48 protein-coding genes and 3 pseudogenes (2 of these 51 only partly in view) are annotated in these 55,996 nt (G+C 65.4%); 16 read left to right on the top strand and 35 right to left on the bottom strand.

All coding sequences use genetic code 11. The annotated features are described in order from the left end of the window. Window positions 1-1,365: the 3' portion of a glutamate--cysteine ligase gene (locus tag ACPFMJ_RS19930; RefSeq protein WP_424361626.1), read on the top strand. It extends 24 nt beyond the left edge of the window; only the last 1,365 of its 1,389 coding nucleotides appear in the window; its start codon lies beyond the left edge, outside the window; it ends in the stop codon at window positions 1,363-1,365. Window positions 1,366-1,434: 69 nt separating this feature from the next. On the opposite strand, the gene ACPFMJ_RS19925 is transcribed toward ACPFMJ_RS19930, so the two are convergent. Together ACPFMJ_RS19925 and ACPFMJ_RS19920 are read right to left on the bottom strand one after the other, a co-directional pair. Continuing rightward, a complete protein-coding gene (locus ACPFMJ_RS19925; protein WP_424361625.1) occupies window positions 1,435-1,734 on the bottom strand; it encodes a hypothetical protein in 300 nt (99 codons plus the stop codon). Window positions 1,735-1,974: 240 nt separating this feature from the next. After that, a complete protein-coding gene (locus ACPFMJ_RS19920; RefSeq protein ID WP_424361624.1) occupies window positions 1,975-2,727 on the bottom strand; it encodes a 16S rRNA (uracil(1498)-N(3))-methyltransferase in 753 nt (250 codons plus the stop codon). 158 nt (window positions 2,728-2,885) lie between these two features. Between ACPFMJ_RS19920 and ACPFMJ_RS19915 the strand changes: the two genes are divergently transcribed. Further along, window positions 2,886-3,338, top strand: coding sequence for a hypothetical protein (locus tag ACPFMJ_RS19915; protein WP_424361623.1), 453 nt, complete (start codon window positions 2,886-2,888; stop codon window positions 3,336-3,338). Continuing rightward, window positions 3,335-4,285, top strand: coding sequence for a 4-hydroxybenzoate octaprenyltransferase (ubiA, locus tag ACPFMJ_RS19910; RefSeq protein ID WP_424361622.1), 951 nt, complete (start codon window positions 3,335-3,337; stop codon window positions 4,283-4,285). The genes ACPFMJ_RS19915 and ubiA overlap by 4 nt, the downstream gene beginning before the upstream one ends. 58 nt (window positions 4,286-4,343) lie before the next feature. Here the strand turns inward: ubiA and ACPFMJ_RS19905 are convergent, their stop codons facing one another. From ACPFMJ_RS19905 to ACPFMJ_RS19885, 5 genes are all read right to left on the bottom strand, one after another. After that, window positions 4,344-4,769, bottom strand: coding sequence for a hypothetical protein (locus tag ACPFMJ_RS19905; protein ID WP_424361621.1), 426 nt, complete (start codon window positions 4,767-4,769; stop codon window positions 4,344-4,346). A 16-nt stretch (window positions 4,770-4,785) separates the two neighbouring features. Then, complete coding sequence (locus ACPFMJ_RS19900; protein ID WP_424361620.1) at window positions 4,786-4,995, bottom strand: hypothetical protein; 210 nt, start codon at window positions 4,993-4,995, stop codon at window positions 4,786-4,788. Between the two features lie 57 nt (window positions 4,996-5,052). Beyond that, window positions 5,053-6,234 carry an ABC transporter permease gene (locus ACPFMJ_RS19895; RefSeq protein WP_424361619.1) on the bottom strand — a complete coding sequence of 394 codons (1,182 nt, stop codon included), beginning with the start codon at window positions 6,232-6,234 and terminating at the stop codon, window positions 5,053-5,055. Then, window positions 6,231-7,175, bottom strand: a complete 945-nt coding sequence (locus ACPFMJ_RS19890; RefSeq protein WP_424361618.1) for an ABC transporter ATP-binding protein — start codon at window positions 7,173-7,175, stop codon at window positions 6,231-6,233. Before ACPFMJ_RS19890 ends, ACPFMJ_RS19895 begins: the two co-directional genes overlap by 4 nt. A 102-nt stretch (window positions 7,176-7,277) precedes the next feature. Further along, window positions 7,278-8,270, bottom strand: a complete 993-nt coding sequence (locus ACPFMJ_RS19885; protein ID WP_424361617.1) for an HlyD family secretion protein — start codon at window positions 8,268-8,270, stop codon at window positions 7,278-7,280. 129 nt (window positions 8,271-8,399) lie between these two features. Here ACPFMJ_RS19885 and ACPFMJ_RS19880 point away from each other — a divergent pair, with 129 nt between their 5' ends. Both ACPFMJ_RS19880 and ACPFMJ_RS19875 read left to right on the top strand, forming a co-directional pair. Continuing rightward, on the top strand, window positions 8,400-10,079 hold the full coding sequence (locus tag ACPFMJ_RS19880) for an electron transfer flavoprotein-ubiquinone oxidoreductase (RefSeq protein WP_424361616.1): 1,680 nt from the start codon (window positions 8,400-8,402) through the stop codon (window positions 10,077-10,079). A 230-nt stretch (window positions 10,080-10,309) separates the two neighbouring features. Continuing rightward, complete coding sequence (locus ACPFMJ_RS19875) at window positions 10,310-11,104, top strand: YdcF family protein (protein ID WP_424361615.1); 795 nt, start codon at window positions 10,310-10,312, stop codon at window positions 11,102-11,104. 2 nt (window positions 11,105-11,106) lie between these two features. Here ACPFMJ_RS19875 and ACPFMJ_RS19870 read toward each other — a convergent pair whose 3' ends face one another. After that, the gene (locus ACPFMJ_RS19870; protein ID WP_424361614.1) at window positions 11,107-11,877 is read right to left on the bottom strand and encodes a LuxR C-terminal-related transcriptional regulator; all 771 of its coding nucleotides are present in this window, start codon (window positions 11,875-11,877) and stop codon (window positions 11,107-11,109) included. A gap of 946 nt (window positions 11,878-12,823) precedes the next feature. On the opposite strand from ACPFMJ_RS19870, the gene ACPFMJ_RS19865 reads away from it, so the two are divergent. Further along, window positions 12,824-13,222, top strand: a complete 399-nt coding sequence (locus ACPFMJ_RS19865; protein WP_424361613.1) for a DUF1190 domain-containing protein — start codon at window positions 12,824-12,826, stop codon at window positions 13,220-13,222. A 20-nt stretch (window positions 13,223-13,242) separates the two neighbouring features. Here the strand turns inward: ACPFMJ_RS19865 and ACPFMJ_RS19860 are convergent, their stop codons facing one another. Continuing rightward, window positions 13,243-14,067: a DUF3108 domain-containing protein gene (locus ACPFMJ_RS19860; RefSeq protein WP_424361612.1), complete on the bottom strand. Its 825-nt coding sequence runs from the start codon at window positions 14,065-14,067 to the stop codon at window positions 13,243-13,245. A gap of 50 nt (window positions 14,068-14,117) precedes the next feature. Then, window positions 14,118-14,645 (bottom strand): hypothetical protein, encoded by a 528-nt coding sequence (locus ACPFMJ_RS19855; protein WP_424361611.1) that lies wholly within the window; start codon window positions 14,643-14,645, stop codon window positions 14,118-14,120. Between the two features lie 162 nt (window positions 14,646-14,807). Here ACPFMJ_RS19855 and sseA point away from each other — a divergent pair, with 162 nt between their 5' ends. From sseA to glnA, 3 genes and pseudogenes are all read left to right on the top strand, one after another. Further along, window positions 14,808-15,671: a 3-mercaptopyruvate sulfurtransferase gene (gene sseA / locus ACPFMJ_RS19850; RefSeq protein WP_424361610.1), complete on the top strand. Its 864-nt coding sequence runs from the start codon at window positions 14,808-14,810 to the stop codon at window positions 15,669-15,671. After that, window positions 15,628-15,961: pseudogene (locus ACPFMJ_RS19845) on the top strand (P-II family nitrogen regulator). Before sseA ends, ACPFMJ_RS19845 begins: the two are co-directional and overlap by 44 nt. A 138-nt stretch (window positions 15,962-16,099) precedes the next feature. Then, window positions 16,100-17,475, top strand: a pseudogene (gene glnA, locus ACPFMJ_RS19840) (type I glutamate--ammonia ligase); the annotation flags it as partial. Here the strand turns inward: glnA and ACPFMJ_RS19835 are convergent. After that, the gene (locus ACPFMJ_RS19835) at window positions 17,436-19,283 is read right to left on the bottom strand and encodes a sulfatase-like hydrolase/transferase (RefSeq protein ID WP_424363919.1); all 1,848 of its coding nucleotides are present in this window, start codon (window positions 19,281-19,283) and stop codon (window positions 17,436-17,438) included. The pseudogene glnA and the gene ACPFMJ_RS19835 sit on opposite strands and share 40 nt — an antisense overlap. Window positions 19,284-19,680: 397 nt before the next feature. On the opposite strand from ACPFMJ_RS19835, the gene ACPFMJ_RS19830 reads away from it, so the two are divergent. Continuing rightward, entirely contained in the window at window positions 19,681-20,004 is a 324-nt protein-coding gene (locus ACPFMJ_RS19830) for a polyhydroxyalkanoic acid system family protein (RefSeq protein ID WP_424361609.1), read from the top strand. 5 nt (window positions 20,005-20,009) lie between these two features. Here ACPFMJ_RS19830 and ACPFMJ_RS19825 read toward each other — a convergent pair whose 3' ends face one another. The 6 genes from ACPFMJ_RS19825 to ACPFMJ_RS19800 all read right to left on the bottom strand — a co-directional run bounded on the left by ACPFMJ_RS19825 (window position 20,010) and on the right by ACPFMJ_RS19800 (window position 24,583). Continuing rightward, window positions 20,010-20,423: a hypothetical protein gene (locus ACPFMJ_RS19825; RefSeq protein ID WP_424361608.1), complete on the bottom strand. Its 414-nt coding sequence runs from the start codon at window positions 20,421-20,423 to the stop codon at window positions 20,010-20,012. Window positions 20,424-20,596: 173 nt separating this feature from the next. Further along, window positions 20,597-21,208 (bottom strand): response regulator transcription factor, encoded by a 612-nt coding sequence (locus ACPFMJ_RS19820; RefSeq protein WP_424361607.1) that lies wholly within the window; start codon window positions 21,206-21,208, stop codon window positions 20,597-20,599. A gap of 94 nt (window positions 21,209-21,302) precedes the next feature. Then, on the bottom strand, window positions 21,303-22,226 hold the full coding sequence (locus tag ACPFMJ_RS19815; protein ID WP_424361606.1) for a prephenate/arogenate dehydrogenase family protein: 924 nt from the start codon (window positions 22,224-22,226) through the stop codon (window positions 21,303-21,305). Beyond that, window positions 22,219-23,331 (bottom strand): pyridoxal phosphate-dependent aminotransferase, encoded by a 1,113-nt coding sequence (locus ACPFMJ_RS19810; protein WP_424361605.1) that lies wholly within the window; start codon window positions 23,329-23,331, stop codon window positions 22,219-22,221. Before ACPFMJ_RS19810 ends, ACPFMJ_RS19815 begins: the two co-directional genes overlap by 8 nt. A 5-nt stretch (window positions 23,332-23,336) precedes the next feature. Further along, window positions 23,337-24,215 (bottom strand): chorismate mutase, encoded by an 879-nt coding sequence (locus ACPFMJ_RS19805; protein ID WP_424361604.1) that lies wholly within the window; start codon window positions 24,213-24,215, stop codon window positions 23,337-23,339. Window positions 24,216-24,286: 71 nt separating this feature from the next. Then, on the bottom strand, window positions 24,287-24,583 hold the full coding sequence (locus ACPFMJ_RS19800) for a hypothetical protein (protein ID WP_424361603.1): 297 nt from the start codon (window positions 24,581-24,583) through the stop codon (window positions 24,287-24,289). A 36-nt stretch (window positions 24,584-24,619) separates the two neighbouring features. On the opposite strand from ACPFMJ_RS19800, the gene ACPFMJ_RS19795 reads away from it, so the two are divergent. Continuing rightward, a complete protein-coding gene (locus ACPFMJ_RS19795; protein ID WP_424361602.1) occupies window positions 24,620-25,126 on the top strand; it encodes a hypothetical protein in 507 nt (168 codons plus the stop codon). 63 nt (window positions 25,127-25,189) lie between these two features. Beyond that, window positions 25,190-25,639, top strand: a complete 450-nt coding sequence (locus ACPFMJ_RS19790) for a cupin domain-containing protein (protein ID WP_424361601.1) — start codon at window positions 25,190-25,192, stop codon at window positions 25,637-25,639. Here ACPFMJ_RS19790 and ACPFMJ_RS19785 read toward each other — a convergent pair whose 3' ends face one another. The 10 genes from ACPFMJ_RS19785 to ACPFMJ_RS19740 form a co-directional block, all read right to left on the bottom strand. Next, window positions 25,640-26,755: an MFS transporter gene (locus tag ACPFMJ_RS19785; RefSeq protein WP_424361600.1), complete on the bottom strand. Its 1,116-nt coding sequence runs from the start codon at window positions 26,753-26,755 to the stop codon at window positions 25,640-25,642. Then, a complete protein-coding gene (ccoS, locus tag ACPFMJ_RS19780; protein ID WP_424361599.1) occupies window positions 26,752-26,907 on the bottom strand; it encodes a cbb3-type cytochrome oxidase assembly protein CcoS in 156 nt (51 codons plus the stop codon). The genes ACPFMJ_RS19785 and ccoS overlap by 4 nt, the downstream gene beginning before the upstream one ends. Continuing rightward, window positions 26,904-29,150, bottom strand: a complete 2,247-nt coding sequence (locus tag ACPFMJ_RS19775) for a heavy metal translocating P-type ATPase (protein ID WP_424361598.1) — start codon at window positions 29,148-29,150, stop codon at window positions 26,904-26,906. The genes ccoS and ACPFMJ_RS19775 overlap by 4 nt, the downstream gene beginning before the upstream one ends. A gap of 15 nt (window positions 29,151-29,165) precedes the next feature. Then, window positions 29,166-29,699 carry a FixH family protein gene (locus ACPFMJ_RS19770; protein ID WP_424361597.1) on the bottom strand — a complete coding sequence of 178 codons (534 nt, stop codon included), beginning with the start codon at window positions 29,697-29,699 and terminating at the stop codon, window positions 29,166-29,168. A 21-nt stretch (window positions 29,700-29,720) separates the two neighbouring features. After that, on the bottom strand, window positions 29,721-31,196 hold the full coding sequence (ccoG, locus tag ACPFMJ_RS19765; RefSeq protein ID WP_424361596.1) for a cytochrome c oxidase accessory protein CcoG: 1,476 nt from the start codon (window positions 31,194-31,196) through the stop codon (window positions 29,721-29,723). Between the two features lie 123 nt (window positions 31,197-31,319). Beyond that, the gene (ccoP, locus tag ACPFMJ_RS19760; protein WP_424361595.1) at window positions 31,320-32,207 is read right to left on the bottom strand and encodes a cytochrome-c oxidase, cbb3-type subunit III; all 888 of its coding nucleotides are present in this window, start codon (window positions 32,205-32,207) and stop codon (window positions 31,320-31,322) included. Continuing rightward, the gene (locus ACPFMJ_RS19755) at window positions 32,200-32,388 is read right to left on the bottom strand and encodes a cbb3-type cytochrome c oxidase subunit 3 (protein WP_424361594.1); all 189 of its coding nucleotides are present in this window, start codon (window positions 32,386-32,388) and stop codon (window positions 32,200-32,202) included. The genes ccoP and ACPFMJ_RS19755 overlap by 8 nt, the downstream gene beginning before the upstream one ends. 4 nt (window positions 32,389-32,392) lie before the next feature. Next, complete coding sequence (gene ccoO, locus ACPFMJ_RS19750) at window positions 32,393-33,112, bottom strand: cytochrome-c oxidase, cbb3-type subunit II (RefSeq protein ID WP_424361593.1); 720 nt, start codon at window positions 33,110-33,112, stop codon at window positions 32,393-32,395. Between the two features lie 10 nt (window positions 33,113-33,122). Then, window positions 33,123-34,814, bottom strand: a complete 1,692-nt coding sequence (gene ccoN, locus ACPFMJ_RS19745; RefSeq protein WP_424361592.1) for a cytochrome-c oxidase, cbb3-type subunit I — start codon at window positions 34,812-34,814, stop codon at window positions 33,123-33,125. A 334-nt stretch (window positions 34,815-35,148) separates the two neighbouring features. Further along, window positions 35,149-35,547 carry an SH3 domain-containing protein gene (locus ACPFMJ_RS19740; RefSeq protein WP_424361591.1) on the bottom strand — a complete coding sequence of 133 codons (399 nt, stop codon included), beginning with the start codon at window positions 35,545-35,547 and terminating at the stop codon, window positions 35,149-35,151. A gap of 212 nt (window positions 35,548-35,759) precedes the next feature. On the opposite strand from ACPFMJ_RS19740, the gene ACPFMJ_RS19735 reads away from it, so the two are divergent. The 4 genes from ACPFMJ_RS19735 to ACPFMJ_RS19720 are packed head-to-tail and all read left to right on the top strand — an operon-like array spanning window position 35,760 to window position 48,946. Next, a complete protein-coding gene (locus ACPFMJ_RS19735) occupies window positions 35,760-40,889 on the top strand; it encodes a hypothetical protein (protein WP_424361590.1) in 5,130 nt (1,709 codons plus the stop codon). A 22-nt stretch (window positions 40,890-40,911) separates the two neighbouring features. Beyond that, a complete protein-coding gene (locus ACPFMJ_RS19730) occupies window positions 40,912-43,536 on the top strand; it encodes an MG2 domain-containing protein (RefSeq protein ID WP_424361589.1) in 2,625 nt (874 codons plus the stop codon). After that, window positions 43,533-46,733 (top strand): alpha-2-macroglobulin family protein, encoded by a 3,201-nt coding sequence (locus ACPFMJ_RS19725; protein WP_424361588.1) that lies wholly within the window; start codon window positions 43,533-43,535, stop codon window positions 46,731-46,733. Before ACPFMJ_RS19730 ends, ACPFMJ_RS19725 begins: the two co-directional genes overlap by 4 nt. Then, window positions 46,730-48,946, top strand: coding sequence for a transglycosylase domain-containing protein (locus tag ACPFMJ_RS19720; RefSeq protein ID WP_424361587.1), 2,217 nt, complete (start codon window positions 46,730-46,732; stop codon window positions 48,944-48,946). The genes ACPFMJ_RS19725 and ACPFMJ_RS19720 overlap by 4 nt, the downstream gene beginning before the upstream one ends. A 38-nt stretch (window positions 48,947-48,984) precedes the next feature. On the opposite strand, the gene dapE is transcribed toward ACPFMJ_RS19720, so the two are convergent. From dapE to rnpA, 8 genes and pseudogenes are all read right to left on the bottom strand, one after another. Further along, the gene (gene dapE / locus ACPFMJ_RS19715) at window positions 48,985-50,142 is read right to left on the bottom strand and encodes a succinyl-diaminopimelate desuccinylase (RefSeq protein ID WP_424361586.1); all 1,158 of its coding nucleotides are present in this window, start codon (window positions 50,140-50,142) and stop codon (window positions 48,985-48,987) included. Beyond that, on the bottom strand, window positions 50,135-50,611 hold the full coding sequence (locus tag ACPFMJ_RS19710) for a DUF805 domain-containing protein (protein WP_424361585.1): 477 nt from the start codon (window positions 50,609-50,611) through the stop codon (window positions 50,135-50,137). The genes dapE and ACPFMJ_RS19710 overlap by 8 nt, the downstream gene beginning before the upstream one ends. Beyond that, window positions 50,611-51,468: a 2,3,4,5-tetrahydropyridine-2,6-dicarboxylate N-succinyltransferase gene (gene dapD / locus ACPFMJ_RS19705; protein ID WP_424361584.1), complete on the bottom strand. Its 858-nt coding sequence runs from the start codon at window positions 51,466-51,468 to the stop codon at window positions 50,611-50,613. Before dapD ends, ACPFMJ_RS19710 begins: the two co-directional genes overlap by 1 nt. Before the next feature lie 86 nt (window positions 51,469-51,554). Continuing rightward, window positions 51,555-52,238, bottom strand: a complete 684-nt coding sequence (locus ACPFMJ_RS19700; protein WP_424363918.1) for a pyrimidine 5'-nucleotidase — start codon at window positions 52,236-52,238, stop codon at window positions 51,555-51,557. 164 nt (window positions 52,239-52,402) lie between these two features. Further along, window positions 52,403-53,271: pseudogene (argB, locus tag ACPFMJ_RS19695) on the bottom strand (acetylglutamate kinase). A gap of 195 nt (window positions 53,272-53,466) precedes the next feature. Further along, window positions 53,467-54,120 carry a ribosome biogenesis GTP-binding protein YihA/YsxC gene (yihA, locus tag ACPFMJ_RS19690; protein WP_424361583.1) on the bottom strand — a complete coding sequence of 218 codons (654 nt, stop codon included), beginning with the start codon at window positions 54,118-54,120 and terminating at the stop codon, window positions 53,467-53,469. A 51-nt stretch (window positions 54,121-54,171) separates the two neighbouring features. Next, window positions 54,172-55,953, bottom strand: a complete 1,782-nt coding sequence (gene yidC / locus ACPFMJ_RS19685) for a membrane protein insertase YidC (RefSeq protein WP_424361582.1) — start codon at window positions 55,951-55,953, stop codon at window positions 54,172-54,174. Continuing rightward, window positions 55,950-55,996, bottom strand: partial view of a ribonuclease P protein component gene (rnpA, locus tag ACPFMJ_RS19680; RefSeq protein ID WP_424361581.1) — the 3' portion only. 385 nt of this gene lie beyond the right edge of the window; only the last 47 of its 432 coding nucleotides appear in the window; its start codon lies off the right edge, out of view; its stop codon occupies window positions 55,950-55,952. The genes yidC and rnpA overlap by 4 nt, the downstream gene beginning before the upstream one ends.

Here is a 55,996-nt window from a genome sequence, read left to right as displayed (position 1 = left end):
ACTCCGATCGCGTCTCGGGACGCGCTCGTCGAATGGCTCGCAGCCGGATGCAAGACTGCGGGCGCGCCGCTGCGCATCGGCACGGAACACGAAAAGATCCCCTTCTATTCGGACACGCTCACCCCGGTTCCCTATTCCTGCGTCGACGGGCGTTGCGGCGTCGGCCGCCTGCTGGAAGGCGTGCAGGAAGCGACCGGCTGGGAGCCGATCATGGACCGCGACGCGCTGATCGGCCTCGCGCAAACGGACGGCGGCGGCGCCATTTCGATCGAGCCCGGCGGGCAGTTCGAGCTCTCCGGCGCGCCGCTCATCGACATCCACGCCACGGCCGCCGAGCTCGGGGCGCATCTGTCGGCCCTCGCTGGCGTCGCCCATTCGCTCGGCGTCCAGTTTCTCGATCTCGGCTCCAGCCCGAAATGGTCGCGCGCCCAGACGCCGGTGATGCCCAAGCAGCGCTACACGATCATGGCGGCCTATATGCCCAAGGTCGGCGCGCTCGGTCTCGACATGATGTTCCGCACCGCCACCATCCAGGCGAATCTCGACTTCACGAGCGAAGCCGACATGGTCCAGAAGGTACGGGTCGGCCTCGCTTTGCAGCCGCTCGTTACGGCGCTGTTCGCCAATTCGCCCTTCCTCGACGGCAAGCCGACCGGGCGCCTGTCGCAGCGCTCCTACATCTGGCTCGACACGGACGCCGATCGCACGGGCATGTTGCCCTTCGCCTTCGAGGACGGCTTCGGCTTCGAGCGTTACGTGGATTATGCGCTCGACGTGCCCATGTATTTCGTCAAGCGCGGCGACGTCTATCACGACGTCGCTGGCGCGAGCTTCAAGGACCTGCTGGACGGGCGCCTGCCGCAACTTCCCGGCGAGCGCGCGGTGATGTCGGACTGGGCGAACCACCTCTCGACAATCTTCCCTGAAGTGCGACTCAAGACCTATCTCGAAATGCGCGGCGCCGATGGCGGTCCGCGTTCGCACATGACCGCCCTGCCCGCGCTCTTCGCCGGGTTGTTTTACGATTCGGCCGCGCTGGATCAGGCGCGCCAGCTCACAAAGGGATGGGACTCGGCGACGCGGCAGAAGCTGCGCGAGGACGTTCCGGCGCTCGCGCTGAATGCTTCGATCGAGGGTCGCAGCCTGCGGGAGATCGCGCGCGACGTGCTCGACCTCGCCAGCGCGGGGTTGAAGCGCCGCGCCTATCGCAATGCGCAGGGCGAGGACGAGACGATCTATCTCGCGCCTTTGGAGAAGATCGTGAGCGAGGGCCGCACGCTGGCCGAGCGGCGGCTCGATCTCTATCACGGCGCCTGGGGCGGTTCGGTGGACGGCGCCTTCCGCGACTGCGTCATCCCGCTTTAGCGCCGAGGCCCGCAAACAAAAATCCCGCCGAATTCGGCGGGATTTTTTTGTCTCGTGTTCTTGTCGCGCTCAGCGCGGGAAGAGGTCGTTCAGCCCGAAGGGCGCCATCGGTTGCAGATGGGAGGTGCGCTGCACGCCGTCCGTCAGCGAGGCGTATCCCATCGGCGCAGCCGGGGCGCGCGCAATATTGTCGACGCGCACATGGCCGCCGATCTTCACACAACCATTCGACCCCGCGACGGCCACATAGTCCGAGCCGTAACGCGCGCAGTGGTTCGGCGTCTCGGCATTGGCGGCGGACATGGAGAGAGACGCCGCGAACGCGACGGCTCCCGTCAGGGCGAGGGGGCGGAAATCGGCAAACATCATGTGGCGGTCAGCCTCTGTTCCAATTGCGACGCCGCGTGGGGGCGCCGAATCTCGAACCCAATTCTTTTGCAGAAAAAGCGTCAGGCGACACGTCGTCCGACTCGTCTCTGCGATTTGGGCACTAGACCCAAACATCGTGGCAGGATCGTGTCCCCTCGTCGGGACTGCATCCGGTGTTGTGGAATAGTCACACATACAAATTTATTTTCGGTAAACGAGCAAGGGTTGGTTAAGTAGCCCTTACAAAGAGTTACCGCCCCAGTCTCCGATCGCCGCCTGCAGGATGGCGAGCGCCGCCACGGCCGCCGTATCTGCGCGCAGCACGCGCGGCCCCAGGGAAATCCTCGCCACATTTGCAATCCGTGCGATGGATGCGCGTTCGGCGTCGTCGAAGCCGCCCTCAGGTCCAATAAGAAGACTTACGCCTGCGCCCTTGCGGCCCGCGAGCGCCTCGAACGGGTTGGCGATGGGCGCGTCCTCGTCGCAAAAGACGAGGAGACGCTCGGCGGGAAAGGCGGCGAGAAAATCGGGCAATTCAACCGCCTCGGGCGCTTCCGGCACAGACAAAACGCCGCACTGCTCCGCCGCTTCGACAGCGTTGGCCCTCAGCCGCGCCGAATTGACGCGGCGCACCTGCGTGCGGCGGGTGATGACTGGAACGAGGCGCCCCGCCCCCATCTCGGTCGCCTTCTGCGCCATGTAATCGAGCCGCGCCTGTTTCAGCGGCGCGAAGCAATAGTCGAGATCGGCGGCAGGCGTTTGCGCGCGCAACTGTTTCTCGACGCGCAATTTTGCCGAACGCTTGGTGGTCTCAGCGATATGGGCGAGAAACTCGCCGTCGCGACCGTTGAAGAGGAGAATCGCGTCGCCCTCGCGCAGCCGCAGGACGTTCAGGAGATAATTGAGCGCCTCGGGCGGGGGGACGAAGGCGAGCCCCGGCGCGAGCGCGTCCTCGACAAAGAGCCGCTGTGCGGAAAAATCATAATGTGACAAGATGTAGCCTTAGTCTGACGGGTCGGACCTCGGGTCCGCCTCATTTTGGCCGTATCGAACCGTCGCTCTGCCGGCGAGCGGACAGGTTGGCCAAAACTTGCGCGAGCGGCAAGCCTGCTGTTAACAGATGAGCAACGTTTGAAAGCGGGTCGTAGCGAATGATGATCAGCGCCGTCTCCTTCTCGCGCGCCATCGCGCGCCTGTCGTTCCTGGCGATCGTCGCCGGCGCAGGCGCGGCGCATGCGCAGTCCTGTCAGGAGGACTTCCAGAAGCTGACGCAGCGCCGCATGGCGCAAATCCAGGTTCTCAACAGCCTCGGCAAGGCGGGCAAGGGCAAGATGGACCCGAACGCCGCCTGCCCGGCCGCCAAGAAGCTGGTCAGCATAGAGGGCGAGATGCTCGCCTACATGACCAAGAACAAGGAATGGTGCGCCATTCCCGACAACGTCATCGACGGCTTCAAGCAGGCGGGCGGCAAGACCCGGACCTTCGCCAGTCAGGCTTGCACCGTCGCCGCCAAGATGAAGCAGATGCAGCAGCAGCAGCGCGAGCAGGCGGCGAATGGCGGCGGCATGGGCGCCCCGCCGAAGCTCCCCTCCGGACCGCTGTGAGCCTCACCCAGGAACGCGGCGAGGACGCCGCCCTCCCGGATGCGCAAAGAGACCACCCGCTCTGGCGCCACGCGCCGGAGGGGTTGCGCCCTTATGTCCAGCTCGCCCGTCTCGACCGTCCTGTCGGCTGGTGGCTGCTTCTGCTACCCTGCTGGGAGTCGAGCGCCCTCGCTTCGGCGGCGCAGCATCAGGCGCCGAATCTCTGGCATCTGACGCTCTTCTTCATCGGCGCCGTCGTGATGCGCGGCGCGGGCTCGACCTATAACGACTATGTCGATCGCGAAATCGACGCGAAGGTCGAGCGCACGCGCAATCGACCGCTGGCGAGTGGCAGGGTCAGTCCCCGCGCCGCGTGGTGGTTCATCGTCGCGCAATGCCTCGTCGGCCTCTTCGTGCTGCTCTCCTTCAACGGCTACACGATCGCGCTCGGATTCCTGTCGCCGCTGATCGTGCTGGTCTATCCCTTCGCCAAGCGCTTCACCTCCTGGCCGCAGGCGATCCTCGGCTTCGCCTTCGCCTATGGCGCGATGCTCGGCTGGACGGCGATCGCCGGCTCGCTCGCCGCGCCTGCTTTGCTGCTTTATGCAAGCTGCATCCTCTGGACGATCGGCTTCGACACGATCTATGCGCTGCAGGATGTGCGCGACGACGCCATCGCCGGCGTGCGCTCCACGGCGCGTCTCTTCGGCGCGCAGGTGAAGCGCGCGGTCGGCGGTCTCTATGCGGGCTCAGTGCTCTGCGCGGCGCTCGCGGCATATGGGATTGGCGGCGGATTGTTCTCCTGGCTCGGCGTCGCCGCCTATGCGGCGCATCTCGCCTGGCAGGTCTCGCTCACGCGCGAGGACGCGACGCCCGGGACGGCGCTGATGCTGTTTCGCTCGAATCGCGATGCGGGGCTGCTGCTGTTCGGCGGGTTCTTCTTGCAGAGTCTGACAAGTCTGTTTTGAACCCGGGCGCCGCAGCGCTCCTCTCCCGCTAGAGGCGGGTGGGCGTTCACGCGGCTCTTTAAAAACGCCGCCCCGGCGGCGCGGGATGGCACGCCAATACGGCGATCTCGTCGCCATTGTTATATTTCAACTCGCCGCGGCCGACATCGAGCGTGTTGCGCATATGCTGCTCGGCGCATTTTCTGGCGCCGTCGTCCATGCAGATGCGGTCCGTGCCGAAAGTGATGAGACTCTTGTCGACGCTCATCACATAAACGACCTTCTCCTTGCCGCCGTTTTTGTCCGGCCCGGAGATGTATGAGTCGCCCTGCTTGTATTCCTCGGCGACGCCTTCGCTCCACATGATCTGCAGAAATTGCCGGTCGGTGTCGACATCGACCGTCGCCGTCTGATTGGCGCGCGCGCAGTCGAGATGGATTTCGGTCGCGAGCGCCGGCGGCGCGAGGAGGGCGGGGAGGACGATCAGGGAAAGCGCTTTCCTCATTTCGTCCTCCGCCCGCTCACTTACCTTCGAGAGCGCGCTTCTGATCCAGACAGGAGTCGAGCTGGCTCTTGTTCATCTCCCAATAGGAGGCGTTGCACAAAGCCTGATAGCGGCTGCTGTTGAAAAAGGACCAGAGATTGTAGCTCATCAGCACCAGCGCCAGTACGGCGACGACCTTCAGGATATTATTGAAGCGCGTAATCGGGTCGGAGTCCGGCTCGGACATGACTGCCTCCACTTTCGTCAATGTTAGGCATTGAAGTCGTTCCGTCAACGCCGCGGCTCAATCGAGCGTCTGGCGGAAACGCATAACCGCCACGGACATGGCGACAAGCGCGAATAACGCCAAGGCGCCGGCGTCCGCCGCCAGATCGGCGAAGCCGGAGCCTTTCAGCATCACCGAGCGCACGATTCGCAGATAGTGCGTCAGCGGCAGGCACTCGCCGAAATATTGCGCCCAGACCGGCATGCCGTAGAAAGGAAAGAGAAAGCCCGAGAGCAGCATGCTCGGCAGGAAGAAAAAGAACGTCATCTGGATCGCCTGAAGCTGGTTCGCGGCGATGGTCGAGAGCGTATAGCCCATGGACAGATTGGCGACGATGAAGAGAAGCGTCAGCGGCACGAGCACGAAGAGCGAGCCGACGACCGGGACGCCGAAAAGAAAGCGCGCGACGATCAGGATCGTCGCCATTTGCACGCCGCCGACGAGCACATAAGGCGTGATCTTGCCGAGCATGATCTCGACGGGTTTCACCGGCATGGCGAGCAGCGCCTCCATCGTCCCGCGCTCGATTTCGCGGGTGACGGAAAGCGCCGTGTAGATCAGCATGGTCATGGTGAGGATCGTGCCGATGAGGCCCGGCACGATGTTGCGCCGCGCCTCGGCCGCCGGATTGTAGCGGCGCTGCACTTGCAGATCGAAGGGCGGCCGGTTCTGCGCGAGCGAGGCGAGCGGCCCTGTCAGTTCGCGGTCGAGCGCCTGATTGACCGCGCCGAGCGCCGCCGCGACGGCGCCGCCGGTCGCCGTGGGATCAGTGGCGTCCGCGACGAGAAGAACGGCGGGACGCTCGCCGCGCACCAGCCGCCGGGAAAAATCGGGGGGGATCTGGATGATGAATTGCGCCTTGTTGGAAAGGATCAGATCGTCCGCCTCCGCCTCTCCCTTTGCAACATATTTGATGTTGAAATAGTCGGTCGCCCGCAGCGCGCCCAAGACTGCGCGGGCGATGGGGCTGTCGTCGGAGACGAGCGCCGCCGTCGGCAAGTGCTTCGGATCGGTGTTGATCGCATAACCAAAGAGCAGAAGCTGGATGAGCGGAATGCCGACGATCATGCCCAGCGTCGGACGATCGCGGCGCAGCTGGATGAACTCCTTGACGAACATCGCGACGAGACGCTGCCATGACTGCGCAAGGCGGCCAAGGCGCGCGGGCCGAACGTCGGAATGTCGCGACGCATCCGTCATTGGCCGCTCCGATGGTTGCGCGTCATCAGGTCGATGAAGACGTCTTCCAGCGTCGCCTCGTCATGCGCCCAGCGCTGCGTGGGGCTCATATGGCGCTGGGCGATCGCTTCCATCGCGGCGCGGTCGCGGCCGCCGACATGCAGCGCCGAACCGAAACGCGCGACCATATCGACGCCGGGCGCGTGTTTAAGTTCGCTGGCGAGCGCATCGAGATCCGTCCCCGTGACCACCCAGGTCGAAAGATTGGCGTTGGCGATGATCTCCTCGATCGAGCCGGAGACAAGCAGCTTGCCATCGAGAATGTAGGCGATCTCGTGACAGCGCTCGGCCTCGTCCATGTAATGCGTCGAGACGAGGACGGTCAGACCCTCATTGGCGAGATGGTGGATCTCGTCCCAGAAATCGCGCCGCGCCTTGGGATCGACGCCCGCCGTGGGTTCGTCGAGCAAGAGCAGCGACGGGCCCGGCAGGATGCAGGCGCCGAGCGCGAGCCTCTGCTTCCAGCCGCCGGAAAGCTCGCCCGCGAGCTGGCCCGCGCGGGCCGTGAGGCCAAGCCGCTCCAGCGCGCCCTGCGCCGCGTCTTCCGGGGCCGCCAGCCCGTAGATGCGCGCGACGAATTCCAGATTCTCGCGGATGGTGAGATCGCGATAGAGCGAGAAGCCCTGCGTCATGTAGCCGACATGCCGCTTGATCTCGTCCTGTTGCGTCTTGATGTCGTAGCCGAGGCACCGCCCCTCTCCCGCATCGGGCGTGAGCAGGCCGCACAGCATGCGGATCGTCGTGGTCTTGCCGCTGCCGTTCGGTCCGAGAAAGCCCTGGATATGTCCGCGCGCGACAGTGAGGGTGAGATCGTCGACGACCTTTTTCGTTCCGAAGATTTTGGTCAAGCCCTTGACGTCGATAGCGATGTCGGGCGCCGCGGGGGCCAGTTCAGCCGCCATGAGCAGCGCCTCTCTCAACCTTCATGGCGTCCCGGCCGTTCTGGCGTGGACGCCCGCGACCAGCGCGAGCATGACGGGGGCAATGGTTGAGTGAGCGCCAGATCACTTCGCCGCCTCCCCCTCGCCCACCGGCGTCACGGAAACCGGCATGCCGAGCGGCAGTTCCCGCGCCTTGCCTTCTAGCCGCGCCTCCACCTTGAAGACGAGCTTGGCGCGCTCGACGTCGCTGAAGATCACGGGCGGCGTATATTCCTCACGGCTCGAGACGAATGAAATCCGGCCGAAGAGGTCGCTCGGGCAGCCGTCGCAGCCGATGCGCGCCTTACCCCCGAGACGCAGGCTCGCGAGCCGCGGCTCGGGCACGTAAAAGCGCACCTTGCGGTTTTCGGGCGGCAGCAGCGCGACGACCGGCTGGCCTTCCTTGACGACCTCGCCGGGGCGGAAGAACACGTCCTGCACGACGCCGGCGGCGGGGGCTTTGACGGCCTGGCGGGCGATGCGGATGTCGATCGCCTGCAATTGCGCGCGCGCCTGATTGAGCGCCGCCTCGGCCGCCTGAATTTCTTGCGAGCGCCCGGGGATGCGCGCGGCCTCCACCTGCCGGCGCGCCTCCTTCACCGTCGCCTCGTCGCGCTTCAGCGCCATTTCGGCGCGATCGAGCGCGGCTTTGGCGACATGGCCCTCCTTGAAGAGCTTGCTCTGGCGCTGATAGTCGTTTCGCGACAGGACGAGCGCCGCCTCGGCGCGCTCCAGCCCCGCCTGCAGCACCGCGACTTGTTCGGGCCGGCTCGTCGCCGCCTCGAGATTCTTCACCTGCGCCTCGAGCTGCCCGATGCGCGCTGACGCCTCTGCGCGGCTGCGGTCGAGAAGCGGCGTCGCCATGGTGAAGAGCGGATCGCCCGCCTTGACGACCGAGCCAGCCGCGACGTTGAGCGAGGCGAGCCGCTCCCCCTCATTCGGCCCGATGTAAAGCGTTTCGCCTTCCACATAGCCGAGAAAGGGCGCGTCGGCGGGGTTCTTGGCGCCCGTCATGCGCCAGGCGAAAAAGCCGGCGAGCGCAAGAAAGATCGCCGCCAAAGCGGCTACGCGTCGCATCTCCCGCCGTCTCCTTCGCGCGCAGCCCGCCTGCCGTCATGCGGCGCCAAACTCCTTTTGGCGCGCCGCACGCAAACAGGCTACAGTGGAATGACGCACTCGCGAAGAGGACGCGAAAAGGGATCGGAAATGTCTGAAGAGATTACGGAATTGCCCGAGCGCGAAGGTATGGACTACGACGTGGTGGTCGTCGGCGCAGGCCCCGCCGGCCTCGCCGCCGCGATTCGCCTCAAACAGGTCGCGCCCGACCTTTCCGTGGTCGTCATCGAAAAGGGCTCCGAACCCGGCGCCCATATTCTCTCCGGCGCCGTCATCGACCCCATCGGCCTCGACAAGCTGCTCCCGGCCTGGCGCACGCAAGACGACGCGCCCCTGAAGACGCAGGTCCATGACGACCAGTTCTATCTGCTGAACGAAAAGGGCGGCACGCGCCTGCCCAACGTCCTGATGCCGAAGCTGATGAACAATCACGGCAACTTCATCGGCTCGCTCGCCAATGTCGTGCGCTTCCTCGCGTCGGAAGCCGAGAATCTTGGCGTCGAAATCTATCCGGGCTTCGCCGGCGCCGAAATTCTTTATGGCGAGAATGGCGAAGTGACGGGCGTCGCCACGGGCGACATGGGCGTCGGCCGTGACGGCAAGCCGAAGGATTCCTTCACCCGCGGCATGGAGCTGCGCGGCAAATACACGCTCTTCGCGGAAGGCGCGCGCGGCTCGCTGACCAAGCAGGTCCTCGCGAAATACGATCTCTGCGCGTCGAGCGACGTGCAGAAGTTCGGCATCGGCTTCAAGGAGCTGTGGCGCATTCCGAAGGAGAAGCACAAGCCGGGTCTCGTGCAGCACTCCTTCGGCTGGCCGCTGCAATCCGACACGGGCGGCGGCTCCTTCCTCTATCACTTCGAAGACGGTCTCGTGTCGATCGGCTTCGTCGTGCATCTCAACTATTCGAACCCGACACTGTCGCCCTTCGACGAGTTCCAGCGCTTCAAATGCCATCCGATGATCGCCCCGACGCTGGAAGGCGGCGAGCGCCTCGCCTATGGCGCGCGCGCGCTGACCGAAGGCGGCTGGCAGAGCGTGCCGAAGCTCGTTTTCCCGGGCGGCGCCCTCCTCGGCTGCGCGGCCGGCTTCATGAACGTGCCGCGCATCAAGGGTTCGCACAACGCGATCCTCTCCGGCATTCTCGCCGCCGACCATGTCGCGGCGGCGCTGGCGGAAGGGCGCTCCTATGACGAGGTGACGGCGTATGACGCCGCCTGGCGCGCCTCCGAGATCGGCCGCGACCTCAAGCCCGTTCGCAACGTCAAGCCGCTCTGGTCGAAATACGGCACCTATCTCGGCGCCGCGCTCGGCGGGCTCGACATGTGGACGAACTCGCTTTTCGGCTTCTCCTTCTTCGGCACGCAGTCCCATGGCAAGCCGGATTACGCCTGCCTGAAGCCGCTCTCCGAAGTGACGCCGATCGTCTATCCGAAGCTCACGCAGAAGCCGGCCTTCGACAAGCTCTCCTCGGTCTTCGTCTCGAACACGAACCATGAGGAAGACCAGCCGGTGCATCTGCGCCTGACCGATCCGTCCATTCCGATCGAGAGAAACCTGCCGATCTATGGCGAGCCGGCGCGGCTCTATTGCCCGGCGGGCGTCTATGAGGTCGTCTATGGCGACGAAGAGGCGAAGAGCGATCCGCGCTTCGTGATCAACGCGCAGAACTGCGTGCACTGCAAGACCTGCGACATCAAGGACCCTGCGCAGAACATCACCTGGGTCCCGCCGGAAGGCTCGGGCGGGCCGAATTATCCGAACATGTGATGTGAGACCCCCTCCCCAACCCTCCCCCGCTCACGCGGGAGAGGGAGCAGGTCGTCGCCGTCATCAGCAGCGCTGATCGCGAGCGTCCCCTCTCCCGCTTGCGGGGGAGGGACAGGGAGGGGGCAAGGCGACGTTAACGCATGCGGGTGTTCTTTCGACATCCGTAATGCGGCTCGCCCCTCTCCTCACACGCGGAGAGAGGGAGCGATCGCAAGCCCCGCGAGCCGTCAATGTTCTTCATTCTTTCAAAAATCTTTGAATTCCTGGCGACGCCCACCCATCTCGCGCTCTTCATCGGCGCGCTGGGCGTTGTTCTCTCCTTCACGCGATACAGGCGCGCAGGCTGCGCCCTTTCCGGCGGCGGGATTTTTCTGCTGCTTATCCTGGGCTTCTCGCCGCTTCCCGCCCTCATCGCCGTGCCGCTCGAGGCGCGCTTTCCGCCGCCCCCTGACGACGCGCCGGCGCCCGACGGCGTTATCGTGCTCGGCGGCTCCGTCGATGAGAATCTCAGCGGCGTGCTGGGCCGCGTCACGCTGGCCGACGCGGCGGAGCGCCTCACCGCGCCCATCGCGCTACGCCGCCTTTATCCCAAGGCGCGCATCGTCTTCACCGGCGGGACGGCGGCGCTGCGTGGCTCGCAATATACGGAAGCTGGAACGGTGCGGAAATTCTGGCAGGAGGTCGGGCTCGACCAGGGCGACATCCTCTACGAAGACAAGTCGCGCAACACTTTCGAGAACGCCGTCTTCACGCGCGACCTCGTGCAGCCGAAGCCCGGCGAACGCTGGCTGCTCGTCACCTCCGCGATGCATATGCCGCGCTCGGTCGGCATCTTTCGCAAGGCGGGATTTCCGGTCGTGGCGTATCCGGTGGATTTCCGCACCACCGGAGACTTTCGCGGCTTTGGCGTCCCCCGCCACGCGTCACGGAACTTCACGCTGGCGGAATTCGCGGCGCATGAATGGGCCGGCCTCGTCGCCTATCGGCTGACGGGCAAGACCGACGCGCTTTTCCCCGCGCCGTAGCCCTACTCCGAACGTCGGCGCCCGCGCGTCGTGGTCGTCGGCTCCATGCTGCGGCCGCCCGAGCCGCCCGGCCAGCTGCCATGCTTCATCTCGAGAAACAGCGCGATCGCCTGTGCGCGGTTGCGCACTTCGAGCTTCTCGAAGAGGTTGCGCAGGTGGAACTTGATCGTGTTGATCGAGACGCCGAAATCCTTGGCGAGCTGGCTGTTGGTGTGGCCAGAGCCGAGCGCCGACAACAGGCTTCTTTCGCGCAGCGTCAGATTCTCCAAAGGATCGCTGCGCATCTTGCGGATGTCGACGAAGGGAAACACCATGTCGCCCGCGGCGACGGCCGCGAGCACGTCGAGCAGACGCTCCGGCGGGGCGCGCTTGGAGACGAAGCCGGCGCCGCCGAGCTGCAGCGTCTCGGCCGGGGCCGCGGGATCGTTGGTGCCGCTATAGACGACGATCTTTGGCGCGGAAACCTGGCGCGAGAGAGCGCGCAGAACATCGCGCGCATGCAGCGTCGGCAATTGCCAGCCGATGACGGCGATGGCGAATTTCTGCTGACGCGCGGCTTCGAGAAATTCTTCGCCGTCCGTGACCTTGAGGACGAGATGGAAGCGCTTGTCGTCCGACAGCAGCTTGTCGAGCCCGGCGAGGATCAGCGGGCTCTTGTCGGCGATGGCGACGTCGATGCGCCCCGCCTCTTTGCCTGCAGCGCCGTCGTCATTCTGGGGCCGGGGCCGCGCCTTCGGGGCTTCCGCCTCGGCGCTCGCCCGTTCGACGTCCATTCGATCGTCGTTAGCCCTGATCGAAGAGGTAGGCGCCATCATGTCCTCCGGGCTTGCACGACCTGTCCGCGAAAGCCGAAAAATCGCTCGATATCGTCGTCCGCGCTTATATTGCAGCAGTCTGGACTTGCAAGGATGTCGAGAGTCCACCTACCCGTTGTGGTGGATCAGGCGCTAGAATACGCAGGAGGCAGGCGGCGATGCAAACCTTCTCCCGCGAGGGGAATGATCAGCTTGTGAAAAGACAAAAAAATTAGGCGCGTCGCACCGGCTTATGCCGACGCGCCGCGCCTTGAAAGGCTGCGATCTTTGTCAGATCACTGGTCGGTGAAGACCCAGCGAGCAGCGAAGTAAGCAGCCGCGCCGATCACGATGATCGCGATCATGCCAACCGGAGTCGCCGCATAGCTGGTCAGTTCGAGAATAGCGCCCATTATCTCCTCCTTCTGTCACACATACTGTCGGTTCTAAGTTTCAAGCCGACATGCTGTCATCTGATCCGCCGTCGCCGACGGATTTGTCAGATTCACGATTTAGGATCGCATCGCGGACATGTTCCCATCGCGTATGACCGCGATCCTCGAAAGGGTGGGCGCATATCTGTTCGGCCCTGTCCGCGCCCGGTGAGCCATATTGCTTCCACAGCTTGTCGTCTGTGGTTCCGAAATGCGGTGAGCCAACGAACTATTGTAGTCGCTGATCCTTGTCAAGCGACATACGGGTAGCGACGCGGAGCCCCCCGGCGACGAGTTGTCGCGGAGCGATGCGGATTGGCCGAGATTGCGCTTGCCGCGCCACATTGCCGGCGACTAATGTCCGTCCGGTTAAAACGGGCGTTTCGAAGTCGCTGGCGGCCTTCTGCGAAACGCGCGTCAATCTCTGAATTTGCGCAACTTGCGTCGCTCGAACAACGCTGTTCCGAGGCAAGCGCGCCAAGCGAGCGGACATGGCAAATACGCCCCTGAAAATGATCGTCGTCATCGTTGCGCTGGCGGCCGCCGGCTTTTCGTTCTTTTACGCGCGACGCACGGCGCCCGCTTGCTCGGAAGACGGCAAATACATGTCGACCCTCGCCGACTGCCAGACCTGGGGCGTCGACGCCGCCACCTGCAAGCAGGCGGTTGAAAAAGCGCGCGCCGTCGCCGCGCGCGCCGCGCCGAAGACGGAAACCATGTTCCAGTGCGAACTGCGTTTCACGGAATGCTTCGAAAATCCCGCCGGCGGCTTCTCGCCGCGTCCCTCCTTCTGCCTGAGCAAGGACGGCGAGCCGAAGGAAGTCCGTTACCTCGAATATGAGGCGGATCGCCGCAACCGGAAGAAGACGAAGGAAGTGCGGATCGACTAGGCCACGCCGCCCTCGGGCGATCAGCGCGCGGAATCCGCGTGCTTGGAGCCGATCTGAAAATCGGACGCCTCGATCACAAGCTCCCCGGCGCCTGTCTTGATGTCGATATGGATCGGCACCACGACATGGGCTTCGGGCAGCGGCGCGAGCCAGACATTCATGTCGCGGTTTTCGGCCATGTAGCGCGTCGACTTGCTGTCGGGCCTATGCCCGGCGATCGGCGTGTAGCGCGCCGAGCAGACGGCGACGGGGCCGGCGTAGCCGCGCGTCTGCGCCGTATGCGCGCCCGCATAGGACAGCGCCACGTCGAAGCGCGTCACGCCGTCGAAAACGGCGATGGTGCGGTTGCAGGCGGCCGGACCCGCAAGATCCTGGCCCTGCGGCACGCTCATGATCAAGGCGCTCACAGGATCGACGACGCGCTTCTTGGCGCCGTCCGTCACCGGAACGCGCTGCTCGGCGTCCCAAGGCTCCGGCTTCACTTCGACGGCGCGAACCGAGTTGCTGGCGAGCGCCATCCGCACGGTGCGCGTCTCGTCGCTATTCGTCGTCGTGTTGGCGTAGGCGCTCGGCGACGGCCCCACCGGCGTCAGGCCGCCGCTCGCCGTCGCGGCGCCCTTGGTGTTGTTGACGAGATTGGCGAGGCCCGACGTCCGCATCGTGATGTCGACGCGATAATTCTGCGGCTCGACGACGCCTGAGGCGTAGGCGCTGCCGATGGAGAGTCCCATCAGGCTCAAGCCATAATGCGCCTTGATCGTCTCGGCGCGCGCGCCGCCCGCGCACAGAAGGAGCGCTGCGGCTGACGCGATCTTCGGCAGGTTACGCGCTGGGGTCGGGCTCATCTTCTCTGCATGCCGATGCCTGGTTGCGCCGCGCGGCGCGAAAAGGAGCCTCACGCCGACTCCTGCCAGTGTCCGTCCGCGTAAATGCGCCAGGCGCGAAGTCCCGCCTTCGCGACGACCATCCGGCCAGCCTTCGCTTCCGCGACCAGATGCTTGAATACGAGAGGATTGCGCCAGGAAAACGGCTTTTCCGGGTCGCATACGGCGTGGTACTCGTCGCTGTCGGGATCGTCCATCAGGAGCGTTCCCACCTTGTCGGGCCGCATGGTCGCGGGCAGACCGCGATCTTCCTTCCATTGACAATGATAGTCGCGACAGACCTGCGGGCGCGTCGAATAGATCCCGCAGCCGCCCGTCGTCACGCAATGCTCGCAGAGCTTGCCCGCGGTCTTCTTCATCTCCTCGATTTCGAGCACCTTGCAGCAGAAGTAACACGTGCCGCAGGCTTTGCCGGGGATTTCGAGCATGACGACCTTGAGCGCGAGACAGTGAGAATCGAATCGGCGTATTGTGACCGCGACGGCGTTGGATGCAAGCAGCGCCTGAGCGAACGAGCTTCGTTCACGGCGACGGGCCACATCGCTGCGCCCGACCCCGACAGGAGCGCACATCAACGCAAACGTCCCGCGCCGACAATCGCTGCCGCGTCCATGTGCGCGGAGATGACGGCGACGACGTCGTATCAACGACAATCGCGCGGCAAGCGCGAGCGGAATTCAAGGACAAGAGCAACAGACGCCATGCCCCAGACCATCGACCCCGCTACGCTGTTCGTCTCCACGCAGTGGCTCTCCGAAAATCTCGCCTCTCCGAACATCCTCCTCTTCGACGCTTCCTGGCACATGCCGGCGACGGGCCGCGATCCGCGCGCCGAATATGAAGCCGGACACATCCCCGGCGCCGTTTTCTTCGACATCGACGCTGTCGCGGATCAATCGACAGGCCTGCCGCATATGCTCCCCTCCCCCGAGGCGTTCGCGGAGGAGATGCGGCGCGTCAGCTTCGGCGACGGCATGCACGCGATCATTTATGACAGCGTCGGCCTCTTCTCGGCGCCGCGCCTGTGGTGGACGATGAAGGTCTTCGGCGTCGAGAAGGTCTCGATCCTCGCCGGCGGCCTCCCGGCCTGGAAGGCCGAAGGCCGGCCGCTCGGAAAAGGGGAATTCGCCCGCGAGCCACGCCCCTTCACGCCGAAATTCGACCCGGCGCTTGTGGCGGACTGGAAGAAGGTGAACGCCGCGCTGGAGAGCGGCGCGCCGCAGGTCGTCGACGCCCGCTCGGCGGAGCGCTTCATGGGCCGCGCCGCCGAGCCGCGTCCGGGCCTGCGCAGCGGGCATATGCCGGGCGCCTACAGCCTGCCGTTTCAAAGCGTGATCGAGGGCGGGAAGATGAAAGACAAGGCAGGCCTCGACGCCGCCTTCGCGGAAGCGGGCCTCGACCCCGCCAAACCGACCATTGCGAGCTGCGGCTCCGGCATGACGGCCTGCATCCTCAGCCTCGCCTTCGCCGCCGCAGGCCATCCAATATCGGCCGTTTACGACGGCTCCTGGTCCGAATGGGATGAAAAAGGTCGAGGCGATCATCAAGCCTTTCAAGCTCGATGAAGTGAAGGAAGCGCTGCAATCGGACTGCAAGGCATCACAGTCACCGAGGCGAAGGGCTTCGGCGCAGAAGGGTCACACCGAAGCTTTACCGCGGGGCTGAATACGTCGTCGATTTCCTTCCGAAGGTGAAAATCGAGATCGTTCTTGCGGACGAGGCACGTGGAGCGCGCTGTCGAGGCCATTCGCAAGGCCGCCAGAACGGGCCGCATCGGCGACGGCAAGATTTTTATCTCGTCAATCGAAGGCGCGATCGCATCCGCACCGGTGAAACCGGCCGCGATGCCATCTGATCGATAAGCGACTGTAAAAACCATCATGAGCTTTCTCGAGAGACTGTTTCGCGCGCCCGAACGGCCAAACAAACTTGGCACGCGTGCCAAAGACCAACGGAAGAGGCATGGGATCGACATGAAAATGCAAACGACGTAATCAAGCAGATCAAGGACAACGACGTAAAATACGTCGACTTCCGTTTCACCGATCCGCGCGGCAAGTGGCAGCACGTCACGTTTGACGTGTCGATCGTAGACGAAGACGCCCTGAATGAAGGCATCGCCTTCGACGGCTCCTCGATCGCCGGCTGGAAGGCGATCAACGAGTCCGACATGACGCTGATCCCGGACCTCGCCACCGTCACGATGGATCCGTTCTTCGCCGCCTAGACGACGGTCATCGTCTGCGACGTCGTCGAGCCCACGACCGGCCAGCCCTATCCGCGCGATCCGCGCTCGATCGCCAAGAAGGCCGAAGCACTATCATGATGTCACTCGGTATCGGCGACGTCGCCTATTTCGGACCAGAAGCCGAATTCTTCGTCTTCGACGACGTCCGCTTCTCCGCCGATCCGTACAATACGGGCTTCCAGCTCGACTCGTCGGAACTGCCGTCGAACTCGGACACCGCCTATGAGGGCGGCAACCTCGGCCACCGCGTCCGCACCAAGGGCGGCTATTTCCCGGTTCCGCCGGTCGACTCGGCGCAGGACATGCGCTCGGAAATGCTCGCCGCCATGGCGAGATGGGCGTCTCCGTCGAAAAGCACCACCACGAGGTCGCTCGGCGCAGCACGAACTCGGCCTGAAGTTCGACACGCTCGTCCGCGTCGCCGACCATCTGCAGATCTACAAATACTGCATCCATCAGGTCGCGCATTCCTACGGCAAGACGGCCACCTTCATGCCGAAGCCGGTTTCGGCGACAACGGCTCGGGCATGCACGTCCACCAGTCGATCTGGAAGGGTGGCAAGCCGGTGTTCGCTGGCGACAAATATGCCGACCTCTCCAGGAGTGCCTGCACTATATCGGCGGCATCATCAAGCACGCCAAGGCGCTCAACGCCTTCACCAACCCGCTCGACCAACTCCTACAAGCGTCTGGTCCCGGGCTTCGAGGCGCCCGTGCTGCTCGCCTATTCGTCGCGCAACCGTTCGGCCTCCTGCCGCATCCCCTACGTGAACGAGCCCGAAGGCGAAGCGCATCGAGGTTCGCTTCCCCGATCCGACGCCAACCCCTATCTCGCCTTCGCGGCGATGCTGATGGCCGGCCTCGACGGCATCAAGAACAAGATCGATCCGGGCGCGCCGGCCGACAAGGACCTCTACGACCTGCCGCCGGAAGAGCTGAAGGCGATCCCGACGGTTTGCGGCTCGCTGCGCGAAGCGCTCGACTCGCTCAAGGCCGACCACGCCTATCTGCTCGACGGCGGCGTCTTCACCGAAGACTTCATCCAGGCCTGGATCGACCTCAAATACACCGAGCTGATGCGTTACGAGATGACGCCGCATCCGGTCGAGTTCGACATGTATTCGAGGATGGCGCCGAGCTCCGTCGAAAGGGCGTCGTGCATCTGCTGCTGCAGCGCGTTATACGGCCTTCCAATCAGACGTTCCGACGTATCCAGCTGAGGAATCGGCATCGCCTCGTCCACGACGTAAAGCTCGTCGGTCGTACGCTGACGGCAACTGTTCGTCTCGGGGATATAGTCGTTCATGCTGTTGCGCACGAGCTTGTAGCCGAGCGCGTTGCGGACGGCGACGCCGACCTCCGGATTGACATTGGTGGCCGGCATGCCGTTGTCGTGCAGCCAGATCTGCACCTGGCAGCAATAGGTGAAGCCGTCCGACGGGATCGACTTGCCGCCATAGGTTCCGGTCGCGCCCTGGCCGAACCATGTGCCGCCATTGTCCTCGCACACGCTCTTCGTGACGGGAATCTGCGAGCAGCTGTTGGCGAACTGGCACGGGCCGTTCATCGCGCCGTTCGCCTGGACGTTCGGCCCGACCTGCGTGAAATTGGATCGACGGATTTCCGCCTGCTGCGGATTGCGCAGATAGGCGAGCATGGGCCGCGAGTCGAGCTTGCGCGTCACGATGGAATGGACGTTGAGCCCGGCGATCTCTCCGAAAAGCTCGTAGAGATCCGCGATGTTCACCATGGATGACACGGACCGGCCAGGCTGATTGACGAGCGGCCCGGCGATCGCGAGGGGCGTCCATACGCCCGTCTGATAGGGCGTGCCCTTGGCGCGCGTCGCATCGAAGGGCAGTCTGACGGTGGAGCCGAGCGAGCCATTGTCGTTCACATAGACGAGCATGGTGTTCGCGAGGTCGAGCTGGAAATGCAGCGCGCCGGTCGCGTCCCTGAACGCCAGCCCTGTCTCCGTGAGCAGCCGGCCGACATCGGCGTCCATCGCCTCGATCATCTGGTTGGAGAGAATGAAGCCAGTCGTCGGATTGCTCGGGTCGAGACCGTTCGTGTCCAGCGCGTCCGCCGGCAGGCTCGAAATGGGCGGCGCCTGCAGCGGCGTGTGAACGGTCGCGACGGCCACGGTCGCCATCCAGGGGCGCCCCGTCCCCTGCTGCTGGCGGATCCAGGCGATTGCGTCGTTCGTCGCTTCGATATTTCGATAGGTGCGCGCCCTCGGATCGGCGCTCGACGGCTGCTCCACCGCCTGACCACGATTGATGACTAGAGGCGAAACGTAATGCGCGCTCAGCGTCGAGAAATCGAGCGTCCTCGGCGTAGCGGAATTGGTGCAGCTCTGGTTGGGAAGGAAAAGGCCGCCACTGTCGCGACAAGCGCGACCCGGGGGGTTCTTGTCGCCATAGGGCGCGCTCATCGCCCGGCAGGCCATGTTGGCCGCATAGCAGGCGCCGTAATCCGCGCCGCCATCCTTTGCGCCCGGCACATAGCCCCAGACGAATTGCCCCTGCGCGCCCACTCCGCCGGCGGTGGTGTCTATGGATGACGGATCGCCCGTCTCGTCCAGCCAGCCGGAAAAATAGTCCCAGCCGAGCGCATTGGGCATTGCGAGCTTGAAGGGGTTGTTGCCCTGCAGGCCCACATGGAACTTGCCGAAAAGCGCGCTCGTATAGCCGGCGCGCTTCATCAGCTTGGGAAGCGTCTCCTCCCAGGGGGAGATCATCGCGTTGGCGAGGTCGGCCGGCCCCAAAGCGGCGTAGAGATTCGTCCGCAACGGATATCGGCCGGTGTAGAGGACGCCGCGGCTGGTCGAGCAGGCCGGCATCGCCCACATGTCGCGGAAGCGCACGCCCGCATTTGCGATGGAGTCGATGTTGGGCGTCGGCGGCGCCGTGACGCCGCCATAGCCCATGGTGCGGATCTGGTCGATGCCCACATCGTCGGTGAGGATCATCAGAATGTTCGGCGCAGGCGAATAGGCGCCGCCGGCGGAGCTTTGGGCCGCGGCTGCGCCGGAAAGGGCGACGGCGAAACCGAGCAAGCCGAACTGAAAAAGCTCTCTGAACAAGCGCATGGATCTGCTCCGCGAATCGGGCGCGATGGCGAAGACTGTGCTGAAAAAGACGTTGAACGTAAATGACTTAGCAGCCAACATCGCTGTGAAAGCGGTTCATGCGGCTAAACCGGGGTAAATCGCAGCGCGACGATCTTAGGCAGTTGCGACCGCAACCACGGCGCGGGCCGTCTCCCTCGCCGCTTTATTTCGCCGCCGAGGGCGCCTACATCAGCCCTTGAGCGGAGAGCAAGCCATGTCGAACACGATAACGATCACCATGCCGCATGATCTCGGGATCGAAACCGCCAAGAAGCGACTCGCCGAACGCATCGAGGCGCTCCAGCGCGAATATGTCGACAAGATTGCGAAATCGGAAGTGACGTGGGCGGGAGACGTCGCCACCATCCGCGTCGCCGCGATCGGGCAGACCGCGACGGCTCAGATGACGGTGCTCGCCGATCTGGTGCGGATCGAGGTCCAGTTGCCCTGGCTTCTCGCGAAACTCTCCGGCGCCTTGCAAGGCTTCATTTCGCAGAACGCGAGCGACGTGCTCCGCATCGGCTCCAAGAAGAGCTGAAGGCTTTACAGCATCTCCTCGCCCTCGACCGTTGTCGCGCTGTCGGGCGCTGAAGTCCGCAGCGCCGGCAGCTCGCCCCTCGCCTTTGCCACGGCGTAGTGCGCATGAGCGGCGCGTCCGCGGCGAAGCGCAATTGCGTCCCGGTGGACCCGCGTCGCGAAGAGCAGCCGACGGTCGCAGCGCGCCGTTTCCCGCATGTAGAGCGCCAGCACGATCAGAAGATCCGTCGCCCGGTCGAGCGCGCCGAGGTCGAGAAAATTACGCAGATCGCGGATGATGAGGTTCCGGGCGGAATCCTCCCCACGGTGCGCGTTCATCCGATAGCTCACGAGAAGGGTACGGTGAGCGGGGGTCACCGATGCGCTGAGCGAGATGCTCTCTGGCGCGAGAGCGATCTCAAATCTGCCAAGTTCGGTCATTCGGATTCCCCCAAAACGCTTGGAACGCTTCGTCACGGCGACGCCGCGAAACTGGCGGAAAAGCTAGACTCCGGGGGGATTTGGCTCAATTCGGGGAATATACCTAATCTCTTGCGAATCGCACTTTCGCCCAGTGATTTCAGCGCGAAACAAATTGCGCGGGACCGGGCCGATCAGGACGCGTGACCCGCATCGAGATCGAGCCAGATTCGGACGAGATCGGGGAGCGTGCGCGCGCCCAGTTTGTTCATGGCGTTGGAGCGATGCGTCTCGACCGTGCGCGGCTTGATCCCGAGCTTCGATGCGACCTCGCGATTGCCGCGCCCGCCGAGCACGGCGTCGACGACGTCCTTTTCCCGCGGGCTCAAGGTTTGATAGCGCGCGATCAGCTCGCGTTTGCGCCGCACGCGCGCGGCCCGCGCGCGGCTCACCTTCATCGCCGAAAGGACCGAGGCGACCAGGCGCGCGCCTTCCACCGGTTGTTCAAGGAGATCGAACGCCCCTTGCTTCATCGCCTGGACGGCGAGCGTCACGTCCGCCTTCTCCGTAATGACGATCACCGGCAAGTGCTCGGGCAGCGCGGCGCGCAGCCGCAGGATCGACTTGAGGAAGGTCGGCGGGCCGGGAAGGTCGATGACCACGCAGCCTACCTCGTCGAAGCCCTCATGACTGACAAAGTCAGAGACGCATGAAAAAACAACCGTTTGCAGGCTTTCTCCGGCCAGCGGCTCCGCGAGAGCTTCCTGCTGCCGCTTATCCTGCGCTACGAGATAAAGAGTCGGCATTATCGATAACCTTGAACGCCGCATCCGAATGACAACGTTCTAGCACACGCTCCCGCTCTGGTTGAACAGAATTTTTCAGAATCTGACAGCAAACTTAATTCGGCTTCTCCCGCCGGCCGAAATCGGGAGCGGCCGTATCCTGTCCCTGCTCGATGATCGAGCGCCGGATGGCGCGGGTGCGGCTGAAGAAATCGAAGAGCCCCTGCCCGTCGCCGCGCCGGATCATGCGCTGGAGAGCGCTCAGATCCTCGTTGAAGCGACCGAGCATTTCGAGCACCGCCTCGCGGTTGTTAAGGAAGATGTCCCGCCACATGGTCGGGTCCGACGCCGCGATGCGCGTGAAATCTCGAAAGCCGGAGGCCGAGAATTTGATGACCTCCGAGCGCGTCTGCTCGCCGAAATCATCCGCCGTGCCGACGATATTGTAGGCGATGAGGTGCGGCAGGTGGCTGGTGAGCGCCAGCACCTTGTCGTGATGATCGGCGCTCATCGTCTCGACCTTCGCGCCGATGCGCGTCCAGAAGGCGTCGAGCTTCGCGAGCGCCGCGGGGTCCGCGCCCTCGGGAGGCGTCAGGATGCACCAGCGATTCTGAAAGAGCGTCGCGAAGCCGGCGTCGGGACCGGAATATTCCGTGCCCGCAATCGGGTGCGCCGGGATGAATTGCACGCCCGCGGGCACATGCGGCGCGACCTGCGAGACCACGGCGCTCTTCACCGAGCCGACGTCGGAAAGAACGGCCCCGGCTTCGAGATGCGGCGCGATGGCTTGCGCGACCGCTCCGCAGACGCCGACCGGCGTGCAGATGATAACGAGATCGGCGCCCTTCAGCGCCAGCGCGGGCTCGCCGCTCGCTTCGTCCGCGATGCGGATCTCTCGCACCCGCGCCATGACGGCGGGCGAAGCGTCGAGAATGGCGATCTCGCGCGCCGCGTCATATTCGCGCGCGGCGCGAGCGATGGACGAGCCAATGAGCCCCGCGCCGATCAGCGCGACGCGATTGAAGATCGCATCAGCCATTCGCGGCGGCTTTCGCGTCCTGCATGAATTCGGCGAGCGCGGCGACGACCAGCTCGTTCGCCTCCTGCGGCCCGATGGTGAGGCGCAGGAATTCGCCCATGCCATAGGCGCCGATGGCGCGCAGCACGAGCCCGCGCGAGGTCAGGAAACGGTCCGCGTCGGCGGCCGTGCGACCGGGCGTATTGGGGAAGCGGATGGCGATGAAATTGCAGACGCTCGGCAACACCTCGAGCCCCAGCGCGGAAATCTCTCGCGTCAGCCAGGGAAGCCATCTGGAATTATGTGCAATCGCCGCGTCGATATGAGCGACGTCATTGATGGCGGCGATCCCGGCGGCCGAGGCCGCAGTCGACACGTTGAAGGGCGAGCGGATGCGGTTGAGCGCGTCGATGACATGCGACGGCCCATAGCCCCAGCCGAGACGCAAGCCCGCAAGACCGTAGATCTTCGAAAAGGTGCGCGTCATGACGACATTCTCATGCGCGTTCACCATCGCGACACCCGCTTCGTAGTCGGCGTTGGTCACATATTCCGCGTAAGCGGCGTCGAGCACGAGGAGCGTCTGCGGCGGCAGGCTCTTCGCGAGGCGCGCAATTTCAGAAGCCGGCAGATAGCTGCCGGTCGGGTTGTTGGGATTCGCCAGAAAGACGATCTTCGTCCTGTCGGTCACGCGCTCGAGCATCGCGTCGACGCTCGCCGTGTAATTCGTCTCCGGCGCCACGACCGGCACGCCGCCGGCGGCGAGCGTCACGATCTTGTATTCGAGGAAGCCATATTGGCTGTAGAGGCCCTCGTCGCCCGGCCCGATGTAAGCGAGCGCCAGAAGCTCCAGAATATTGTCAGAGCCCGCGCCCATGATGATCCGCGCCGGATCGAGCCCGAAGCGCGCGCCGATCGCATCGCGCAGCTTGTGCGAGGAGCCCTCTGGATAGATCGCGATCTCATGCGCCATGTCGCGCAAAGCCTGCACGGCGGCGGGGGACGGGCCGAGCGGCGTTTCATTGGCGGAGAGCTTGAATACGCGGCCGGAGCCGGGCGCGGCGCTCTTGCCGGGCACATAGGCGTCGATCGCCAGCACGCTGGGGCGCGGAACGGGACGCGTCATAGTCATTAGCTCCTTGGCGCGAACACGCCGCTGCGGGCTTCGGTGAGTTGATAACGCTCGGCGTGGCTGCCGATGAGATCGACCCTGGCGTCGCTGGCGCCTGCCGCCGCCAGCTCCTGCGCAAAGCGTGCAGCCTCGATCCGGCCCGGCGCGGCGACCATTACCGACAGGCCGCCGGCATGCGGCGCGCTCGCCAGAATTTCCCCTTCCAGTCCAGACACGACAGCGGGAACGGAGTGCGACCAGCGCGGCAGGTTGATCGCATAGAGCATGATGTCCTGCGAGGCCGCGTCCGCCGCGAGGCGCGCAACGATGAAGACCGGCAGGCCGGCCGGATGGTCGGGGCGCTCGACGAAGGGCAGCCGGGCGATGATCTTCGGCTTATCCTCGCCGATGAGCCGGACCCACCAGGCGCCGTCCGCGAGCGCGCCCGTCGCGCGCAACATGCCGAGATCGCCGCACGACGCGGCGACGGCCTCGATCACGGCGCCCGCGCCGTGGTGCGGCACGTAGGGCACCGTAAAACCGAAATGGAAGCGCGCGCTGTCGCGCATCTGCGCGTCGCCGCCAGAGTCGTCGGAGTGGACCGAATAATTGTTCTGGACATAGGTGAAGGTCGAGACGATGACGCGCCAGACGCCTTCGACGGCGTCGACCGGCAACAGGCCGCTGTGGCGCTCGACCAGCGCCCGCATCATTTGCGCCTCGCGGTCGGGCCGGAAGGCGCAGCCCCCACCCTGCGCGCGCTTCACGGCGATCAGCCGATCGATGATCTCTCCGCGCTGCATGAGCAGCCGATGCATTTCGAGATCAATGCGGTCGATCTCGCCGCGTAATTCGGCGAGCGCATCGACGGCGAGGGTAGGCTGGGGCGTGTCGCGCATGGGGCCTCTCTTAGGCCAGCGGGGCCCGAGAGTGAAGGGGGCGCCGGGCCTCCCTTGTCGTATGCGCCGCCTCAATTCCGTCTGTCGGGGCGACGGGAAAAATGGCTTTCAAGGCGACGCTCGAGGTTTTTCATACGCTTTTCCGCGTGCGCCGGCTGGCTGACCCCTGATTTGCCTCGCCTCGCCAACTGGTTGGGCGTCCCGGGGCGATCGCGCTGGCGGCGGCGGCCCTGATCGTATCCGACATCCATCCACGCGATGAGACGCGCGTTTTCGCGGCGCTCGCGGCGGCCTGGCTCGCCTCCTTTGCGACGAGCCTTTTCGCCCAGGCGCAAGGCGCGCGCCCCCTGGCGGGTTTCCTGCTGCAAGCCGCCGCCGCGGGCGGCGCGGCGGCGCTGGTCTGGATGGAGCGTTACGCGCCCGTCTCGCTCATCTATTTCTTCCCCGGCGTCGTCGCGGCCTGCTTCGCCGCGCCCGCCGCCCGCATCAAGGATGTGGGCGCCTATTGGATCTGGGCAGAGCGCCTGTGCGTCGCGGGCGGCTTCGCCTATATGGCCGCCCTTCCCGGCTGGGGCGCTGCGGCGGCGACGCTTTTCAGCGCGGAACATCTATTCGGCGGCTTCTCCATGTCGCTCACCGCCAATATTCACGCCGCGGATTTTGAAATCACGGCGATGGACGGTCGCCTTGCGGTCGCTTGGCGCGGCGAGGAGCCCGCGGTCTTCGATATGGCCGACATCGCCAAGCGGCAGGATGTGAAGGCGTCGAACCTCGGCGACGGGCCGCTGTTGACGCCGACGGGCGGCAATGACAGGTTCGTCTTTCTCGTCCAGCAGCTCAGCCTGACCGTCCCGCCTGACGGCCCAGCCAAATTTTCCTCGATGCACGCCTTCCTGCTCCGCCGCGAGTGACAAGGTCGCTTTCTCCAACTGGCGGCGCCGCGATAGATTGCGCCATCATAGAGAGGAACCGCCATGCGCCAATTTCACGTCGCCCTTGCCCTGCTCTGCCTTCTCGCGCCCGGCGCCCGCGCCGACAGCGTCGAACTCAAAGGCTTCCACGCCAAGCTGAAAGCCGAGCTGGCCGAGCTCGGCCATCTTTCCGAGCTCAACGGCAAATACCGCATCCGCGTCACCGAAGTGACGATGGACCCTGGCGGCTACATGCATGCGCACCACCATGTCGGCCCCGGCCTGCGCTGCATGCAATCCGGCGAGTTGAAGTATGAGATCGAAGGGAAGACGACGATCTACAAGCCGGGCGACTGCTTCAGCGAGACGGGCGCCGTGACACATGAATCCAGCGTCGTCGGAAATGCGCCGGTCGTGCTGCTGAATTTTGAATTGCTGCCCGCCTCGCTGCCGGAAGGCAAGGGCTCGATCATGGCCGCGCCCGAGGAGCACGACCACCATCACGACAAATAGTCAGACGATCAGCGCCCCGGCCGCCGCCGCGCCGAGCAGGCAAAGATCGTGAAAAGCGAGGGCCGCGCGCGACGGGCGCGCGCCCTCATGCAGCAGGCGAATCGCGCCGATATTGGCCGCGCCCCAGCCGACGCCGATCGCGAGAAGACCGGCGGCGACGTTCACTGTGGACGCGCCGGCATGAACCGCGCCCCAGCCGGCGAGCATGACGGCGAGGCCGCCCGCTAAAGCGGCGAAGGGCGGGAAGAAGGCCGGCCAACGCGCGGCGAGCGCCGCCGGCCCATACATCGAGAACAGATGCCAGCCCATGGCTCCGCCGATGAAGGCTGGCGTCGCGGCGCAGACGGCGAGCGTGAGCGGCCCGTGGAGCATGCCTGCGGACATGATGAACCAGGCGAGCGCGCCGGCGACAGTCGCAAGAATGAAACGCCCCGTCAGCCGCCATTCGCTCTTGCTTGCCGCGCCCGCAATGACATGCGGCATGCGCACCGAGAGCGCGAGCGCGCCGATATGAAGGCCGGAAGCGGCCAGCAGCGTCGCGCCCGGAGACGCCGCAAGCGAGACGAAAAGCGGCGCCAGCAACGCCGCGCCCGCCCCGCCCGCGAGCACAACAAGTCCATCGCGCGGCGCGCCCTGCGCGGCGATGTGCCGATAGAACAGCGCAAAGCCCTGCGCGAATCCGAGCCAGAGGGCGCCGAGGCAAAGACCGAAGAAATTGCCCTTTGCAATGGAGAAGGCCGCGAGCGCCCCGCCTGCGACGCCGAGCGAGGCCCCGAGGCCGAAAGCCGCGCGTCGGCCGAAGCTGTCGACGAGCAGCGCCGCCGGAAAGCTCGCCAGCGCCGCGCCGACAAGCAGCAGCGCGAAAGGCCAGCCGACGCGCTCGATCGTCGGCGCGATGAGGCGGCTCTGCTCGGGCAACACGGTGAGAACGAGCGCCTGCGCCAGCACGGCGAGGCCGAAACCGGCGGCGAGCGTCAGCCGGTTGTCGGTGATTTGCGCGCGCGGCAGGGAGGCGGGACAGGCGCAGACGATCTGGCCCATGCGCATGGCGTCGTCGCCCTCGGACGCGTCTTTTGCAAGCACATCGACAAAGCCGCGCTCCATGCGAAGGCTCACTTCTCGTCCTCCACATCGTCATCCATCAACACGCGATGCGCGGCGCCGTCGAGATCGTCGAACTGGCCGCTCCTCAATGACCACATGAAGGCGGCGAGCGCGCCGAGACCAAGAAGCAGCGCGAGCGGAATAAGAAAGAGCAGGACGGTCATTCCGCCGCCTCCAGATTCGGCGCGCCTCGCGCGTCGCCGAGAGCTGAATCCCGCTCGCTTTCCTGCGACGCGCCGCGAAGCCCGCCCGCCCGCAATGCGTTCACCGTCACGAGGATGGACGAACCCGACATCGCCGCCGCCGCGATGAGCGGCGTGAGCCAGCCCGCCATTGCGAGCGGCACGGCGAAAACATTGTAGATCACCGACAGCCCGAGATTCTCGCGCATCAGCGCGCGCGCCTTGCGGGCGAGTTCGAGCGTCGTCACGACGGGCGCAAGACGCTCGCCGAGGAACACCGCGTCGGCCGCGGCCTGCGTGATCTGCGTCGCCTCGATCGGCGAGATGGAGACATAGGCGGAGGCGAGCGCCGGCGCGTCATTGAGGCCGTCGCCGACCATCAGCGTCTTGCGGCCCGCCGCGCGCAACGAGTCGAGCCGCGCCACCTTGTCGGCGGGCTTGAGCGCGCCGGACCATTGTTCGACGCCGAGCGCCTTTGCGATTCCCTCGACCGCCTCCACGCGATCGCCGGAGAGAATTTCGATCGAAACCCCAAGCGCCTTGAGCGCCTCGATCGTCTCGACCGCATCGCTGCGAAGGGTCTGACGGACCTGAAAGAGCGCCGCCATGTCGCCATGGCGGAAGGCGACCAGCGACACATCCGCATCGAGCGCGCCGAGATTGGCGGCCTCCCCCTCGAGGCCGCAAAAACGCGCCGAGCCGAGCCGCGCCTCGACGCCGTCGACCATCGCCGAAACGCCGAGGCCATGCTCTTCGCGCGCCTCCAGCGCGGCCGCATTGGGGCGCTGCCGCGCGACGGCGCGCGCCAGGGGATGGCTGCTCGCGCGAGCGAGCCGGGCGGCGAGGTCCATCAGGCTCGCATCGACCTTTGAAGCGTTGACGACGCGCGGCTCCGGCGCCGTCAGCGTGCCGGTCTTGTCGAAGACGACGGTGTCGGCGTCGGCGAGACGTTCGATGGCGTCGGCGCTGTTGAGCAGCACGCCGGCGCGGAACAGCGCGCCGCTCGCCACCACCTGCACCGCCGGCACGGCGAGCGCGAGCGCGCAAGGGCAGGTGATGATGAGCACGCAGATCGCGGTGATGAGCGCGTCGTGGAAGGTCGCGCCGCGCCACATCCAGAACAGCGCCGTGGACAGCGCCGCGAGATGCACCATGGGCGCATAAAGCCGCGACACGCGATCGGCGAGGCGCACATAGCGCGAGCGGGCGTTGGTCGCTTTTTCCAGAAGACGCTCGATATCGTCGAGCAGCGTCGCGCCGCTCGCCGCCTCGACGCGGATCGTCAACGCGCCGTCGTAATTCAGGCTGCCGGCATAGACCAAATCGCCGCTCGCCACGCCCCTCCTTTTCGTCTCGCCGGTGATGAGGCTCTCATCGAGTTGCGACGCGCCGGTCGCAACTATGCCGTCCACCGGCAGACGCTCGCCCGGCCGCACCCGCACGATGTCGCCGGGGGCGATCTTCGCCAGCGGCGTCAGCGTCTCGGCGCCGTCCGCCGACAGACGACAGGCGAGCGGCGCGCGCAGCGCAGCGAGATTCGCGGCGACCGCGCGCGTCTTGCGGCGCATGGCGTGATCGAGAAAGCGCCCGAGCAGCAGAAAGGTGAGCAGCATGGTCGCGCTGTCGAAATAAGCGTGCTCGGCGTGGGTCAGCGTCTCATAGACCGACATGCCAAGCGCCAGCAGAACGCCGAGCGAAATCGGCACGTCCATATTGAGACGGCCGGCGCGCAACGCCGCGAAAGCGCTCTTGAAGAAGGGCTGCCCGGCGAAGGCCGCCGCCGGAAGCGCGATGAGCGCGGAGACGCCGTGGAAGAGATCGCGGGTCGAGGGTTCGATGTCCACGCCGAACCAGACGCCTACCGACAGCAGCATGATGTTCATCGCCGCAAAGCCGGCGATGGCGAGGCAGCGCAGCAGCCAGCGCGACGTCTCGATCTCCTCGCGCTCGCTCTCGGCGAGTTCGAAAGGATGCAGCTTATAGCCCATGCGGCGCAGGCGCTCGAAGGCCGCCGCAAGATCGAAGGACTCGTCGCGCCACTCGAGCGCGAGCCTTCTGTTGGTGTAATTCACCCGCGCATGGTCGAGGCCGGGCAGATCGGCGAGGCCCTGCTCGATCTCGCCGATGCAGGCGGCGCAGGTCATGCCGTCCACCGCCGCCTCGAACCGCCGCGCGCCGTCCTCGCTGCGCGTAACTAAGGACTCGAAATCGAAAGCGGCGGTCATCTGCGGCCCTCTCGCTTATTCCACGTCGATGCGGTTCCTGGAGCGAAACACTTCCTCGCCGCCGCGTAAAGCGGACAAGACGAGGTCGCGCTGGCCCGCCGGAACCTTGGCCTTGCCGGCGAACCGGCCCGGCGCGGTCTCCGCGAGCGGCGCCTGCACGTCCTTCGACAAATCCGCCGGCGCGACGAGCACGGCGTTCATCTGGACGCCGGAGATGTCGAGGCCGTCGGCGTCGCGCGCGGTCACGAGGATTTCCGTCTCGCCGGTCGGCAGGCGCGTCAGGCGGGCGTCGACCTTCCAGTCGCGCACCGCCTGCTCGCGGGCGCGGGCGATGTCGCTGTTATAGGCGAGGCCCCGCTCGTAAGGATGCGCCACGACCTCGCCGGAGAAGGTCTTCACGGCCTTGTAGATCATCACGCCGTTGACGGCGCCGACGCAGAGAAAGAAGCCGACGATCATCGCCAGCACCTTCCAGCCATTGAGCGGCTTGCCACCTGCTTCGTAGTCTGAAAAGCGCTCGGCTTCCGGGAGAGGTTTGCGCGTGCTCATTATCATGCTCATGTCTTGCCCTCACGGCCAGATGAAGACGTCCTTCACGGCGGTCGACGCGCCTGTCTCGGCGTCGGTCGCGGTGAAGACGATGGGAGTCTGTCCCTTGCTGGAGGACACGCCGTGGGTCGAGAGAAGAACGCGCGTTTCGCGGGTTTGATCCGGCCCCACCTCGATCACCTCCTGGCCCTTGTCGTCCGGCGTCACGCCCACGATCTCGGTTTGCGCGCCGGAAAGGCCCGCGACGGCGATGACGAAGCGCCGCGTCTCCGGCTTCTTGTTGGCGAAGCGGATCGTGTAGCCGTTGCGCACGCCGCCATCCTTAAGCCGCACGGCGAGCGGGTTGCGGTCGTGCAGCACGCTCACATGCATGTCGCCGCGCGTCATGAGCGTGATCGACATGAAGCCGCCAATGGCGGCGATGAGCACGGCGTAGAAAACGGTGCGCACGCGAAACGGCTTGTAAATCGCCTCCTCGCCGCATTCGCGGCGCTTGACGTTCATCTCCGTGTCGTAGCCGATGAGGCGCGGCGGGCGATGGATCTTCTCCATGACCGCGTCGCAGGCGTCGATGCAGAGGCCGCATTGGATGCAGCCGAGTTGCGCGCCCTTGCGAATGTCGACGCCCGTCGGGCAAACGGCGACGCACTGGCCGCAATCGACGCAATCGCCGGAAGGCTCATGCGCGGCGCGGGCGGCGTTCGCCTGCTTCAACGACATGCGCGGCTCGCCGCGATCGTAGCGATAGGTGACGTTCAGCGCGTATTCGTCGGTCAGCGCCGCCTGAATGCGCGGCCACGGACAGGCGTGCAGGCAGAGCTTCTCGCGCATCCAGCCTGCGAAGACATAGGTCGTGAAGGTGAGGATGCCGATCCAGAGATAGGCTTCGCCCACGCCCGGCTGGAAGGTCGCGAGATTATAGACGAGCGTCGGCGCGTCGGCGAAATAGAGCACCCAGGCGCCGCCGGTCCACCAGGCGATGAGCAGCCAGACGAAATGCTTGGAAACCTTTTTGCGGATTTTCTCAGCCGTCCAAGGACCTTCGTCGAGCTTCATCCGGTCGCGGGCGTCGCCCTCGATCCAGCGCTCGGTCGTCATGTAGAAATCGGTCCACACGGTCTGCGGGCACATATAGCCGCACCAGATGCGGCCCGCGACCGCGTTCATGAGAAACAACGTCAGCGAGGCGAGGATCAGCAGGCCCGTGATGTAATAGACTTCCTGCGGCCAGATCTCGATGAAGAAGAAATAAAAGCGGCGATGCGGGAAGTCGACGAGCACCGCCTGGCTCGGCGCGTCGGGACCACGGTGCCAGCGAACGAAGGGAAGGAAATAGTAGATCGCGAGCGTCGCGAACTGGATGCCCCATTTGATGCGGCGGAAATGTCCGTCGACTTTCTTGTTGTAGACCTTGTGCGCGGCTTCGACGAAGGGTTCGTCGAGAAGGTGGTTCTGGGCGTCGGCGCTGGACATCTTATGGAACTCTGCTTGCGGCATGGCCCCCTCCCCACCCCTCCCCCGCAAGCGGGAGAGGGAGCCGGGGGGCGCCTTCATCGAGAATGCCGATCGTGACCGTCCCCTCTCCCGCTTTAGCGGGGGAGGGACAGGGAGGGGGCAGCCTTACTGCCCGCCGCCCAGCGAATGCACATAGACGGTGAGCGCCTTGATCGTCGTGTCGTCCAGCCTGTCCTTCCAGGCCGGCATCACGGCGCCGCCGCCATTGACGATGCGCGCGACGACGCTCGGCTTGTCGGAGCCGTAGAGCCACACCTGGTCGTAAAGCGCGGGCGCGCCCATTTCCGGATTGCCCTTGCCGTCGACGCCATGGCACGCCGCGCAATTCTCGGCGTAGAGCTTCTCGCCCTCCACCGTCGGCGCGTCGGAGTCCGGCGTCTCGGCGTAGGTGCGCACGTGATCCGCGACGATCGAGATCTGCTCGGGCGTCAGAATGCCGTCGCGGCCGAAAGCGGGCATGGCGGAGGCATGGGTCGCCTTGTCGGCGTCCCAGCGCACCCCATGCTCGATCGTCTGCTTGATGTCGGACAGCTTGCCGCCCCAGATCCAGTCGTCGTCATTGAGGTTGGCGTAGCCCTTGGCGCCCTGCCCGCCCGCGCCGTGGCAGGCGGCGCAGTTCGTCGCAAAGGCCGTCTTGCCGATCATGCGCGCCGCGGCGAGCAGTTCGGGATCCGATTCGATCTTGTCGAGCGGCGCGGCCTTGATTTTGTCGAGCACGGGACCGCGCGTCGTCTGCAGGTCCGCCACCTCATTCGCGACCTGCGTGCGCGAACTCCAGGCGAAGAGCCCCTGCGTGCCGCCGCCGGCCGTCGGCCAGGCGGGATAGACGATCGTGTAGCCAATGCCCCAGATCACGGTGATCCAGAATGTCCACACCCACCAACGCGGCAACGGCGTGTTCAATTCCTCGATGCCGTCCCACTCGTGTCCAGTGGTCGGCGTCCCGCTGACCGGGTCAATTCTGACTTTGCCTTTGTCAATGTCGTCAGACATCGCTTTCGTCCTCTCGGAAAGGGATTTGGGCGTCCTGCTCGAACTGCTTCCGGCGCGATGGCCAGAAGACGTAGGCGATGACGCCCAGGAAGATCAGGCCGAAGAAGATCAGGCCCCAATAGCCGGCGAACGCTCGCCAGCTTTCGTAGGCTGCCGCCGCTTCGGCTGCTTGAGGGCTCATGGCGTCACCTGATGTTGGCCTTGTCGTCGTAGAGCTTGAAGTCGACCGAAACGCCGAGGTGCTGCAGATAGGCGACGAGCGCGTCCTCCTCGGTCACGCCCGCTTTCGACGGCGAGTCGGCGAAGACGGCGTTCGGATAGCGTTTCTGCATCTCCGCGCCGCCCGGCGCCTCGGGCGAGACCTGCGCCAGAAGGTCGGCCTGCGCGTTCTCGATCTGCTCGTCGGTGTAGGGCACGCCGACGATGCGCAGGGTCCGCATCTGCTCCTCAATGTGCTCGGCCTTCAGCGGCGTCTGCGCGAGGAAGGGATAGCCGGGCATGATCGAAGCGGACACCACGGCGCGCGGACTGCGCATATGCTCGACATGCCAGTCGTTCGAATATTTTCCGCCCACGCGCGCGAGATCCGGTCCGGTGCGCTTCGAGCCCCACTGGAATGGATGATCGTACATGCTCTCCGCGGCGAGCGAGTAATGACCATAGCGCTCGATTTCGTCCCGCAGCGACCGGATCATCTGGCTATGACAGTTGTAGCACCCTTCGCGCACATAAATATCACGTCCAGCGAGTTCCAGCGGCGAATAAGGCCGCATGCCTTCGACTTTTTCGATCGTCGACTGGATCATGAAGAGCGGCGCGATTTCGACGATACCGCCGATCGAGACGACGATCAGTGTGCCGATTAGAAGGATGAGGGAGTTCTTCTCAAAAATTGCGTGGTTCATGGTATGCTCCCTATTCGGCCGGAACGGCAACGACGCCGGGACGGAGTTCGGGAGCCGCAGCGCCACGCGGCTGATCTTTAAGATCGACGGGTTGGTCGCCTCTGACCGTGCGCCAAACGTTATAGGCCATGATCACGCCGCCGAGCAGAAACAGAAGCCCTCCCGTCGCGCGGATCACGTATGGCCAGTGAAGCGCCTCGGTGGTCTCGATGAAGGAATACTTGAGGAAGCCGAGGTGATCGTAGGCGCGCCACATCAAGCCCTGCGTGATACCTGCGACCCACATCGACGATATATAGAGAACGATGCCGATCATCGCGAGCCAGAAATGCCATTCGACGAGGCGCATTGAGTAGAGGCCTTCTCGCTTCCACAGCCACGGAACCATGCAATAGAGCGCGCCGAAGGAGACGAAGCCGACCCACCCCAGCGCACCGGAATGCACGTGGCCAATCGTCCAATCCGTATAATGCGACAGCGAGTTCACGGCCTTAATCGACATCAGAGGCCCCTCGAACGTCGACATACCGTAAAATGCGACCGACACAACAAGCAGCCGGATCACGGCGTCAGTCCTGAGACGATCCCAAGCGCCTGAGAGCGTCATCAGGCCGTTGATCATGCCGCCCCACGACGGCATCCACAGCATGATCGAGAACGTCATGCCGAGCGTCTGCGCCCAGTCCGGCAGCGCCGTATAGTGGAGATGATGCGGGCCAGCCCAGATATAGAGGAAGATCAGCGACCAGAAGTGCACGATCGACAGGCGATATGAATAGATCGGACGTTCAGCGCGCTTCGGAATGAAATAGTACATGATCCCGAGGAAGCCGGCGGTGAGCAGGAATCCGACCGCGTTATGCCCGTACCACCATTGGGTCATCGCCCCTTGAACGCCGGCGAATAGCGAATAGCTCTCCGAGCCCACCAACGACACGGGTAGTGAAAGATTATTGACGATGTGAAGCATCGCAATCGTCACGATGAACGCCAAATAGAACCAATTGGCGACGTAGATATGCGGCTCTTCGCGTTTTCTAAGTGTGCCGAGAAACACCAGTAAATACGTGACCCAAACGATGGTCAGCCAGATGTCTGCATACCATTCTGGTTCTGCATATTCCTTCGCCTGAGTGATGCCGAGCACATAGCCTGACGCCGCTATCAAGATGAAAAGTTGATATCCCCAAACGATGAACCACGGCGCCCATTTTCCGGGGAGTCGCGCCCGGCACGTTCTCTGGACGACGTAGAGGGACGTCGCAATCAGTGCATTGCCGCCGAATGCAAAAATGACGGCCGACGTATGGAGTGGACGCAAGCGCCCAAAGTTCGTCCAGGGCATATCGAGATTGAGAGCCGGGTAGGCGAGCTCCAGGGCGATGTAGAGGCCGACGATAAAACCGGCCATGCCCCAGAAAAGGCCCGCGATGGACGCGAATTTGATCGGCCCGTAATTATAGTTGGGCCGCCCGTCGATCGTCAGCGGCGGCAATTGCGCGTCGCGCGCGCGATAGCGCAGGAAAATCGCAACGACGGCCCCGATGGACCCCAGCGCGAAAAGCGCGGCGTGGAAACCGTAAGCAGGGGTATGGGCCTTGGTCGCGATGAAGGCGGTCGCGATTGCCAAGGCGAGGAAAATGGCGCTCAGCGATTTCTCGCCGAACGTCATTTGTTTCGCGATGAGAGGGGGGCGCTCCATGATGTCTTTCCTCTGGAGGTTTCCGCGGACTTCTTGCGCATGCGAGCTTCCCGTCACGGCCCGAAAAGCGTGACAAAGTCTCGTTGCGCGCGAACTCGAGATACAGGCGCATTGTACAGCGCAACAACTACTCGTTTTTGACAGAGATCAAAAAACCCAGACCTAACAGGCTTCTGCGCGCAATTGTCACAGATCAAATAATTGGAACATGGATCGCGCTAGGCGCCGCCTAGGTTTCGACGCGCGTCGATCAAAATCTCGACAATCAGATGACGCGCTCAAACGCGCCTTCGCGCGATTTTGTCGCAGCTCGTCAGAACAAAATCCAGCGCTCTCAACACGGATAGTAGCGGTGATATCCCAGGAAGAATCCGAGGGGCTCGCTATGGCGCAATTGCGCCAGCGGGCGCGCGAAAAACGCGCCGCTGCCCGAATAGGGATAGCCGTAGTCGCAGGTCGGATCAGCCGACGGCAGATCGCTCGGCGTCGCATTCGTCAACTGCGCGGCGGAGGCGTAGAACGGCTCCCCGCGGAAGGCGACGAGCACCCATTCCCGGCCGTCCTTGAGAACGTCGACCTCGCCTCCCGTCGCGACGGTGAAGAGGACCGGTCGATTCCGCCCTGGCTTTGCGCGCAAATCGACCGGCGAACGCAGCGTCACGACTTCCGCAAGGGATGCGCCTGAAGCCAGGAGCGCGAGAGCCGTCGTCAATGCGCAAATGGACCGTCGCATGGGTTCTCCCGGAAAGGCGCGCCGACTGTGCGCCAGCGCAAATCTAATTTGTCGTCGCCAGTTTAGGACAAAATCGGCTTGTCTCAAATTCGTATGGGAGGGTGTCGATGGCGGTCTGTGAGAAAAAGGCTCAAAGCCTCGACTTTCCAACGAAACGGACCCTATCCTCGCTGCGCGGCTCTCGCGCCGCTCACGCTTTTTATGGTGGCCTCATGCGGCGCATCGCTTTTTCTCTCCTGGCCGCCGGCGCGGCCTATCTTTTTTCGGCCTTCCCTTCCAAGGCCAGGGATCCGCTCAAGGACGCAATCGTCGAGGCGAAGCCGAAAGCCGCAGCCGTCGCCATCGCGCCCAGGGAAGTCACGCTCGACAAAGACGGTGCGAGCCTGCTGACCATTCCCACGCCCGGCCGCTACGCGATCCGAACGAAGACTCCGACCGGCGCGCGCATCGAGCTTGTCGACATGATTGCGGGACCGCTCGATTCCGCCGGCGCCGCCGGCTTGCGCGACGGCCGCATCGACGCGCTGTTGGACAAGGGCGTCTACAAGCTGCGCATCGGCGCGGTGAAGGACGCAAAGGGCAAGGCGAGCGTGAGCGTCGAGCCTTTCGCCGAAGCCGAATCGGCGCGGCCGCCGCTGGCTCCCGGCGCCGTGCAGAGCGGCGAGCTTGGAGACCTCCAGCAGCGCTCCTTCACGCTCGAGGTCAAGAACGACAACCCTGTCTTTATCGAAGCCGTCGGCCGCGCGCTGCAGGATTTGCGGGTGTGGCAGGCGGACGGCGCGCTTGTCGACATCGCGTTCGAGCGGACTACCGTCGAGACGAAGCCGGGCCGCTTCATGAACCGGCTGCGCCTCGAGGGGAAGCTCCCTGCCGGGCGCTACACGGTGACGGCCTATGGCGGCGAAAAGCTCGTCTGGTCGGACGGCGCGAGCGCTCAGCCCTTCATGCTGCGGCTCGCCGAGCCCGCGCTTCTTGCGGCGGGCGTGGCGGAAGGCGTCATCGGCCCCTTCGGCGCGGCGCGTTTCGAGGCGCCGGCGACCTACGACTCCTTCCGGCTCGGATTGCCGCAGCAGGCGGCGGCGCGTCTCGAAGCGAAGCGCGGCAATGCGCACGATGTCGCCGTCATCGACAAGACGAGTCGCGCCCCGGTCGCCTCACTGCGCCTCCCCGGCGACGGGGCCGCGACCGCCCGGGTCGAAGTCTCGGGCTTCGAAGGCCAGGCCTACAGCGTGCGCGCCGTGCATCAGTCCAATCGCGAAACTTTCGAAGCCGCCGGCCCGCACCTCGTCTCGGTCGACGTCGCGGGCGAAGGCGGCGACGAGGCGCCGCTGACCGCGCTCTTCGCGCGCATCGAGAAGGACGGCAAGACGCAAGTGCTGGCGTCGGACCTTCCGCGCATCGGCGCCGGGAAGGCGTGGCGCGGCAAGTTCAATCTGCTCGGCCCTGTCTCGCTTCTCTTCGAGGCGACGCGCGACGGACAGATCGGCGTCGACGCCAAGGGCGTAAAGCTGCGCACGACGGTCGAGCCGGCGCTCGGCAATCTCGCGCCGGCGCGCGCCGACGGCAAGGATTCGACGCGCTACGACCTCGTCGCGGGCTACTATCTTCTCACGCTGGAGCCGCTGAACGGCGCGGGCGGCGTTGTGGACGTCACTCTCGGCCCGCCTGGCCTCGCGGTCGCCTCGCCGATGCAAGCGCCCTCGCGGGCGTCTCTCTCCTTTGGCGAGCGCCAGCTCGAATCCAACGGCTCCTATATCATCCTGACAAACACGGCGCCGCAGCTACTCACCGGCCCCCGCGTCGTCGCCCTGCCCGCCGATCTCGCCAAGGCGCCGCTCGCCTTGCATCAGGCGCAGGGACAGGCGCTGACGATCCCTCTGCGCCTTCCCAAGGACGGCAAAGTCGTCGCGCGCGATACGTCCGGCGCCGACGTCACGCTCGTCTTCGCGGAAGAAAAGACGGAGAACGACCAGCGCCTCGTGACCGTGAAAATCGCCGCGTCCGAGAAGGAGCGCGCTCTCGGCCTCATCTATCTCCCCGAGGCGCCCGCCGCGACGCCGGAGCCCGAGGGCGCGATAAACGCCAAGACGCGCGCCGCCGCCGGCCGCCCCGCCTTCTTCGACCTGAAACGCGACGAGACGAAAAACCTGCAGTTCGACGTCGGGCAAGGCGGGCTTTACCGCGTCGAGACCCTGGGTCGCCTGAAGACCGCGTTGCGCGTCGGCGCGGCCGTTTCCCCTAAGCTCGGCGAAGGCGAAGCCAATGGGCCGGGCAATAATGCGCTCGTCACGACCTATCTGCGCGCCGGCGCCTATCGCGCCGCCGTGACCGCGAAGGAATCCGATGGCCATCTCGGCCTCTCCGTCGCCCCCGCGACTTTGACGCCAACCGCGAAGATCGCAGACAAAGGCGAAGCGCGCGCGACGCTCGCACCGGGCAAAGGCGCCGTCATTCCCATCGAGATCACCCGCGCGGGCGATTATCGCATCGAGCTTGCGAGCCTTGCGCAGGATTGGCAGGCGCGGCTCGAAGACGGCGAAGGCTGGCCGCTGACGAAGCCCGGCTCGTTCAAGCGCGAGACCCGCCGTTTAGAGCCCGGCGCCTATCGCCTCGTCGTGAGCCCCTCCGATGTCGAAGCGCGTCTTGTTGCGCGCATCAAGCCGATCGTCCCCGAGGTCGCGCTCGAGGGACACGGCCCGCATCCCCTGCCCTTCGAGAAGACGCAGAAGCTGCAATGGCGCGAGCCGCAGGCATTGGGCGCCCCGCGCACGCCGGACGTCTGGCGCTTCACGCTCGCGGGCGACAGCGACATCGAGCTGTCGATCGGCGAAGGCATGATCGGCGAGATCATCAAGGGCGAGAATGAGAATATCGGCAAGGTGGCCGGCGACCGCCCGTTCAAGGGCAAGCTCGCGGCGGGCGACTATCGCGTCGAGGCGCGGAGCCTCTCCCATGACGACCGTCTCGATTACGAGATTGCGCTGACCTCGACCCAATTGCAGCCGGGCGCCCCGCAACGCGTCGATCTACCGGCGCGGCTCGACTTCAATCTCGCCAAAGAAGGCGTCGTGGATCTCTCGACCTTCGGCGACAAGGAGACGATCGGCGCGCTGAAGACCGCTTCCGGCGAGGCGATCGAGCGTCTGGAGCCGCGCGCCAATGACTGGAACGTGGCTTTGTCGCGGCGTCTTCCCGCAGGCGCCTATCGGCTGGAGCTGGAGGAACTCGGCGCGACGCGCAATCCGCCCAGCGAGGAAGCGACAGACGAGTCGTCCCGCGACGAAACAGAGAGCGCGAGCGATGAAGGCGGCGCGGATGAAAGCGCAACGGCCGACGCCGCGGAAACGGAAGAAAACCTAACCGGCGTCGAGGCGCGTCTCTCTCTTCTTGATGAAAAAGACGGAGCCCCGCTCGCCTTCGCCGATGAAGCGACGCTCACGAGCGGCGGTGCGCAGCGCCTCGCTTTGCCGGCGGCGCCTGCGGGTTCGCTTGTGATCGTCGCGGCGCGTTCCGCAACTGAGATTGCTGTCTCGATCGAAAAACGCGACGGAGCCGCCTGGCGCGTCGTCGGCGCCGAGCGCGGCCTCTCGCCCGTGATCGCCTGGCCTGCCGACGCGAAAGGCGAATGGCGCGCGACCATCTGGCCTGTCGACGGCGCCAAGGAGCCTATCTCTGTCGCCGCCCGCGCCATCGAACAGCGCGCGCGCCGCGCTGGCGACGTCTCCTTTGACCCGGTGAACGGCGCGCCGGCGGTCTGCGTCGCCAAGGTCGACACGCCCGACGCCGCGCTCGTCGAAATGACGACGTCGGACGCCATCGCCGTGGGCTCCGCGCCGGGCCGCCCGCTGCGCGCGACGCGATCCGGCGCGCTCGCGCCGCAGTCGCAGGCGCTTTGGCTCATGACGCGCGACTGCAAGGCCAAGGCGAATGTCGCGGCGTTCGAATGGCTCGGACAGGAAATCGCGCTCGACATTGGCGAGAGCGAGCGCGCTTATCTGCCGCCGCTCGGCGCACCGCGCGGCAAGACGCGCCTGTGGCTGGCGCGCTCGACTTTCGCGCAGCCGGCGATCGACGCAGGCCATGGCATGGGCGTCGCGCAAGGCGCGGCCATCGCGCTCGCAAGCGACGCCGCGCCGCAATTGTGGAACGCCGAAAGCCTCGCCGCCATGCGCGCGACGCTCTCGGCGCTCGACGTGGAAACGCGCCCGGCCGTCAATGGCGGCGCGCTCTATGCCGGCCTCGTTCCGCCCATGAGCGCTCTGCCCGTTGACATGGAGAAATCGGCCGCGCCGCTAGCGCTCGATCTCGCCGGCGGGCTTGCGGCCTTCATCGACAAATCCGCGGTCTTCGGCGACGGCGCCACGATCACGCGCGTCATTCACGGCGCCGGAGAGCGCGTGCTTCTCGTCAATCTGACGGACGCGCCGATTCCGGCCCGCATTTCGCGAACGCCGGATGCGCCCCTTTCGCTGAACGCGAAGACGGCGCTCAAGCGCTTCTTCGGCGCCGCCGGTCAGCTCTCGCTTCCCGTCGCAGCCGAGCGTGGCGATCGCCTGATCGTCGTCGGCGCGAACGCGACCTTCATCTCGAAGAGCGGCCGCATCGCGCGGGGCAGCGACATCGCGCTGGACGCCGAAGGCGAACTCGCACTCGATTACAAACCCGGCCTCGTCGCCGCGTGGATCGAAAGAAACGGCGCGGCGCCCTGGCAGCAGCCGGCGGCGCGGGCGGCGGAGCTTCCGCAGCGCGTCGCGCTCGAAGGTCCGGCCATGCGCTTCGCCATCAAGCGCGACGCGCCGGTCATGCTCACCGCGTCGAGCGGCGCGCCCGCGCTCGTCTCGTTCACGCAGAACGGCAAGCGCGAAACCTTCGCCTACCCCGCCGGCGTCGAATTCCGCCACTACATGGCGGCGGGCGACGCGACGCTCGACATCTACGCCCCGCATGACGGCGCGTTGTCCGGCGCGCTCGATATCGGCGCGCAGAAGGTGATCGAGGCGCATGAAGGCGTCAACGACGCCATCGCCGTCGCGCCCGGCGCGAGCGTCCTCTTCGCCTTCGAAACGAAGCGCGACGGCGACATTGGCATCGGCGTGCGCGCCGAGCCGGATCGCGTCACCGCGCGCCTTATCGACGCAAGCGGCAAGCCGCTCGGCGAAGGCGTGGGCCAGGTCGTCAAGCTCGCGCCTGGCCGCTACTTCCTCGAAGCGCGCGTGCCTGCGGACGCGACGGCCGCCACCATCCGCACGGCGATCGTCGGCATATCGCCGCCCCCCGCGCGCCCGCCGGAGGAGGTCGTCGCCGATCTCCTCGACAAGGCCGGCATGAAAAAAAGCAAGTGATTTAGCCATGAAAGTCGCAGCGATGAAAAAGTCCTTTTTCCTTTGCCTCTGCGCGGCCATCTCTTTCGCGCAGCCCGCGCGCGCCGAAGCGCCGCCCCTCTTCGACCGCGCCCAACGCGCCGACGGCGCCCGCATCGCGCCGGATCGCTTTCTGCGCGCCTATGATCCGCTGACGATTTTCTTCCCCGGCGATACCGGGCCGAAGAATGGCGGACCGGAGGACAACGCCGCGCGCTACGCGGCCATTACGCCGCAGCCGGCGGGCGAATGGCGCTGGATCGGCGCCCGCGCCTTGCAGTTCCGACCCGCCGAGCCTTGGAAACCCTTGGCGCGCATCACCGTGAAAAGCGGCAGCGCGGAGCAGAAGCTCGTCGCGCTGCTGCCGACGCCGAGTTCAACCAATCCGGCCGACGGCGCCGACCCCACACCCGAACTCACTCAGATCGCGCTGACCTTCGCGCAGCCCGTCGACGTCGCGGCGCTCACGCGGCTGATCACGGTCGAACTGCGTCCCGCGCCCGGCGTGTCGCCGCAGGGCGGGCAGATTCTGAGCCCTTCCGCCTATGACATTCGCGCGCTGGAGCGAAAGGAATCCGGCGCGGAGCAGACCTATGTGCTGCGCCTGCGCGACAGCATCAGCGATGGCCGTGTCGCCATTCTGCGCCTCAGGCTTTCAGACGAACCGGGCCTCGACGACGAGACTTACGAACTGCGCATCCGCACCGCCCTGCCCTTCGCCGTGACGGAAGCCACCTGCGGGCGCGGTTGGAGCGACGACAATCTCGGCGGCGTGCTGCGCTGCGCGGCGAATGGCGACGCGCCCGCGCCTGAAAACGACGAGGAAAGCGACGCGGCGTCGACCTATATCCCGACGGCGAAGCGCCGCCTCACGCTGACCCTCAACGCCGAGGCTGAGTCACTCGATATACTTCGCGCGAGAGAAGCGCTACGCATCACGCCGCCGGTCGACGATCTCGCTGTCGAGACTGAATCGAACCATCTCAAATTCACCGGCAAGTTCCTCACGGACAAAGTCTACGAACTCGCCATCGCCCCCGGCGCCTTGAAGGACAAGCGCGGCCGGCCCTTCGCTTCCGCCTTCTCGCAGCGCTTCGCCTTCACGCGCGATACGCCCGCCTTGCAATGGGACGCGGGCTATGGCGTCGTCGAGCGCTTCGGCGCGCAGCTCCTGCCGCTGCGCGGGCGCGGCTATGACCGCGCCGACATCCGCATACACGCCATCGATCCGCTCGCGCGCGACTTCTGGCCCTTCCCGGAAAAGGGCGTCGAGACCAGCGACGACGACGCCCCGCCTTTGCCCGGCAACGAACCCAAGCGCTGGAGCGAGAGCGGGAATATCGAAGCCGACGCGATCAAAGATCGTATCAAGACGCTCGGCTCGCCGCCGGTCTCGCGCCTCGTCGATCTCCCGATCAAGCGCAATGGCGCCGACGCCAAATTCGGCGTGGACCTGAAGAACGACTTCGCGCGCATAGGCGGCAAGGAGCAACCGGGAACCTATCTCGTGGGGCTGCGCACCGTTGACGAAAGCAAGCGCAAATGGCTGCGCGTGCAGGTGACGGACCTCTCGCTCTCCGCCATCGAGGAGCCGACGCGCGTGCGCTTCGCCGTGACGTCGCTCGCCACGGCGCAGCCGGTGGGCGGCGCGCAGATTCGCGTCGAGGGCGTGAAGGACGACAAATTCATCACGCTCGCCACGGGAACCACCGACGCCAGCGGCTTCTTCTCATGGACGCCGTCGAAGCGCGGCGATGGCGAGTTGCGCCGCGTCGTCGTGAGCAAGGGGCTCGACACGCTCGTGATCGACCCCGACAGCGCGCCGTCGGAATATTCCAAGGAACTCTGGTCGAAGCCCGAAGCGCAATGGCTCTCCTGGGTGACGGAAAGCGACTCGCCCCGTGCGGAGAAACCGCGCACGCTCTGCCATGTCTTCTCGGAGCGGCCGATTTACCGCCCCGAAGAGCCTGCGCATATCAAGGGCTATGTTCGCACCTACATTGGCGGCGCGTTGAAGCTGACCAAGACCGGCGGCGCGCTCGTCGTGACGGGGCCGAACAATCAGGAATGGCGCATCCCCGTGAAGCTCGACGCGAGCGGGAGCTTCTATCACAAGTTCGACGCCCAGACGCCCGCGACGGGCGACTATCAGGTGAAATTCGAACCCGACGCGCCAAAGAAGGACGCGAAGAAAGAGGAAAGCGACGCGGAGGCCGAGGGCGAGAGCGCCGATGCGGCCGCGCAGGATACGTCCTGCGGCCAGTTCTCCTTCAAGAAGGAAGCTTATCGTCTCCCGACTTTCGAAGTCGTGCTCAGCGCGCCGCAGACGGTGGCGCTCGACGGAACCTTCGACGTCGATCTGCTCGCACGCTATTTCGCGGGCGGGCTCGCGGCGGATCGTCCCGTCAAATGGCGCGCGGCGCAATTCCCGCACGTCTTCACGCCGCCGAACCGCGAGGGTTTCCTCTTCTCGACCGATGCGCGCTTCTCGGGCGACGGCAAGTTCAAATCGAACGCCATTCTGGAGCGCGACGCGCGCACCGACGCCGGCGGCGCGGCGCGCATGACCTTCGACACGACGATCGAGCCCACCGCGCAGCCGCGCGTTATTCCATCGAGGCGACGGTGACGGGCGACGACGGCATTGAAGTGCGCAACGTGCAGAACGTCATCGCGCTGCCGCCCTTCGTGCTCGGCGTAAAGACGCCGCGCTATGTCGAGAAGCCCGGCGCCGTGACGCCTGAGCTCATCGCCGTCGACGGGAAGGGCGAGAACGTCGCTGGCGTCGAGATGACCCTGCGCCTCATCAAGCGCAACTGGATCTCGACGCTGCAGGCGAGCGACTTCGCGCAGGGCGCCGCGAAATATGTCACGCAGGTTCAGGACGAGACGGTTCTCGAACGAAAGGTGACGAGCGCCAAGGAAGCCCAGAAGATTGAACTCACGACCAGAGACGCGGGCGTCTATGTCGTGCAGTTGGAAGCGTACGACAAACTGAAGCGCCGCCAGCAGGTCAGCGTCGACTTCTTCGTCGGCGGCGACACGCCCGTCACTTTCGCGCGCCCGCCGGCGGCTTCCGCGACGGTCACGACCGACAAGGAAAAATATGCGCCCGGCGAAACCGGGACGTTGGTCATCCAGTCGCCTTTCCAGACCGCGCGCGCGCTCGCCATCGTCGAACAGCCGAACGGCGTCTATGATTACAGCTTCGTCGACATCGCCAACGGCTTCGGCCGCTTTGCGCTGCCGGTGAAGAAAGAGCAGACGCCGAAACTCGCCGTTCATTTCCTGATCATGCGCGGGCGCTTGAAGGACAGCGCGCCGCAGCCCTCAGCCAATTTCGACCAGGGCAAGCCGGTCACCATCGCCGCGACCAAGTGGGTCGAGGTGACGCCGGCAAAGAACATCGTGAATGTGAAGCTCGACGCGCCCGGCAAGGCGCGGCCCGGCCAGGATGTGGAGGTGACGCTGAAGCTCACGGACGATACGGGCAAGCCGATTGCCGGCGAAGCGACCTTCTGGATGGTTGATCAGGCGGTGCTGTCGCTCGCTACCGAACGGCCGCTCGATCCGCTGCCGAGCTTCATCGTGCCCCGCCCGACAAACATGGCGGCCCGCGATACGCGCAACATGGCGTTCGGCGTCATTCCGCTCGAAGAGATTTCGGGCGGCGATGGCGAAGCGGACCTCTCCGAGTGGGGCGCGGAGAACAACATATCCGTGCGCAAGAATTTCACGCCCGTGCCGATCTATCTGCCGAGCGTGAAGGTCGGGGACGACGGCGTCGCGAAGATCAAGGTCGCGCTGCCCGACACGCTCACCGTGTTCAAGCTGCGCGCCAAGGCGGTGAGCGGGCCGGACCGCTTCGGCGCGGCGGGCGGCGAAATGCTCATCCGCCAGGAACTCGTCGCGCAGCCCGCTCTGCCGCGCTTCATCCGCCCCGGCGACGCCTTCGACATCGGCCTCGTCGCGCGCATCGTGGAAGGCCCCGGCGGCGCGGGCAAGGCGGCTATCGCGGCGCCGGCGCTGAAACTCGCGGGCGACGCCGCCCGCAAGATCGACTGGGCGCAGAACAAGCCGGTGCGCGTCGATGTGCGCGCCGAGACGCCGTCCTCGCTTGAGGATAGCGTGAAGCTCAACTTCCGCATCGATCGCGACGCAGACCGCGCCAAGGACGCGGTCGAAATCGATCTTCCTGTGAAGCCGGACCGCGAGCCGACGCGCAAATATGAGGTGATTGAAATCGCGCCGGGCGATACCAGGACGCTCGCCGCGACCGGCGACGAAGCGCGCGCGAAGACCTTCTCCCGCAGTATCGTCGTCGCGGCGGATCCCGCGCTGGTGAAGCTCGTCGCTGGCCTCAACATGCTCGTCGACTATCCTTATGGCTGCACCGAGCAGCGGCTGGCGCTCGCCCGCGCGAGCCTGTCGCTCAAGGGCTTCGCGCCGATCCTTTCGGCGGCGGGCTTGCAGGATCGCGTTTCGTCGAGCGTAAAGAGCGCGGCGACGCAGATCGAGCAATCGGTCGACAGCGACGGGCTCGTGGCCTTCTGGCCGCGCGCGCGCGGCAATGTCTCGCTCACCGCCTGGGCGTATGCTTTCCTTGCGCGGGCGGATCGTGCAGGCGAGCCTGTCGACAAGACGCTGATGGAGCGCCTCGCCAATATTTTGAAGCTCTCGCTTCGCTCCGACTATTCGCGCCTGCTGGGCGGCGAGGAAATGCGCGAACGCGCGGCGGCGCTCGCAGCTCTTGCCGAAGGCGGCAAGCTCGACGAGTCCTATGTCGCCGAGCTGTCGCGCCGCGCGGATTTCCTGCCCAATGAGAGCGTTGCCGAAATGGCGGCCGCGGCTTCGCGCATGCCCAATGTCGACCAGCGCATTCTCGCCTCGCTCATGGAGACCATGTGGGGCCGCGTAAAATTTGCGAGCCGCGGCGGCGTGCAGGTCTATGCGGGCCAGGCAGGCGAAAACGCATCCGATCTCATCCTGCCCTCCGAGACGCGCAGCCTTGCGGAGATGCTGCGCGCGGCGGCGCTTGCGGCGCCTTCCGATCCGCGTGCGCCGGTTCTGCGCGATGCGCTCTTGCGCCTCGGCGAGGGTGACGGCTGGGGGACGACGAACGCCAACGCCAGTGCGATCGAGGCGCTCGCCGAAGGCTGGCGGCGCCCGGTGGCGCCGATCGCGGTCGCCTTCGCGCAAGGCGGCGCGCCGGCGAATATGACGATCGACGCGAACAACCCCGTCGCGCGTCACGTCACGGACAAGGATGCGCCGCTGACGATCTCCAACACATCGAACGCGCCGCTCGTCGCTTTGGTCGAAACCAGCTACATGCCCGTCGAGACGGGCGCGAAGGCAAAACCGGAAAGCGAGGGCTTCGTCATCACCCGCCAGAGCTGGCGCGTGAAAAGCGGCCAGGCGCCCGAGAAGCTCGACGCAACAGATGGCGCGCTGCGCGTCAATCAGGGCGACGTCATCGAGGAGACGGCGGAGGTCGTGAACCCGGAGGATCGCACCTATGTTGCGATCTCCCTGCCGCTCGCGGCGGGCTATGAGCCGCTCAACCCCAACATCGCCACGGCGCCTGCCGAAGCGCAGCCCTCCAGCGCGCCGACGCTCGCGCCGACATGGGTGTCCTATGGCGACGACCGCGTGCTCTACGCCTACGACTCCCTGCCCAAGGGCAATTACCGCTTCGCCTTCCGCCTGAAAGCGCAGACGGCGGGCGCTTACACGCAGCCGCCGGCGCTGGTCGAGACGATGTACAAGAAGGGCGTGCGGGGCGAGAGCGCCGGCGCCCGCGTGGAAATCGCCAAGCAGCCATGAGCAGGTTCGCGCTTCTCGCCGCGCTCGCCGTCGCCCTGACGGCGCTGCGCGGCGGGACGATGATCATGGAAGCGGCGGCGACCGACGCCGATCTCGTCGCGCCGCCCGCGAGCCAGATCGTCTATGACCGCAATGGGGCCTTCCTCACGCAAATCGCCCGCACGACGCGTGACGAAACGGGCGAGAAGCGTATCGATTACGGCTATTGGCCGCTCGAACGCATCCCCGATCGCGTCGCGGCCGCGACGCTCGCGCTCGAGGACAGACGATTCTATTCGCATCCGGGCATAGACGCCCGCGCCGTGTTGCGCGCGCTGTGGGACAATCTTTCCCATCGCCGGCGCATGGAAGGCGCCTCGACCATCGCCATGCAGGTCGCGCGGATGCAGGCGCCGGGGGCGCGCAGCTATGTCAACAAGTTCTGGGAAGCCGCCACGGCGCTTTCGCTCGTCGAGCGCAACGGACATGACGCGACGCTCGCCCATTATCTGCGCCTCGCGCCCTATGGGCTCGGCAGTCACGGCATCGCGCACGCCGCGCGCTTCTATTTCGACAAGCCTGTCGACGATCTCTCCTGGGCGCAAGTTGCGCTCCTCGCCGCCATCCCGCAATCGCCGGGGCGCATGAACATCACGCGCGAGAGCGGGCTACGACTCGCAAAGGAGCGGGCGCGCTACGCCATCGCACAGCTTGAGCAAAGCGCCGCGCTGGACGCGACGCAAGCCGAGATGGCCCGTCGCGAGCTTGCGGCGATGAAGCCTTTCGAGGCGAAGCGCCGTCCGGACATGCTGCATCTCGCCTTGCGCTATGAGCGCCTCGCACGCGAGGGCCGCGTGCATGCGGCGTCTCCCTATGATCAGCGCATTCAGGCGACGATCGATCTTTCCATCGAGCGCGACGCGGCGCAGCTCGCGCGACGTTACCTCTCCATCTTCCGCAACGCCGGCGCAAGGCAGGTCGCGGTGATGGTCGCCGAGCGCGGAACGAACGCCGTGATCGCCGATGTGGGCTCGGCCGATTACAACGATCCGCGCGCGGGCGCCTTCGATTTCACGCGCGTCATGCGCTCTCCCGGCTCGACGCTCAAGCCCTTCATTTACGCCCTTGCGCTGGAGCGCGGCGCGATAAAGGCCACTGATCTTCTCGACGACATTCCCGAAGGCGCCTCGGGCGTCGCCAACGCGGACGGGCTCTATCTCGGACCGATGACGCCGCGACAGGCGCTCGCCAATTCGCGCAACGTGCCGGCGACGAACCTGCTGCGCCGTGTGGGGCTGGATGCGAATTTCGCCTTCCTCCACGAACTCGGCTTGCATAATCTCGAAACAGCGCCCGAAAGCTTCGGCGTCTCCATGGCGATCGGCGCCCTGCCGACGCGGCTCGAAGATCTGATGCGCGCCTATGCGGCGCTGGCCGATGACGGCGTCATGCGCGGTCTCTCCTTCGCGCGCGACGAGGCGCCGGAGCCGCCCCGCCGCGTCCTGTCGCTCGATACGGCGCGGCTCGTCACCTCGTTCCTCTCCGATCCGCAGGCGCGGCTTCCCTCCTTCCCGCGCTACGGCCCGCTCGAATATCCCTTCGCCGTCGCGGTGAAGACGGGCACGTCCCAGAATTATCGCGACGCCTGGACGCTGGCTTTCTCGAACAAATACGTCGTCGGCGTGTGGCTCGGGCGCGGCGACGCCAATGGCATGCGCGGACTCGCGGGCGCCAATTCCGCCGCGCGTCTCGCCCATGCCGTGATGGCGAAGCTGCATGGCGCAAAGCCCGGCGAGATCGCGCCGGAGACATTCCCGCCGCCGCCCGATCTCATCGCGATCGACCTTTGTCGCGCGGATGCGGGCCCAACTTGCGCGCAAACGTTGCGGGAATGGGTGAAGCCAGGCGAAGCGGCGACTCCCGCCGTTGCGTCCGCTCCTACGCAGATCGAGGCCGCCTTATCGGATGGCCCGCTCGTGGTCGCGACGCCCGAACATAATATGCATATCTGGCGCAACCCAGAGCAGCCGGCGCATCTCAACAAGCTAGCTTTAAAGCTCGTGAATGGCGGGAAGGACGTGCAGATCGTCTGGACCGTCGACGGGGCGCCTTTCACTGTCGCGCAGGCGGACGAAACCGTGTTCTGGCCGATGACCCCGGGCGCGCATCGCATACAGGCGCGGCTCGCTTTGGCGCCTGTGATGTCGCGGCCTGTTCGGGTGATCGTGGAGTGAGGCCCGCGTGAGCAGGGGTCGGATAAGGGCTCTCTCGCCTAAGCGAAATAACTCTGCAAAATCCGCTCATACACCGCCGCCAGCGCGTCGATGTCGGCGATGCGCGCGTTCTCGTCGACGGCGTGGATCGTCTCGTTCGTCAGCCCGAACTCCACCACCGGACAATCGCGCGTGATGAAGCGCGCGTCGGATGTGCCGCCGCTGGTCGACAGTTCCGGCGTCAGGCCAGTGATTTCTTTCACGGCATTCGCCACGAGCGACGTGAAATCCCCGGGCTGCGTGAGGAAGGACACGGCGTTGCTCGGCAGAAACTCCAGTTCCACCCTCGCCGCGCCCGCCGCCTCCGTCACGATGGCGGCGATGCGCTCGCGCAGCGTCTCCAGCGTCCAGGCGTCGTTGAAGCGCACATTGAACTGCGCGCGCGCTTCCCCCGGGATGACGTTCACAGCGGGATTCCCGACGTCGATGGAGGAAACTTCAAGATTGGTGGCGTCGAAATGCGCCGTGCCACGGTCAAACACATAGTCGGAAAGCGCCGCAGCGATGCGCGCAATCACTGGCACAGGATTGTCCGCGCGATGCGGATAGGCGACATGGCCCTGCTTGCCGATGACGCGGATCTTGCCGTTGAGCGAGCCGCGCCTTCCGATCTTGATCGTGTCGCCGAGCGCGTCGACATTGGTCGGCTCTCCGACGATGGCGTGATCGAATTTCACGCCCCTCTCGCGCGCCCAGTCCAGCATCTTCACCGTGCCGTTGATCGAGGGGCCCTCTTCGTCGCCGGTGATCAGGAAGGAGAGCGTCCCCTTCGGCGCGCCGTGACGCTCGATATAGCTGAGCGTCGCCGCCATGAAGGCGCCGATGGCGCCCTTCATGTCGCTCGCGCCGCGGCCATAGAGCACGCCGTCCGCAATCTCGGTCTCGAAGGGATCGCAGCGCCAGCGCGCGACGTCGCCCGTCGGCACCACATCGGTATGGCCCGCGAAGACCAGATGCGGCGCGCCCGAGCCAATGGTCGCGAAGAGATTGTCGACATCCGGCGTGCCGGGCTCGGTGAAGAGCAGGCGATGCGTCGTGAAGCCCGCGGCCTTCAACGTACGCTCCACGACATCGAGCGCGCCGGCGTCGGCGGGCGTGACCGAAGGGCAGCGGATGAGATCACGCGTGAACGTGACGGCGGGAGAGAACTCAGCCATGGGAGTCCTTGAACCCCAATTCGTAAACCGTCCACCCGATCACGGCGAGCAGGACCGCGTCCACGCCCCACACCCAGTAGATCGGCATCACCTCCGCGACGCGCGGCTGCAGCCAATGCGTGGCGCCGTCGATAAGCGCGACGAGCGGCGCGAGGCCGGCAAGCGCCACCGGCCATTCCCGGCCAATGTCGCGGAAGCGCTTGGCGGAGAGATTCACATAGCTCACCGCGACGAGCAGGATCACGAAGGCGTAGAGAAGGACGAAGGCGTAGGCCACCGCCGTCATCGGCACGAAGAACGGGTCCTTCGCGAGGTCGTGCGCCGTATAGGGCGAGAGAAACAGCCAGATCAACGCAAAGGGCGCGATGATCCAGGCGAGCGCGCCCGCGCCCCTCGCCCAAGTGGCGCGGTCGATGCGCCCCTGCTCGGTGCGGTAAAGGAAGCGGATGCGCTCGGCGTCGACGGCCATCAGTCCCTCAGCAACTCGTTGATGCCCGTCTTGGAGCGCGTCTGCGCGTCGACCGTCTTGACGATCACGGCGCAATAGAGCGAGGGGCCGGGCGTTCCGTCCGGCAGAGGCTTGCCGGGGAGGCTGCCGGAAACGACGACGGAATAAGGCGGCACATAGCCGACATGGACCTTGCCCGTGGCGCGGTCGATGATCTTGGTCGAGGCGCCGATGAAGACGCCCATGGAGAGCACCGAACCCTTGCCGACGACGACGCCCTCGACGACTTCCGAGCGCGCGCCGATGAAGCAGTCGTCCTCGATGATGGTCGGATTCGCCTGCAGCGGCTCCAGCACGCCGCCAATGCCGACGCCGCCCGAGAGGTGCACATTCTTGCCGATCTGCGCGCAGGAGCCGACCGTCACCCAGGTGTCGACCATCGTGCCGGCGTCGACATAGGCGCCGAGGTTCACGAAGGACGGCATGAGAATCGCGCCCGGCGCGACGAAGGCCGAATGGCGCACAATGGCGCCCGGCACCGAGCGGAAGCCCGCTTTCGTGTGTTCGCCTGCGCCCCAGCCGACGAATTTGGAGGGTACCTTGTCCCACCAGGTCGCGCCGCCGGGACCGCCCGCGATCACGGCCATGTCGTTGAGTCGGAAGGAGAGCAGCACGGCCTTTTTGAGCCACTGATTGACCTTCCAGGATTCCGGCCCCTCCTGCCCCTCGATCTTCTCGGCGACGCGAAGCTTGCCCGAGTCGAGCAGGCGCAGCGCGCTATCGACCGCGCGGCGAACGTCGCCCTGCGTCTCGGCGTTGATATTGGCGCGATCCTCGAAGGCGGCGGTGATGAGGGTCTCGAGTCCCGTGTGCGGCATGAAGGTCCCGGTGCTGTGTGAAGGCTGAGCCGGGTTGTAGGGGTCTGGCGAGGGGAGTCAACCGGGCGCGCCGGCGGCGGGCCTCCTTAAAGAGCCAACCCCTCCAAAAATCCCACGAGATCATCCGTCACGAAATCGATATGCGGCTCCTCGCCGCTCGCGATCTCCCAAGCCTCGCGCTCGACGTTCTCCCCCGCCCCCGGCAGCACCAGCACGGTCGTCATGCCGCGCGCGTGCGGCACGACGAGATTGCGCGGCAAATCCTCGAACAGCGCGGCGCGCGCGGGGTCGACCCTGAGATGACGGAAGAAGCTCTCGTAAGCCGCCGCCTCCGGCTTGGCGATGAAATCGGCTGCGATGATGTCGAAGACGTCTTCGAAAAGATGGTCGATCCCAAGCTGCTTCGCGGTGGCGAGGGCGTGATGTCGCGAGCCGTTGGTCAGGATGAGCTTGCGGCCCGGCAAGGCGGCGATCGCTTCCGCCAGCGAATGATTATGCGCGAGGGACGACCGGTCGATGTCGTGGACGAATTCGAGATAATGTTCGGCGTTGATCTGATGCTCGATCATCAGCCCGCGCAGCGTCGTGCCGTAGCGCAGATAGTAGTGCTTCTGCAGGGCGCGCAACGAGATGGCGTCGAGGCCGAAGAGGCGCATCATGAAGAGCGTGATGCGCGCGTCGATCTTGGGCCAGAGATCGGCGGTCTGCGGATAAAGGGTGTTGTCGAGATCGAACACCCAGGTGTCGATATGGGAGAAGCGGGCGTGAATCTCCCTCTTCCCGCTTGCGGGGAGAGGGTTGGGGTGAGGGGCAAAGCCTTCGGTCACGGACGCTGCTAAATCCCTCTTATTTGCCCAGCATTGTCGCTGAGGCTCGCCCCTCACCCTAGCCCTCTCCCCGTTTTACCGGGAGAGGGGACGAGGCGCGCGCCTTACTACCGCGTAATCAGCGTGCCCGCGCCGTGGTCGGTCAGCAGCTCGATGAGCACCGCGTGCGGCAGCTTGCCGTCGAGGATGACGACGCCTTCGACGCCGCGTTCGATGGCGCATACATGCAGGTCTCGACCTTGGGGATCATGCCGCCGGTGATCGTGCCGTCGGCGATGAGGCCGGGAATGTCGGCGACCTTCAATTCGCGGATCAGCTCCTTGTTCTTGTCGAGCACGCCCGGCACGTCGGTCAGGAACAGGAGGCGCTTGGCCCCGAGCGCGCCCGCGATGGCGCCCGCGAAAGTGTCGGCGTTGATGTTGAAGCTCGCGCCGCCCGGCCCCTGCGCGACGGGCGCCAGCACGGGGATCAGTTCGCGGCCGAGCACCTGATCGAGCACGGTGGTGTCGACCTTGTCCGGCTCGCCGACATAGCCGAGATCGACGCCGTCGGAGCGCTCGAGCTTCCGGGCCGTCAACATGCGGCCGTCCTTGCCGGTGAGGCCGATGGCGCGGCCGCCTTCGGAATTGATGTAGCCGACAATCTGCTTGTTGATCGAGCCGGCAAGCACCATTTCGACGATGCCCATGGTCTCGCCGTCGGTGATGCGCAGGCCGTCGGCAAATTTCGATTCGACGCCGAGGCGCTTGAGCATGGAGCCGATCTGCGGCCCGCCGCCATGCACCACAACCGGATTCACGCCGGACTGTTCGAGCAGCACCATGTCGCGCGAAAAATTGCGCGCGACCTCGTCATCGCCCATCGCGTGGCCGCCATATTTCACCACGACGATGGCGTCGTCGTAGCGCAGCATATGCGGCAGCGCCTGCATGAGGATGCGGGCTTGGGCGAGCGCGCTTTCGGCGGGGTCGGTCATCTCAAACGTCCTTCAACGAGGAGTTCTGTTCATAGCCCTCATGCTGAGGAGGCGGCGCAGCCGACGTCTCGAAGCACGAGGGCTGCTCTCCACCGGCGCCGCTTCCCTCCTCCTTCGAGACGCCTGCTGCGCAGGCTCCTCAGGATGAGGAAAGCTTTGAGGGTTGCGCCAGCTACACCTGTCCTACTGTCGCTTTCAAGCCCCGCGCTCCGTGAGCAGCCGCGCCACCGCCGCGCGCAGAGCGGGAATCCCCTCCCCCGAATGGGAGGAGGTGAAAATGATCTCCGGATAGGCGGCCGGGCGCTTCGCCAGCGCCGCCAGCGTCGCGTCGACAACGCCGGCGCGTTCGGAGACCTTTAGCTCGTCATGCTTCGTCAGCACGACCTGATAGGAAACGGCCGATTGGTCGAGGAGATCGAACATCTCCTCGTCGACCGGCTTCACGCCGCGGCGCCCGTCCACCAGCACGAAGACCCGGGCGAGCGCGGCGCGACCGCGCAGATAGTCGCGCATCAGCACGCCCCAGCTCGCGACCTTCTCCTTGCCGACCGCGGCATAGCCGTAGCCGGGCATGTCGACGAGGCGAAGCCGTTCGTCGCCAGGCTGGCCGCCGAGCGCGAAGAAATTGAGCTGCTGCGTACGGCCGGGCGTGTGCGAGACGCGGGCGAGCGTCTTGCGATTGGTCAGCGCGTTGAGGAGCGAGGATTTGCCGACATTGGAGCGGCCGGCGAAGGCGACCTCGGGCGGGCCGAGCGGCGGCAGGTCGCCCGCCTTGGCGCTCGCGAAGATGAAGTCGCACGGGCCGGCGAAGAGAAGGCGGCCGTCTTCGAGGAAGTCTGGCTCTGTCATGATCTCATAAAGCCAGCGGCCGGAGCGTTTCCGCCCCGGCCGCCGAAACCTTTAGGCAAGGCCGAAGGACTTGCGCAGATTGTCCCACAATTCGAACTTCACCCCGGCGCGCTTCATGATGATGCCCTGCTGGATGATGGAGAGAAGATTGTTCCACGACCAGTAGATGATCAGGCCCGAAGCGAAGCTGCCCATGGTGAAGGTGAACATCACCGGCATCCAGGCGAACATGGTCTTCTGGATCTCGTCCGTCGGCTCCGGATTCATCTTCATCTGCAGCCACATCGTCACGCCCATCACGAGCGGCCAGACGCCGAGCGCGAGATAAGGACCGAAGATGGCCACATGGGTCGGATCGAAGGGCAGCACGCCAAAGAGATTGAACACGTTGGTCGGATCGGGCGCCGAGAGGTCCTTGATCCAGCCGAAGAAGGGCGCGTGACGCATTTCGATCGTCACCACGAGCACCTTGTAGAGCGAGAAGAAGACCGGGATCTGCAGCAGCACCGGCAGACAGCCGCTCGCGGGGTTCACCTTCTCCCGCTTGTAGAGCTCCATCTGCGCCATGTTGAAGCCGTGCTTGTCGTCACCGTATTTCTCCTTCAGCTCTTTGATCTTGGGCTGAATCTCCTTCATCTTGGCGATCGACTGATAGCTCTTGTTGGCGAGCGGCAGGAAGGCGAGCTTCACGATGACCGTGACCGCCAGGATAGCGACGCCGAAATTTCCGAAGAGCTTGTAGAGGAAGTCGATCAGCTTAAACATCGGCTGGGTGATGAAGTAGAACCATCCCCAATCGATGAGATAGCCGAAGCGCTTCAGGCCCGGATTGGCGGCGTAGGCGTTGAGGAGGTCGACTTCCTTGGCGCCGGCGAAGACGTAATTCGTCGTCTCGGCCGTCGCGCCGGCTTCGACCGTCTTTGGCTCGCTGACCGTGTCGGCCTGATAGGTCTTGGTCGCGCCGCCGCCCATGGCGATGTAGCGCGCTTCAAAAGCGGCGTTCTGCTCGGGCGCGACGACGGCGCCCCAATATTTGTCGGTGAAGCCCACCCAGCCGCCGACCCCCTTGAAGGTCTTGGTGAAGTTCGGCTCCTTCTCGATCTTGTCGTAGGTCACTTCCTGGCTGACGTCGCCGATCGTGCCGACGAAGCCCTCATGGAGGGCCGCGTAGCCAGCCGACGGCGGATGGCCGATGCGCGTGACGCGCGAGAAGGTGTAGAGCGTCACGGGCTTGCCGGACTTGTTCTCGACGCTCTCCTTGACCGTGAAGAGATATTCGTCGTCGACGGAGATCACGCGCTTGAAGACGAGGCCCTGGCCGTTGTCCCAGCTCAGCGTCACCGGCTTGGCGGGCGTGAGCTTGTCGGAATCGGCGGTCCAGAGCGTCTCTGTCGTCGGGAGCGCCGGGGCGTTCTCGGTTTCACCGCTGAGATAGCCCATCTCGGCGTAATAGGCGCCGGGCGCGTCCTCGGGCGAAAGCAGCGTGATGATCGGGCTCGAGGGGTCGACGGTCTGGTGATAGGCCTTGAGCGACACGTCGTCGACGCGGCCGCCCTTCAGCGCGATCGAGCCGGCGATCGAGCGCGTGTCGATCGCGATGCGCGGGCTCATCGCCAGCGCTTCGGCGCGGGTGCGGACGAGCGGCTTCGCGGGCGCGGCGGCGCCGGCCTGCTCTGGGGCCCCGAGCTTGGGGATCTTCGCCATGCGCTGCTGCTCGACCTGAGCCTGCTTCTGCCGCTCCATCTCGGGGAAGGCGTAGAAGTAGTCCCACAGGCCGATGAAAATCAGCGACATCGCCGCGGCCATGAGCATGTTTTTGGTATTTTCGTTCATGACGCAGCAGGCCTGTCTTTTGGTTTGCGCCGGGGATTCGCGG

The organism is Methylocystis parvus (assembly GCF_049675845.1).
Lineage (GTDB): Bacteria > Pseudomonadota > Alphaproteobacteria > Rhizobiales > Beijerinckiaceae > Methylocystis > Methylocystis parvus_A.
Note: the sequence above shows the minus strand (reverse complement) of the source record. Positions and strands in the feature narration are given on the sequence as shown.

What these genes read in the sequence shown, in the direction of transcription:
- ACPFMJ_RS19925 (WP_424361625.1), bottom strand. Translation starts at nt 1,734, where the DNA reads ATGATGTTTGCCGATTTCCGCCCCCTCGCCCTGACGGGAGCCGTCGCG.
- ACPFMJ_RS19915 (WP_424361623.1), top strand. Translation starts at nt 2,886, where the DNA reads ATGATGATCAGCGCCGTCTCCTTCTCGCGCGCCATCGCGCGCCTGTCG.
- ACPFMJ_RS19905 (WP_424361621.1), bottom strand. Translation starts at nt 4,769, where the DNA reads ATGAGGAAAGCGCTTTCCCTGATCGTCCTCCCCGCCCTCCTCGCGCCG.
- ACPFMJ_RS19900 (WP_424361620.1), bottom strand. Translation starts at nt 4,995, where the DNA reads ATGTCCGAGCCGGACTCCGACCCGATTACGCGCTTCAATAATATCCTG.
- ACPFMJ_RS19895 (WP_424361619.1), bottom strand. Translation starts at nt 6,234, where the DNA reads ATGACGGATGCGTCGCGACATTCCGACGTTCGGCCCGCGCGCCTTGGC.
- ACPFMJ_RS19890 (WP_424361618.1), bottom strand. Translation starts at nt 7,175, where the DNA reads ATGGCGGCTGAACTGGCCCCCGCGGCGCCCGACATCGCTATCGACGTC.
- ACPFMJ_RS19885 (WP_424361617.1), bottom strand. Translation starts at nt 8,270, where the DNA reads ATGCGACGCGTAGCCGCTTTGGCGGCGATCTTTCTTGCGCTCGCCGGC.
- ACPFMJ_RS19880 (WP_424361616.1), top strand. Translation starts at nt 8,400, where the DNA reads ATGTCTGAAGAGATTACGGAATTGCCCGAGCGCGAAGGTATGGACTAC.
- ACPFMJ_RS19875 (WP_424361615.1), top strand. Translation starts at nt 10,310, where the DNA reads ATGTTCTTCATTCTTTCAAAAATCTTTGAATTCCTGGCGACGCCCACC.
- ACPFMJ_RS19870 (WP_424361614.1), bottom strand. Translation starts at nt 11,877, where the DNA reads ATGGACGTCGAACGGGCGAGCGCCGAGGCGGAAGCCCCGAAGGCGCGG.
- ACPFMJ_RS19865 (WP_424361613.1), top strand. Translation starts at nt 12,824, where the DNA reads ATGGCAAATACGCCCCTGAAAATGATCGTCGTCATCGTTGCGCTGGCG.
- ACPFMJ_RS19860 (WP_424361612.1), bottom strand. Translation starts at nt 14,067, where the DNA reads ATGAGCCCGACCCCAGCGCGTAACCTGCCGAAGATCGCGTCAGCCGCA.
- sseA (WP_424361610.1), top strand. Translation starts at nt 14,808, where the DNA reads ATGCCCCAGACCATCGACCCCGCTACGCTGTTCGTCTCCACGCAGTGG.
- ACPFMJ_RS19835 (WP_424363919.1), bottom strand. Translation starts at nt 19,283, where the DNA reads ATGGGCTATGGCGGCGTCACGGCGCCGCCGACGCCCAACATCGACTCC.
- ACPFMJ_RS19830 (WP_424361609.1), top strand. Translation starts at nt 19,681, where the DNA reads ATGTCGAACACGATAACGATCACCATGCCGCATGATCTCGGGATCGAA.
- ACPFMJ_RS19825 (WP_424361608.1), bottom strand. Translation starts at nt 20,423, where the DNA reads ATGACCGAACTTGGCAGATTTGAGATCGCTCTCGCGCCAGAGAGCATC.
- ACPFMJ_RS19820 (WP_424361607.1), bottom strand. Translation starts at nt 21,208, where the DNA reads ATGCCGACTCTTTATCTCGTAGCGCAGGATAAGCGGCAGCAGGAAGCT.
- ACPFMJ_RS19815 (WP_424361606.1), bottom strand. Translation starts at nt 22,226, where the DNA reads ATGGCTGATGCGATCTTCAATCGCGTCGCGCTGATCGGCGCGGGGCTC.
- ACPFMJ_RS19810 (WP_424361605.1), bottom strand. Translation starts at nt 23,331, where the DNA reads ATGACGCGTCCCGTTCCGCGCCCCAGCGTGCTGGCGATCGACGCCTAT.
- ACPFMJ_RS19805 (WP_424361604.1), bottom strand. Translation starts at nt 24,215, where the DNA reads ATGCGCGACACGCCCCAGCCTACCCTCGCCGTCGATGCGCTCGCCGAA.
- ACPFMJ_RS19795 (WP_424361602.1), top strand. Translation starts at nt 24,620, where the DNA reads ATGGAGCGTTACGCGCCCGTCTCGCTCATCTATTTCTTCCCCGGCGTC.
- ACPFMJ_RS19790 (WP_424361601.1), top strand. Translation starts at nt 25,190, where the DNA reads ATGCGCCAATTTCACGTCGCCCTTGCCCTGCTCTGCCTTCTCGCGCCC.
- ccoS (WP_424361599.1), bottom strand. Translation starts at nt 26,907, where the DNA reads ATGACCGTCCTGCTCTTTCTTATTCCGCTCGCGCTGCTTCTTGGTCTC.
- ACPFMJ_RS19775 (WP_424361598.1), bottom strand. Translation starts at nt 29,150, where the DNA reads ATGACCGCCGCTTTCGATTTCGAGTCCTTAGTTACGCGCAGCGAGGAC.
- ACPFMJ_RS19770 (WP_424361597.1), bottom strand. Translation starts at nt 29,699, where the DNA reads ATGAGCACGCGCAAACCTCTCCCGGAAGCCGAGCGCTTTTCAGACTAC.
- ccoG (WP_424361596.1), bottom strand. Translation starts at nt 31,196, where the DNA reads ATGCCGCAAGCAGAGTTCCATAAGATGTCCAGCGCCGACGCCCAGAAC.
- ccoP (WP_424361595.1), bottom strand. Translation starts at nt 32,207, where the DNA reads ATGTCTGACGACATTGACAAAGGCAAAGTCAGAATTGACCCGGTCAGC.
- ACPFMJ_RS19755 (WP_424361594.1), bottom strand. Translation starts at nt 32,388, where the DNA reads ATGAGCCCTCAAGCAGCCGAAGCGGCGGCAGCCTACGAAAGCTGGCGA.
- ccoO (WP_424361593.1), bottom strand. Translation starts at nt 33,112, where the DNA reads ATGAACCACGCAATTTTTGAGAAGAACTCCCTCATCCTTCTAATCGGC.
- ccoN (WP_424361592.1), bottom strand. Translation starts at nt 34,814, where the DNA reads ATGGAGCGCCCCCCTCTCATCGCGAAACAAATGACGTTCGGCGAGAAA.
- ACPFMJ_RS19740 (WP_424361591.1), bottom strand. Translation starts at nt 35,547, where the DNA reads ATGCGACGGTCCATTTGCGCATTGACGACGGCTCTCGCGCTCCTGGCT.
- ACPFMJ_RS19735 (WP_424361590.1), top strand. Translation starts at nt 35,760, where the DNA reads ATGCGGCGCATCGCTTTTTCTCTCCTGGCCGCCGGCGCGGCCTATCTT.
- ACPFMJ_RS19730 (WP_424361589.1), top strand. Translation starts at nt 40,912, where the DNA reads ATGAAAAAGTCCTTTTTCCTTTGCCTCTGCGCGGCCATCTCTTTCGCG.
- ACPFMJ_RS19720 (WP_424361587.1), top strand. Translation starts at nt 46,730, where the DNA reads ATGAGCAGGTTCGCGCTTCTCGCCGCGCTCGCCGTCGCCCTGACGGCG.
- dapE (WP_424361586.1), bottom strand. Translation starts at nt 50,142, where the DNA reads ATGGCTGAGTTCTCTCCCGCCGTCACGTTCACGCGTGATCTCATCCGC.
- ACPFMJ_RS19710 (WP_424361585.1), bottom strand. Translation starts at nt 50,611, where the DNA reads ATGGCCGTCGACGCCGAGCGCATCCGCTTCCTTTACCGCACCGAGCAG.
- dapD (WP_424361584.1), bottom strand. Translation starts at nt 51,468, where the DNA reads ATGCCGCACACGGGACTCGAGACCCTCATCACCGCCGCCTTCGAGGAT.
- yihA (WP_424361583.1), bottom strand. Translation starts at nt 54,120, where the DNA reads ATGACAGAGCCAGACTTCCTCGAAGACGGCCGCCTTCTCTTCGCCGGC.
- yidC (WP_424361582.1), bottom strand. Translation starts at nt 55,953, where the DNA reads ATGAACGAAAATACCAAAAACATGCTCATGGCCGCGGCGATGTCGCTG.